We start from the raw sequence: 55692 nt of genomic DNA on the forward strand, positions 1-55692 counted from the left end.
CTTTAAGCCTGCTTTAAGCCTGGCAATGACGATAATGAACCCTTACCGTTGTTAACTTTTTCCACAAAAATCAAGGTTATTAACAAAGAAAAAGAAGCAAAAAGAAAGCTTCAACAATAATAATAACCTATATTATTTTGTTGAAGCTAATCTAAAGGCAATGACGGGAGAAAAGTTTTTCTGTTTTTTCTCTACTTATCGGGGATTGCTTCGTTCCTCGCAATGACGCGTGGAAAGAGGCTGAAACTACCCAAACAACTCACTGCTCAGGTACCTGTCGCCACGATCACAACAAACAAAAACAATTACCCCCTCTTTAAGTTCCTGCGCCAGTTTAATGGCTGCAGATAATGCGCCGCCGCTGCTCATACCAGCAAAAATTCCCTCAACTTTGGCCAGTTTACGGGACATTTGGACCGCATCTTCTTCAGATATATCCATTACCCTGTCAACCCGGGAGGCATCAAATATTTTTGGCAGATAAGCCTCGGGCCAACGGCGTATGCCAGGGATGGACGAACCTTCGGTAGGCTGGCAACCAACTATTTGTATATCTTTATTTTGCTCTTTTAAATACCGCGAGCAACCCATAATGGTACCGGTAGTACCCATGGCGCTTACAAAGTGGGTTATTTTGCCTTCTGTATCGCGCCATATTTCGGGGCCGGTAGTTTTCACATGGGCCATATAATTATCAGGATTAGCAAATTGGTTCAGTAAAAAATAACCGGCAGTAGTGCCTTTTTCTTCGGCATAATCCCGGCATTGCTCAATACCCTCCAGCAAGGTTACTTTAGCACCAAAAGCTTCCATGGTAAGGGTGCGCTCACGGGTGGAGTTTGATGGCATTACCAGTTCAATTTCCAGGTTAAACAAACGGGCTATCATGGCCAGGGCTATCCCGGTGTTACCGCTGGTAGCTTCAATCAGTTTAGTACCTGGTTTTATATCACCGCGCTCAACAGCACTTCTGATCATGTTTAACGAAGCCCGGTCCTTAACGCTGCCGCCAGGGTTATTACCCTCTAACTTGGCGTATATTTTTACATCGGGATTAGGGTTTAACTTCTTTATTTCAACCAGTGGTGTGTTGCCTATAATATCAATTATACCAGCCATAATATGTTTTCAATAGTATATGAATAAATTATTTCTTCCTGCCAAATAGGCGCCTGCTCAAACTTGTCAATATCCGGTGATTGGGCGTATGATACACCCTTGAATTTGGCGGCAGGCTTTTGGTTAGCCACACATTACCGCCAATAATGCTATCACGCCCTATAACTGTTTCGCCACCTAATATGGTAGAACCTGAATATATGACCACATTATCTTCAACCGTTGGGTGGCGCTTGGTGTTGGCCATACTCTTGTCAACACTTAAAGCGCCCAGGGTTACGCCCTGGTACAATTTTACATGACTGCCAATTTTACAACTTTCGCCTATTACTATCCCTGTACCATGATCAATATAAAAATACTCGCCGATCTGGGCGGCCGGGTGTATATCAATACCTGTTTTTGAGTGCGCGTATTCGGTTAATATCCTTGGTATCAATGGTACATCATCCATATATAAACTATGCGCCAGGCGATACAATGATATAGCAAAAAAGCCCGGATAAGTACGCACCACCTCAAACTCGCTGCGGGCAGCCGGATCGCCATTAAATATGGCCTGAATATCGGTGTTCAGCACCTGATAAAGCAGGGGTAATTGTTCAAAAAACCTGCCGGCCCGCTTTTTATTATTACCATCGGCACAGGCCTTTGTAACCTCCATAATATGGAACAGCTCATTCTCCAGCAGTGTAAATTCGGCTTTCAACGCTTCAACATCGGCAAATACTTTCCCGGTTTGTTCAGGGTATAGTAAATGGATAACCTGGAGCGCCCATTTAGTAATTTCTTTGTTAGACGGGACAGCTTCAAGGTTTTGCTGTTTGTTAAAAATTTGCTGATAAAACTCCTGGCTCATGTTTACAATGGGTTGTTTTGGATAACAACTATTTAAACTACAAGTTTATGGAAAAGAATGTGTTTTACATGTAAAAAGACCTTGATAATTAGTCTGTAATAATATACATACATAAAAGCAACTTTATTTTATCTTGTTACCTTTAATTTATATAACCAATCATGAAAAGACGATCATTTGTAAAGGCATCCATTTTAACCGGCGCCGCAGCAAGTATATTACCCCATAGCAGTATGGCAGCAACGGAAAAAGAAAAAAAAGGTACCGAGTTTTACGAGTTACGTACCTATATTTTAAAAAACGAAACGCAGCAAAAACTGGTTGAAGACTATTTTAAAAATGCTGCCATCCCGGCATTAAATAAATTGGGCTGTAAAAATATTGGCGTATTTACTGAACTTAAACCCGAAGGCCAAACTAAAATTTACGCCCTGATACCGTTTAACAGTCTTGCCGATTTTTTAAACGTACAGGAAAAACTTAACCTCGACCCGGCTTATCTTGAAAAAGGTGCTCCTTATTTAACCGCGCCGGCCACCGAACCCGCTTATGAACGTATAGAAAGCTCGCTGTTAAAAGCCTTTGCGCACATGCCCCAAATGCAGGTACCAAAACAAAGTTCCCGGATTTTTGAGCTGCGCCGGTATGAGCATGCTACCGAAAGTGCGGGTAAAAAGAAACTGGAAATGTTTAATGATGCCGGCGAGATTGATATTTTTAAAAAGCTTGGTTTTAACCCCGTGTTTTTTGGCGAAACCATTATCGGCGACCATCGCCCCAACCTCATTTATATGATCACTTTTGATGATCTGGATGCTAAGGCCGCGCACTGGAAGGCCTTTGGCAGCGATCCGGAGTGGAAAAAGGTAAGCAGTATCCCTGATTATGCCGATGCTAAGCTGGTGTCGCACATTACATCAACATTGTTACAGCCGGTTAGTGGCTCGCAGATTTAAACCATTCAATTAAAATTACGTCTTTTGCTTTAGTGTTCATAATACACTATATTTACATTAACCAATTTTAAAAGTAAATCAATGACTACCAGACGTTCATTTCTCAAAACTTCGGCATTGCTTTCGGCCGGACTTTTAGCGGCCCCTAATTTATTTGCATACGACAAAAAATATATAGGCCTGCAATTGTACACGGTTCGCGATGCCATGACAAAAGATCCGGCGGCGGCGCTGGCTAAAGTTGCCCAAATAGGTTATACCTCTGTTGAAGGCGCTACTTATACCGGCACCCAGTTGTTTTATGGCTCTGATGCTAAAGCATTTAAAGCGCTGTTAAAACAAAATGGCCTGATCATGCCAAGCGCGCATTATCGCCTGGGCGAGGAGCTGGTTAACGGCGCGTCACAAAAAGGCACTATCCTGAATGATTGGGAAAAAGCCGTAGCCGACGCAGCCGAGGTTGGTATAAAATATATGGTTTGCGCCTATTTATCAACGCCTGAGCGTGGTAACCTTGATCATTATAAAAAAATTGCCGAGGATTTTAACAAAGCGGGCGAAACTTGTAAAAAAGCAGGCATCCAACTTTGCTACCATAACCACGACTTTGAATTTGTACAGGAAAATGGTAAATATCCGTACGAAATCATATTACAAAACACCGATAAAAACCTGGTAAAATTTGAAATGGACCTGTACTGGGTAACCAAGGCAAACCAGGACCCCATAGCTTTAATTAATGAAAACCCCGGTCGTTTCCCGCTTTGGCATGTTAAGGATCTGGATAAAACCCCCGAAAGGAAATTTACCGAAGTAGGTAATGGTATTATCGACTTTAAAAAGATATTCACACAATCGAAAAAAGCAGGGTTACAATATTTCTTTGTAGAGCAGGATATTTGCCCCGGCGATCCGTTCGACAGCATTACCCAAAGTATTACTTACATCAAAAAGAATCTGGTATAAAAATTCTGTTACAATACCTGATATGACATCAGCCATCGTTTTAAAATAAAGCGATGGCTTTTTTATTTTATCACATTACAACTCTTGCTGCTAAATTCTTCGTAGTTATGAAAAATGATGTTACCATGATAAAATATTTGCTCATTATTTTAGCAGTATCCTTTCTGTTTGCCTGTGTGGCCGAGGCCCAATCCAACAAACCATTAATTACAGGCAAGGTAACGCCACCAAGCCCTCTTGCTGAGAAAAATCGCAGGGAATTTCTTTTATCTGACGTGCATCTACCCAAGCAGATTTAATAACAGAATAAGCGGTTTTAGTCATTATTTTTTTCATAAAATTGCCGGATGATTCGTTTTATAATCAGCATTTTACTACTGCTTGTTTCTTTACTGGCTATTTTTAAAGCCCCCGAATATTATGTATGGATGCTGGCTATTTTAATTACCGAATTCCCCTGGATATTCATGGCGCTTACCTCTATTGTTCTTTTAACAGGTTTTTATGTTGATAAATACCAGCTTGCCGGCACCGTTACCGGGATCATTGCGTTGGTGCTGTTTACTTCGCCAATAATAAGGGCCTATGTGGTATCGGCCAGCCTGAAACAAAATTTCACAGCAGCCTTTGAGCAGGATAGTACCATTACCGATGATAGCCACCCTCCCTTTAGCTTTTGGAAACAGTTTAGCGGCCCAAAAAAGATTACCCCAAAAGTGATAACCTATAACAGTTACCCAGGTTTAAACTTAACAATGGATTATTACAGCTCGCAAATTGCAGGGAAAAAACCCTGTGTTGTTGTGGTTCACGGCGGTTCCTGGAGCAAGGGCGATAATAAACAACTGCCCGAATTAAACAGCTACCTTGCCGGCATCGGCTATAATGTGGCTGCTATAAACTACCGCTTAGCGCCCGCGCATCAAAACCCTGCCCCTGTAGAGGATGTGCATGCAGCTATTAATTACCTGCGCCAACACGCCGACGGGTTACATATTGATACCAATAATTTTGTTTTGCTGGGCCGGTCGGCGGGAGCGCAGATAGCCTTGCTTGCAGCCTACACCCTGCATCAACCAGGCCTTAAAGCGGTTATTGATTATTACGGACCAGCAGATATGGTTTGGGGCTACTCTACACCAGCGAGTCCGCTTGTTATGGATTCGCGCAAGGTAATGGAGGATTATTTAGGTGGTACTTACAAGCAGGTATCTCAAAAATATGCTGCCAGCTCACCAATTGAATTTGTGAACCGACAATCAATCCCCACACTTATTATTCATGGCGATAATGATGTGCTGGTTTCGCCAGAGCATAGCCGTAGACTGAACGCAAAACTGGAACAAAACGGCATAAAACATTTTTTGCTTAAACTACCCTGGGCCACGCACGGTTTCGATTATAATTTAAATGGCCCCGGCGGCCAATTAGCTACCTACACGGTGGAGCGGTTTTTAAAGGTGGTGACTAAGTAATATGTCACTTGGGGCAAGAGAGAGAGAGAGAGAGAGAGAGAGAGAGAGAGAGAATGCTTTGATATATTATTTTATAAGTATCCGCAAGTTTTTAAACCTGTAAGTAATGCAATTAGCCCCGAAACGATTGCTACCCATAATCCCAATTTTTCTATTATTGGTTTTTTAGAGATAGCATCAGGAGTATTCGTATTGATAGTTTGCTTCGCTATTTTATTATCACGGGATAAGTCCTGATGGATGCTTCCTGAATGGACGGTGTTATTATAGTTGATAACTGGTTGTGGCGATGGTTCTTTTTTAATGCCTTTATCTTTAATATAATTTATACATAAATCAATCATTTTACGGCCTCTTTCTCTTTGCGACTGTTCTGTTTCAGACTGCACAGCATTTAAGTTAGGCCAAAACGTATGGCTACTTAATAACCCGTATTGCTTGGAGTCTTTCCCAATAAATTTTTCAACTAAATCCAGTGTTTCATTTCTCCAAAACTCGTCGTCAGCGTTGGGAAAATTATCTATTTTTTGCCTTTGCTTTTCAAATAGTGCAATGACTTTGATATTTTCTTGGTTCATAAAAAAAGAGGTTATTGGTTTAGCCTCTTAAAGTTAATAAATGTTTTACAGCTATTAATCTTTAGATAAATCAGTGTGTTTAATATATTTCCCAATTTTTTTATAAAATCTAAGTTAGCTTGCATTTGATCTATTGTCTGCTTTTCATTTTAGGTTTTCGCAGGGTCCTCTCCGAGAGACCCTACGCGAACAAAAAATTGCCGTTCCTATTTAATCAGATCAAGCGCTTTTTTTATATCCAGGTCTGCTTTATCCACAACATCTTCGGGACTGTACACAACCGTATAATCGGGCATAATACCATGGCCCGGCACCGGGTGTTTGGCAACTGAAACAAAACGCAACAACGGAAACTCCGCAACGACATGTGTATTAGGCAATGTTAAATGCTGTATGGTGCCGCCGCTGCAACCTTCAGCGCCGCCTGCGGTTTCCCGGCCAACAAACCGGGCGTTTTTACAAAATGTTTTAATGGCTATGGCAGAGTGCGCACCTGCAGAAAATGTTGCCCCATCAATTAAAACAATCAAATTGCCGCTAAAATGGGCTGTTTTATGAAGCGCCGTAATGCCAAGCAAATCGCCAAAAACAGGTTTAAAATCAACATGATAATAAGCACCCTCTTTAATCCCCGTTGGCTTAAAGCTTTGGTTAAAGCTTGCTGTTCGCGTGGTATCAAAGTATTTTTCAAAATGATTTACCGCAGGGTTGGGTATTCTTGATTTTACATCGCCCACCATAGCAAAAGGCGAATCGGCCAGGTAGGTCAATAGTTTTGCTCCTATCCTGATGTCGCCCCCTGTATTATGCCGCAGGTCAATGATCAGGTTTTTTATTCCTTTTTCATGGATCTGTTTAAATGCCTCCTTAAAAATAATAGTATCATTGTACTGATAGCTATGAACCTCAAACCACGCGGCTGATGAGTTTTTCAGAAACCGGAGTGGTAAATAATCCGTGTTTTTGGCAATAGTCCAACCGGCATAGTTATCAACCACTTTTGCGGGCGTGAGTTGGGAGGCACCATCAGCAGGCGCATCAACCTGCATGGTTTTTAATATCCCCTGTTTAGTACGCAAGTTGACACGATAAGGAGCTGCCCAGTGATAATACTTATTACAGGCATCTTCAAAGCCATCATACTCGCTTAAAAATAACTCTTTAAATGTTTCATTGTACCCATCGCCCGCATATAGATCGGCACCATGGTTAATTATTGCTGCAACAGGAACATTATTAATACTTAATATTTCATCGCCGGTATTAAGATCAGCCGTTTGATGGGTAGTGACCCAGGTCCGGCCATTGCGAACCAGCACCTCAAAGGGCAGATGCGGTGCTTTTTCGCCTTTATATCCTGCAGAGTGCCTCAACTGGGTATGCCCGCACCGGAGTTTGCTCAACAAAGGATAAACGTGACTGATAAAGTCTGTTTCAGACTGTGGGGTGTCGATAGCCGCGACCGTTTGATCATAAACTTTCTGCATACTATCCGCAGGCGTATACATACCATAAGCAGGGTGCATTTCTTTTATTGCCGACCAAAGGATAAAAAGATCATCGTGCATACTTTTTACCGATAGTTTATGCGCGGCAGTATCTGCAATATCCGTTTTTGATGATGGCTGTTTTTTAGTCTCTTGCTGACCGCAACCCACAATTAGAATAGCGATGAATAAATAAAGAATGATTTTAGTGTTTAGGCCCATTGCAGCTATATTGTATTATAATATCACTAAAGATAATAAAATACAATACATAATATTTATAACTGTTTCGAGAGTAATAGCCCATCAAAAGACATGGCGAACAAATAATGTCCCAAAAAGGGGATGTCTTTTCATGGACTATTTGGTAGGTTAAATTCCCTCCTTGGGGAGGGGCGCGATGGTTTGTGTAATGGCAGGGAGGGGTTTATTCATGATGTAGGTCGCATAAACCCCTCCCTACACCCTCCCGTCGGGAGGGAATCGCACTTGCCTGGCTATAAGCCCGAATAATAATCATAACCCTGCTCGGCCCAGTAATCGCGTGGGCGGCTGTTGCTAAAGCTGATACTACCTATGCGTTTCAGATTTTTTATGCCGTATTTAACAGGTATAATAAGCCTTAATGGGGCACCGTGTTTTGGCGGGAGTGGTTGTTCATTTACCTCATAAGCCAGCAGGGTTTGCGGGTGCATGGCGCTGGGCATATCAATACCTACATAGTATTCCTTATCGGGTGTTTCCATACCAACATACTGTAGCTGTGTTTGATCGTCGAGCTTATAATGGCTTATAAAATCGCTGAATTTTACACCACCCCAGTGCGATATCTGATCCCAACCTTCAACACACTTAAAATCGTATATGATATCAGTTTTGGGCAATGCCTTTATTTCATCCAGGGTGATCTGCAACACCTGGCCCGATTGTTTTTTTACCTGTAATTTCCAGGCGGCAACATCAATTTTTCCTTCAGATCCTATATCGCTGTTATGGCGTACATTTTTGGCGGCCATTTCTTTGGGATAGGTTTTAACCAGGTTATTATTACTAAAAAGCTTGCGCATGGCCAGCTCGGTTGTATTTAAAGCCCTCCTTAGTGGTTTGCGGGCGCCCGCTGTTATGGTTGCAATTTCCTCGGGTGAATTGTACAACCACTTCCATCCACCATAAGCAGCGCCAGATAGCACTATAAAGCTGCCAAATGAGATAAAGTTACGCCTCGTGATCTTCTGATCAACGGTAAGTGGTTTTTTGGGTCCTTTATTTTTTTTACTGAATGGGTTTTTCATCGCTTGGTGTAGTAGTTTCAATAGTTGGTTTTGGTTCTTCATTCACAACTTCAAATCCCGATATAACCGATCTGAAATTATTCCATCCGGCAAGTACAACCTGCACCACGTGCACCACAAAGAAAAGCACATAGCCAATGGTTAATGCAAAATGAAGAATACGGGCAAGGTGGTAGCCGCCACAAAGCCAGGTTAAATAGTAAAACTGTACCGGCTTGTAAATAGCCAGGCCGGTTATTAACGATCCGAGGCCCATCACAATAATTGCCGTATAGGCAATACGCTGGGCCGCGTTATATTTATTTTGAGGCGGTGCCATCTTACGGATATGAAGATCATGCAGCAGCACCAGCCAGGCCTCTTTAAATGATTTTTTTTGAGGTACCAGCTCCCGCCATTCGCCCGATATGATGGTATACAGTACATATAATATGCCGTTCAATGCAAAAAACCACATAAACAAAAAGTGAAAAGCCATCCCCTCGGCCAGGCGGTGCGGTATGTGCAGCTTATCATAAAACCACTGCGGAAAAAAGCTGAAATAGGTATGCCCAAACAGGGTTATCTTATATTCGTCATTGGCCCAGTAAATAAGCATCCCGCTCCATATCATAATAGTAAGTATCGGAAAGTTTACCCAATGGGTCCACCGCATGGCTAAGGGGTGTTTTTCTTTAATGACTTTCATATTTGCATTTTATATTATTTGTTTGCATTAACGGCCGGGCTAAAATCAGACTTTGCCGCGGCCAAAATTACACCGTTGGTCTTGTTTTGCACAAAGCCTATTATTTCCCAATCCTGTGTGTTAAATCCATCGGGCAGGGCAATGATGGTATTACCATTCCCGCTGGGGTTTAAAGGTAAACTTTGTGTTTTACGAACAATTTGAACATGCGATAGGGTGTGCCCGCCATTTTCGCCACGTTCGACTTTGGTTTGGGCTGCTTTTTGTACTACGGCCAAAAACAGACTGGCATTTTTTTCGGCTCCGCTTGCATGATATTGTACAGTAAGCTTGCCCTGATCTTTTTGCGCGTTAAGTGTTAATGTTGAGGTGGGGGCTGTCTGCAATCCGGCAGTGATGGCGTTACGCAAATTGCCTTCTTCTGAGCCTACAAACTCCTTTTTCCCGTTCACTACAATTTGCGGGGTATAAACCGATTTAAGCTTGAGCCAGGTAGCATACTCATTTTGTCTTTTTGAGTATTCGGCGCTGCTAAAAACATCTTTCCAGCCAAGCCGGTTCCAGTAATCAACATGAAAAGCCAGTATATATACCTGCATATCCTTGTCTTCTTTTTGTATCCTGGCTACCAGTGCATCAGCAGGCGGGCAGCTTGAACAGCCTTCGGATGTAAATAACTCCACAACAGCAAAGCCTTTGCCATCAACTTTTAAATTATCCTTTTTCACTAAGGCTTTATCCCGATGATTTATGAATGAGGCTAAAATCATTACTGCAATTGCAAAACCGGCAGTAATGGCAAATATTTTAATCGGTTTCATATTTTTTTAGTTTGATATACGTTTTTCCGGCTTAGTCGGGTTGGGTTTAATAACCTTACAATAAATTCTATTTTTTTCTTTCGGATGGTGGCGTATTATAAGCACCGGTATAGATTATTTATAATCAATTGGGTATATGTAAATTTAGCTAATAAATAATGCAGTATAAAATAACATAAAACACGCGCGGTTATTTGTAAGGATATACGTGTATTAACGACTAACGGATTAAATGTTATGATCAATTTTATTAATGGCAACTGAAAATCATTTGTTGGATCCACATCATTGGGTTAAGGCCCATGCCGATTACCTGTACGCATACACGCTATCGCGTATTAATAACGAGGAGCAGGCTAAGGATCTGGTACAGGAAACTTTTTTGGCAGCTTTAGAAAAAGCAGACAGGTTTGAAGGTAAAAGTTCTGAACGCACCTGGCTTACCGCTATACTGAAAAATAAGATAGTGGATGTTTACCGTAAAAAGTCGTCGGGCCTGGGGAATATAGCCGAGAAAAAAGCGGAAGAAGAACAACAGGACTTTTTTGATGAGGATACCGGGCACTGGAATGATGCCTATAAGCCCTTACCATTTGGCATTGAAGATCATGACCCGCTTGTGAATAAAGAGTTTAACCAGATACTGCAAAAATGCCTGCAAAAATTACCCGGCCTATGGATGTCTGTTTTCACGATGAAGCATATGGATGATGCCGCCACTGAATTTATTTGCAACGAATTGAAAGTTAGCCAGGCAAACTTTTGGGTTATTATTCACAGGGCCAAGCTTAACCTGCGGGCTTGTCTTCAAAAAAACTGGACTTAAAAAATTAGCTTATGAATCACTTAAAAAAAATCATGTACAACTGCAAGCAGGCTACTTTACTGATCGAAAAAAAACAGATCAAAAAACTTAGCTTTCGGGAAGCCATCGAGTTAAGGATCCACCTGGCTGGTTGTTCTATGTGTAAACTGTATAATAAACAGAGCCATGTGATCAATACCATGGTTCACCAGCTTTTTCATGATTCCATGCAATCATCAGCTCCAACACTTGATGACGATTTTAAAAAAGAGTTGCAGGAACGGATAGAAGAAGAACTGAATAAAAACTAAAATACTTTGTAAGGTTTGTCCGGTCCGCCCGACTAAGGTTGAAATGTTAATAAGAACCACAACATTAAAAACTAAAAATCAAAGTATGAAATCAATTATTTCGGGCGCATTAGCCGCAGGTTTAGTAGCTGTATGTTTATCGGTAAATGTACAGGCCAGGTCATTGTCTCCAGTGTTAACAAAAACATCAACTACCGCGGTAAGTGATACCGGCAAAATGTCTAAAATGGATAAGATGTCTCACGGCAAAAAAATGGACAAAATGGAAAAGAAAAAAATGGATAAGATGTCTAAAGGAAAGATGGATAAGAAAATGGCTAAAGACACTTCAGGTAAAATGTGAGTTGTTTTTTTTTTGAAAGGGGAGGTAATGCTCCCCTTTTTATTGCCGCCGGTGCTGTAATAAAACCCTCAACTGTCATCCTGAACTTGTTTCATGATCTCTCAGAACAGGTTATCCGCTATGCCACACAAGCCTATCTCGTGGGATGCCGAAACAAGTTCGGCATGACTGTCATTCATTACTCAAACACCATTTCCTCATCAGTAAGCTCCTCCAGTTCCTGCGGATTGTGACTTACAATGAGGGTAGTTGTTCCAAGCTCTTTTAAAACAACTTTCAATTCCGCAATCAGCTCCGTTTTCATTTTAGGGTCAAGGGCCGAGAATGGCTCGTCCATTAAAAGTAGTTTGGGTTTGGTGGCCAGGGCTCTTAATATGGCCAGTCGCTGTTGCTGCCCACCAGACAGGTAGTCGGGTTTGTGTAGGGCAAAAGTATCCAGTTTACCCAATAATAGTAATCGTTTTATCCATTGCTCGTCGGTAGTGGCATATTGCAGGTGTTGCTTAACCGTCATGTTGGGGAACAATGCATATTGCTGAAAAACAAACCCGGTATTCCTTTTTTGTGCAGGCAGGTTTATCCTGGCATCACTATCAAACCAGGTAATCCCATTGGCTACAATAGTACCGGCTTCGGGAGTTACTAACCCGGCTATGGTTTTCAGGAAAGTGGTTTTTCCGGTACCCGATGGACCATATATTTTGGTAATGCTGCCGCTTACAAATTGCCTGTTAACCTGCAATACCTGCTGCCCATGGTAGGCCTTTAGCTTTTTTTCAATGGCTATACTGATCATTCCAATGGGCTTTTTGCCTGGTATTTATTAAACACAAAAACGGCTATCACCAACACAAAAGTAATGGAAAATAAAATGAGCGAATAGTTATTGGCCGCAACATAATCCATTTTTTCAACCGAGTCATACACCGCTATTGATGCTACCCGGGTTATGCCGGGTATATTACCCCCAATCATCAGCACCACGCCAAACTCGCCTAAGGTATGTGCAAAGGTAAGCACTATGGCTGTTAACAACGATGGTTTAATGTTGGGCAGCAGCACGCTTTTAAAGGTTTGCCATTCTGTTTTACCTAAGGTGTATGATGCTTCTGACAGCGCCGCCGGCAATTGCTGTAGGGCTGATTTTACCGGGCCAACCATAAATGGCATACTATAAATAACCGATGCCAGCACCAGGCCCTGAAACGAGAATACAAATTGCACATTAAACGTATGCTGTAGCCATTTACCTATACCATGCTGCGGACTAAAAGCCAGCAACAAATAAAAACCCAGTACCGATGGCGGCAGCACCAAAGGCATGGTAATAATAGCTTCCACAATAATTTTAAAAAACGACCGCCCCCTTGAAAGCCACCAGGCAAACGGCAGCCCAATCAGCAGCAGCAACAGGGTAGTAATGCCTGCTAATTTTAAGGTAAGCCATATGGGCGAAAGATCCATCAGTAAAATGATTGGTTTATATTTTTATTGCAGACGGTAACCGTACTCCATAAATATTTTTTTTGCAGCCGGGCTTAAAATGTACTGATAAAATTTTTCGGCTTTAGGGTTATTCGCGGCATGTTTTAACAATATCATACCCTGCAATATAGGCGCGTAATCTTTGGGATCAATGATCTGATAATACAGCTGTACTTTACTGCCGGCATCCTTAATCAGGGCTTGTGTAGTAAATCCAATGTCGGCCACTCCTGTTGTAATGTAGGTGTTTACCTGCGATATACTTTCGCCATAAACAATTTTGTTTTTCACATTATCTAAAACACCTTTACGTTGCAATACATCCTGCGCCGCTTTGCCATAGGGCGCAATGGCCGGGTTGGCTATGGCTATTTTTTTTACCCTTGCAGTCATTAATGTGCGTTCCCAGTTATTAAAACCTATATTTTGCGAACTGCAAATAATTAAACTTCCAGTAGCATACACTACCGGTTTTTTTACGGCGAAACCCGTTTTGAACAGCGTTTCAGGAAACCTCATATCTGCCGATAAGAACACGTCAAAAGGAGCGCCGTTGCTTATCTGAGCCACCAATTTTCCTGACGAACCAATAACGGGTTCAATGATAATGCCTGTTTTTTGCTTAAAATCTTTTTGCAAAACTTCAATTACCGATTGCAGGTTTGCTGCTGCTGCAACCCTTATGTTTTGCGCAAATAACGAATTATGCAGAAAAACAGCAGTAACCGTTAAAAATATGAGCAGTTTTTTATTCATGTTAGTAATTGATTTAACCCGCTTTTGCTTAAAATAACAAGATACTAATATACATTGTTAGTAAATGCGTATCTTATTTTTTGATTCATTGCCTTAAAAAAACACTAAATTATTGGGATAATAGCTGTTTAACCCGTTAAATGACGGAATTTGCCCCCGTTAAATAACTGTATTACTTACCTTTAATAGGATTATAAAAAGAAAAATATTATAATTGTGTCCCCCGGCCTGACGCTAACCAAAAGAAACCCCTCTTTCGTGCCTGTAGTATCTAAACTATGGGTACGAAAGTTCTTATTCAGCATGTGAACATGTTTAAATTTTTACTGAGATCCTTAACATCCGCCACGGTACTTTTTTTGTACCTTATTATAAACGTATCCGCACAAACTACAGTAGCTATAAACGACAAGGTTCAACAGCATATATTTGAGTATCGCCAGATTTCCTTTTTAGAAGATACTACCGGTAATCTTACTTTTAACCAGATAAAAGTCCTTGCATCAGCCGGTGGCTTTAAAGTTAACCAGGAACCCACCCCGGTAACCCGGCATCCAAATTCAGCTTATTGGTACCGCCTTAAGGTTGGTAAAAATCCAGGTACCAAAAACAACTGGATCCTGGAGTTTTTTGACCAAACCATTGATAGTATTACGGTTTACTCGCCCACTGCTCCAAATACTTTTGCAGCAACATCCCTGGGAAGTAAGCACCCGTTTTCGGCAAGGTTTTATCTGCACAAAAATTTCAGTTTAAATATTGATCCCAATACAAATAGCGAAGGCGTTTATTATGTCCGCATCAGGTCAAACCATTCTGTAAATGTCATCATCGTACTGCGCACGGTAAGCCGGTTTATCAGTTATGCGCTTGATGAGTATTTCTTTTTCGGTGTTTTTTATGGGATGATACTGGTATTTGGCTTGTATAACCTCATGATGTTTATAGCCATGCGGCAGGTACAATACCTGTATTACATTGCCTATAACTTAAGCATTGGCTTATATGAAATGTGTGCCGATGGTATTGCTTACCAGTATATATGGCCAAATTTACCGGCATGGAATCAAAACGCGTATGGCATAGCCCTGTTTGCCGCAAGTATTTTTGCCGTGCTGTTTACACAAAGCCTGCTCAATTTAAAAGTTAATGCACCGCGCTTAAATAAGGTGATTAGCTGGGTAATTGTACTGCGCAGCCTGTATTTTGTGGCTTGCCTTACTATTAATAACAGTTGGTTCAATTACAAGATCATTGAATTTATACCCCTGTCGCTGGCATTTTATGCCGGTTGCTATACCCTGCTCACGGGGTATAAGCCCGCCCGCTTTTTTGTTATTGGATATACCTTTTTGCTTGTTGGCTTTATTATTAAAAGCTGCATTGCGCTCAATATGTGGTGGCTGCCGGTTACAGAGTTTGATTACTATAGCCTGAGTGTTTGTTTCATTATGGAAATGCTGTTCATATCATTTGCCATAGGCGATAAGGTAAGGATATTGAAAAACGAAAAGGATGATGCACAGCAGCGCATTATTATGCAAATGAAGCAAAATGAAGAGTTAAAGGATGTACTGAATAAACGCCTGGAAGAGCAGGTGCAGGAGCGCACCAAAGAGCTGGTTGAGAAATCATCTATGATAGCCGAGCAGAACGAGGAGTTAAAATCAGTTAACGAGTTATTGCAGCAACAGGCCGAGGAAATTTCGCGGATGAATGTGCTGCTTGAAAAGGATAACATCATTTTGCATAACGACATTGAGAAAGTAACCCACGACCGTGTAATGTCTGCCGAGGTTGATTTTGAAGAGTTCAGCAAAATATATCCCGACCGCGAAACCTGCTTCAAATTCCTGTCTGATCTGAAATGGGAAAACGGTTATGCCTGCCGCAAATGCAGCAACACTCATTATGGTAGCGGGCATTTACCTTATAGCCGCAGGTGTTCCAAATGCGGCTACGAAGAGTCGGTAATAGCCTATACCATTTTACAAAACACGCGCATACCTATTAACAAGGCTTTTTATATGATATTTTTAATGTACTCAACCAAAGGTAAAATATCATCACATAAACTATCCGAGATCCTGTCCATCCGTCAAAGCACTTGCTGGGCCTACAGTTCGCGCATTAAAAAGGTAATGGAAAGCAAGAAAAAAGAGATCAAAGATGCCGGCAATAAAGGTTGGAGCAAACTGGTTATTGACAACACTGCCAATTAAATATACCTGTATATTAACCTGTTATCGTATTATTAGCCATAATAATACCTCCACTTTTTTTCTTTAAAATTAATTGCGATATAAGCGTATCACAAATATTTATTGCCTTCTTAAAAACCATCCCTATAACGTTCAACAGCCCTTTTCTAATAAGGTCATGCCTGTGTCTAAAGCGTATCGAATTTAATATAACTTATTATTAATCAGTTATTTATGAACATTTTACTTGCTTGTTACGTTTAAAATAATATAAATTTGTAGTAACAATTATAAACCATACTAAACCTGTCATCCCCCTAAAAAAATTGCGGTGGTGTATTTGATACACGGGCTTTAAAATTCAATGTTTTAAGGCTTGGTTAAATTCGTCATGGGGTTTACCGATGCGGGCTGGTATGTGCCGTGAAATTAATATGCTATCAAACCAATTAAATAATTACTTTATGAAAATCAATTACAATTTAAAGTGGCTGGCTGTGTTCACGCTGCTGCCCGCGGCGATATTTTATTCCTGCAAAAAGGATTCGCGCGGTACAGCAATGGCCCAAACTCCAACAACCGAAACTGTATCACGTGCCGCAAATGAAGTGGTTAATGCATGGGTAACTACGTCCGACAAGTCGAAGCTATTGCAGGCACAAACCAGCTTTAATTTTGCCGCGGATGCCGGCACCAATCCTACCACCGTAACCGTTGACGAGAACACTACCTACCAGGGTATTGACGGCTTTGGCTTTACCTTAACCGGGGGCAGCGCCGGTTTACTCAACGGACTTGGCGGCAACCAGGCTGCTGTGCTGAGCGAACTATTCGGCACGGCCAACGGCCAGATAGGCATCAGTTATTTACGGATCAGCATTGGGGCATCCGACTTAAGCTCCAGTGATTTTACCTACAACCAAACATCGGGCGATGTGAATATGAATAACTTCAGCATCAGCCAGGAAAATCAGGATATGCTACCTATCCTCAAAAAGATCATCGCCATAAACCCTGGCATTAAGATCCTTGCCACTCCCTGGACAGCCCCAACCTGGATGAAAGTAAATACCACTGGCAATAACGGCTACACCGGCGGCAGCTTAAACACCGCTTATTATGATGCCTATGCCCGTTACTTTGTAAAATACATACAAGCCATGCAGGCTCAGGGCATAACCATTGATGCCATTACCCCACAAAATGAGCCGCTTAACCCATATAATAATCCAAGTATGGTAATGCAGGCTAATGAGCAGGCCAACTTTATAAAGAATAACCTTGGTCCGCAATTGCGTGGCGCTGGGTTAAATACCAAGATCATTGCTTATGATCATAATGCCGATGTACCCAGCTATGCCACAACCGTATTGGGTGATCCTGGCGCTAACCCTTATGTTGATGGCTCTGCGTTTCACCTGTATGCAGGCGATATAAGCGCTTTAACTGGTGTGCACAACGCTTACCCTAATAAAAATGTTTATTTCACCGAGCAATGGGTGGGCGCGCCAAGCAACTTTGGCGGCGACTTATCATGGCATGTAAATACACTGATCATTGGCGCAACCCGCAACTGGAGCCGCAACGTGCTGGAATGGAACCTTGCTGCCGATCCCAACAACAACCCGCACACGGCCGGTGGTTGCAGTACTTGCCTGGGCGGTATTACGGTAAGCGGTACTTCCATAACCCGCAATGTTGGTTATTATATTATTGGCCACGCGGCCCGGTTTGTAAGGCCTGGCGCTGTCAGGATCTCGTCAAACCTGTCGGGCAGCATCCAGAACGTTGCCTTTAAAAATTCTGATGGCAGCAAGGTGCTTATCGCGCTAAACAATGGTTCATCAACCGTGAGCTTTAAGGTAAAATGGGGTGCGGAGTCATTTACTTACAGCCTGGCAGCAGGTGCGGTGGCAACCTTCAAATGGTCGGGCACACAATCATCTGGCGGCGGCGGTGGCGGCGCGCCAATCGGCTCAACCATCACCCTAAAAGGAATCAATAACCAATATGTAAGCAGCGAGAATGGCACACAAGCCATGAACTGCAACCGGCCAACAGCATCGGGATGGGAAACATTTACCGTGGTTGATGCCGGGGCGGGTAAAATAGCTCTGCAAAGCCAGGGAAAATATGTATCCTCAGAAAACGGTGCACAGGCTATTACCTGTAACCGTACTTCCTATGGTGACTGGGAAAAATTTGACTGGGTGGTAAATGCCGACGGTAAAATTTCATTAAGGGGCAACAATAGCAAATACATATCGAGCGAAAACGGAACCCAGCCCATGACCTGCAACCGCGCAACCATATCAGGATGGGAGGCTTTTGGCGTAAACCAATAAGCACATGATCAATTATGCAAACCAATTAATTGTTATACAAAAACCGATCTTATGAAACTATTTTTAAATTATGTGAAAGGTGCCCTTATGGTAATGGCCCTTATGGTGTTAACAGCATCCTGCAAAAAAGACCTGAGTAAACCCGCTGCCTCGCAGACCGACCCAACACAAGTTACCACCCCACGGGCCGGTACGCTGGTATGGGCCGACGAATTTAATGGCACCAGCGTAAACACCTCCAACTGGAACATTGATAACGGCAACCCCAATGTTAATAATGAAAAAGAGTACTACCAATCGGCCAATGCCACGGTAGGGGGCGGTTTATTGACCATTACTGCACGCAAACAAACTGTGGGTGGTCAGCCTTATACCTCGGCCAAATTAACTACCGCAGGCAAATTTCAGCCAACTTATGGCCGTATTGAGGCGAGTATTAAACTACCCGCGGTACAGGGTACATGGCCCGCTTTCTGGATGCTGGGCGCAAATATAAGCTCGGGCACTCCATGGCCAAGCTGCGGCGAAATTGACATTATGGAGCAGGTAAACACCTCCAATACCATATTAGGAACTATGCACTGGGGTATAAATGGAAACCAGCATACCCAATATGGTAACAGCACCACCACAACCCCAACCAACTTCCATACTTATGCTGTTGAATGGGATACCAACTCCATCCGCTGGTATGTGGATAATACACTGTATGTAACCGGCAATATTGCCAACAATATCAATGGTACCGGGGCATTCCATAATCCATTCTTCATCATCCTTAACCTGGCCATTGGTGGCGATTTACCGGGCAATACCATTAATGACGCTGCCCTGCCTTGTAATATGCAGGTTGATTATGTACGGGTATACGATCTGTCGGGAACTGGTGGTGGCACTACCAACCCTCCAATTGGGCAAAACGTAACCTTTAAAGGTTTTAATAATCAATATGTAAGCGGCGAAAACGGCACACAGGCCATGAACTGTAACCGTCCAACAGCATCGGCATGGGAAACATTTACCGTAGTTGATGCCGGCGGCGGCAAAGTGGCTTTACAAAGCCAGGGCAAATATGTATCGTCAGAAAACGGCACGCAGGCCATTACCTGTAACCGCGCTACCTTTGGCGACTGGGAAAAATTTGACTGGATAGCTACTACAGATGGGAAAGTTACTTTAAGAGGCAATAACGGTAAATACATTTCGAGCGAAAACGGTACACAGCCCATGACCTGTACCCGCGCTACGGCCTCGGGTTGGGAAGCTTTTGGTATAAATCAATAAAAAACCTTTTATATTTAGCCTGCCTTTGTATAAAAGGCAGGCTTTTTATACACCTGATGAAAAACTTTATAGGATTTTGCTTTGCTCTTATTATGAGCACACATCTGTTATATGCACAATCTATCGAAAAAAAGTTGCAGCTATCCTTAGCTACGGGTTATCAGCAGGAAAATTTTCACTGGTCAATAGCTGGCAACATTACCGGGCAAAACCCCAATATTTATTCTGAGCTTAAATGGAAACGGCTTGGCGGGCAAAGCATTAACGCGGCTGCGCAATGGAATATATGGAAGCGGTTTTCCATATATGCTGATTATTCCAGGCAGTTCATATCATCAGGTACTATAACCGATACCGATTATGGGGCCGACAACCGCAGCAACCCTACCTATAATGAAACATTTAATGGCGATAAAGGCAACACACAAGCATGGAGTGCAGGAGCCGGGTTTATCCTTTTTAATAATAATCTTTTTAGCCTGGTCCCTTATGCCGGATACGGAACTAATACACAGTCGTTGCACCTGTTTGATCGCAGCGGAAACTTCCCCAACCTGAACAGCATTTATCAAACCACGTGGAAAGGACCTTTTATAAAGGTAACTTCTTCTATAAGGATCATAAAGAAATTTAAATTCGCTGCTGATATTACCTACAACCAGGTAAGCTATAACGGCAAAGCCAACTGGAATTTGATCCAGAGTTTTCAGCACCCGGTGAGCTACCGTCATCATGCAAGCGGTTATGGGATCAATGCAGGCGGGCAATTTGTTTATACCGTGTACCATAACCTCGAGGTACATGCAGGCGGCGGATATTTTAGCTGGCAAACAGGTACCGGCACCGATGAGCTTTACCTTAACAACGGCCAAACCGATAAAACCCAATTGAACGAAGCCGTGCGTAACGGCTTCAGGCTGCAGGGTGGGATAGGCCTGGCTTTTTAATATTTCTCCTGATTACAGCCCACTTAGCGGCTTTATTGACAAATGTGTCCCAAACGTCCATGTGCCAAATCCGGGTATATGTCTCACCTGTATTGGGGATATGAACCAAATGCGCCAGTCAATAATATTGTATCATGTTAAATACATCACCCCTACATGATATTTCTATGAAAACACAAACTCGTCGTCCGCTTGGTGGACCAGAAAGATTTTTTTGGCTGCTTGATCAGCAAAGACCCGTACATTTTACCATGGCTGCTGTAGTTACAGGTACCCAACCCATTACAAACTGGCAGCAGGCTTTGGCCGCTTTACAGCAACAGCATCCTTTATTTTCGGTATGTATCAGGCTTAATGAAAATAACTCCCCTGAGTTTGTAACACAATCCGGCAACCCAATTCCGTTAAAAGTTGTAAAAACCACTGCTGAAAACGCCTGGGTAGCGGAGTTGGAGCATGATACGACCCATAGGTTTGATAGTACCTCTGCCCCCCTTGTAAGGGCAGCTGTATATGAATTTGAAAACCAATCGGTTATTGCGTTAACCGCCCATCATGCCATAAGTGATGGCCGCTCATTAACATATGCGCTGCGCGATCTGTTGAACGCAATGAACGGCAAGTATGCTTCACCTTATGTTATGCCTCCATCAATAGATTCTTATACCGATCTTCCCGAAAATGCAGTAAACGGGATTCCTGTAAGTGATGAGGTTATTGCCGCGTTTAAACAACCACCGGTTGCCGGGGCAAACCCGCAAATACAACTACTGGAATTATCAAAAGAACTTTCCAGCCGGATCATTCTGCGCTCAAAACAGGAAGGTACTACTGTTCATGGTACTTTATGCGCGGCCCTTGCACTGGCAAGCAGAAGCTGGAAACCAAATCCAATCCGTTTATATTCTCCAGCATCGGCACGCGAAACACTGGGGACAGGAGAAACATCCTGTTTATCAATTGCCGGTCGGGTAGTCCCTTTTGATATGGATACAATTGGATCGTTTTGGGAAACTGCGCGTTATGCCAAAGAAACTTTAATCGGCGCCAATTCCATGGAAGATATTTCAGGGTTTGCACACTTTGTATTCAGCGTGATAAAAGATGGTATGAATGTAGAGAAAGCCGGGCATTTTGTAAACACCGTATTGGCCAATGAATACCTGGTAACCAATGTTGGCTCATTACCATTTGACACCGACTATGGTCAATTAAAATTAGATGCCATTTGGGGGCCCTTCACCATGACGGGATATGAAGATAGCCAAACCGTGGGTATAGCAACCATCAACGGTTCCATACGTATAGCTTTCACCTCTTTAGGGCACATTCAGGTTAAACCGGTTCTTGAATTTATGGAGCAGATTTTAAGTATGGAATGCATCCCGTTGAACAGTTTATCGGAGGAACAAAGCTTGTAATAACAACCCTCATTTAGTCAAAAAGCCAGCATTTTAAACAAATGCTGGCTTTTGTAATAGTGCGGTTACAGTCATCCGGTAATAAACATATTATTAAAAAGTGTAATATTATTATTACAGACTATATTGTTTAAACTATTGTATGTTTTATAAATCATATAAATACTAAACTATTATTTATATGACCTTATTTACATCACACCCTGTTTTTAATACTTTGAAAGTATTAAAATATTTTACAGTCCTCCTCGCCATCACCATTTTCAGCGGATGCGCTGTTTCGAACTTCAAAACAGTAAACAACACCAGGCTTATTGATCCCTATGGAAAAATTGCGGTTATCGTTATCAACACGCAAGAGGAATTAATAGATTTTACTGATCAATCTTTTGACGATTTGGTGAGGCCAACCTTAAATGACCTGAAAAATATAGAGGTTAGATCGCAACTGGAAAAGAGTTTTCAAAACAATCTAAGCTCCGCACATACAGCCGTTGTTAAATCTTCTGATCTGTTCAAGGTACATGAAAATGTATCATATGATGGTTTTATGAACCAATTAAAAGATAATAAGGTTGAAGCAGTATTGGTACTTAATATGAGCGGCTATTGGAACACCTATTCAGAATCTAATAACGCGATACCTAATGCCTCGTTTCTTTGTTACCTGGTCGATTTGAAATCAGGGCAACAGGTTTGGCTGGCAACATCAACCGTAAGTGGAACAACCGAGTGGGCTGCATACAACAATGTATGTAATACGCTGGCCCGTGGTGCAAGCCGGAAACTTTATAAAGCCGGGTTTATCTATAAATCAGGCTTTCCGTATGTGGAACCGGAACAATAATGAGCACATTTGGGAGGCTTAGTTCAAAAGTTAATGACCGCGTTACCCGTAGAACATGGGCTAAGTGTTACTAATTTTCGCCTTTACAATAGCCCACGTAAAACATGGGTATCGGAAATTTAACCGTGTCTGATAAATTGCCTACTGGCCTAAAATAACCATTTCGTATTATCACCTTATCACCAAGCTGGGGAACTATCTTATTATCATATTTCATAATGATAGTATCGCCCTTTTTATTCCATTTTCCGGTGAACCATTCGTCGTAAAAGAAAACGCCTGTCCAGTTTAATTCAAAAGTATGATCCTCCCTGAACAATATATATGCCTGGTTCTGTGTGCCCTCATAACAACCACGGAGTACAACTTTACTTCGTATTTTTTCAAAATCAATATATGATCCTCCAAGAGGCACCAAAATATAAATGAGTCCTGGTAAAAAGAGTGAAAAAGATAGGGTTTTCCTGTTTTTTACAATAACTATTATCTCCTTTATCAGATGAACAACTATAGTAATAAACACAGCAAATATGAAAAGGGATAAAAGGATTCCGCTTATGTATCTTCCAATATAATCAAAGCATGAAATTAATATTACAAACAGGATCGTTATTACTAACGCCCCTATTATGGCAGGTTTGTTTAGGGCGGCTTTCATAATAAAGCAAGGTAATAGCAAATAACAATCACTAAATCTACAAATTAACATCAACACAAAACCTTCAAATAGCTAAAGGCTTTTTGTGTTGACTTGAGGGAAGTCTCCCTTAATTTTCCTTTACAAAAAGATACGGGTCAAACTCCAAACCGTCGTTCACCTTAATTTCATTTGATATTACCTTGTTATTTTCGGTTTTAAATTTTAACGTAAAAATACCATAGGCAGGATTGTTATAAATTAACAACCATTCGTTATTATCCATGTATTGCAGGGTGGCGGTAAGGTCCTTATGCAGGTTGAATTTGATCAGCAGATCTTTTTTGTTTACCGAAATTTCAATAGGACCATACAGTGTGTTTTGATATTGCCCGGCATAAGCTTTAAGCGGAAGTTCAGGCGATTTTCCTTTTACACGCGCCTGCATATCATTGGTTTTCTTTACGGTTTCCTGCTGTTCTTCATTAAAGCCTTTTAACATGGCCTGGCTGCGGTCAACATATGGAACACCCAGGTAAGCATCCAGGATCTGGTAACGCAACGCTTCAAAAAACGACTGGTTATCATTATTGGTTAAAATCGTAATGGCCAGCTTTGCTTCGGGTACAAAACAGGTGTTGGTAACAAAGCCATCCGCGCCGCCGGTGTGCCAAAAAATCTGTTTGCCATTATAGTCGGCCTCAAAAACCCCCAGACCGTAGCCCCTAAAATGCGTTGGATAAACCGCTGATGCCCTGCTGCTAACAATGGTGTTTTGGTCGCGGGTTTTTTGGAGGGCTCTCCATGATACTATTTGTTTACCCTCATACTTGCCGCTGTCCAGCTGCATGGTGAGCCATTTGGCAACATCTTTTACACAGCTTACTATACTACCGGCGGGTGCCAGATTATCTATCTGGTCATAAGGCAGCTCAGCCATTTTACCTGTAAAAGCGTTGGTATATGGTTTTGAAACTCCTTTACGCTCCGCTATACCAGCAGTAAGCGGATAAGTATTGTTCATGCCTAATGGCGTAAGTATACTATCCTGAATATAAGTTTCCCAGGGCTTGCCGGTAACCTGTTGTATCACCTGCCCAGCGGTCAAAAAGCAACTGTTACAATAACCATAACTTTGGCGAAACTCCATGGAGGGTTTCAACAGCTTCATTTTATCTATAATTTGCTGGCGCGATAGGGTAGTATTCCAAAAGGTAAAATCGCCCTGAAATGTTTTGGTACCCAAATGGTGTCCCAATAAATCCTTTATCGTTATTACTGCAGTTGTATTGGCGTCATACACCGAATAATCGGGGAAATATTTGGTGATCTTATCGTTCAGCGAAAGCTTTTTAGCCTCATCCAATTGAGCAAGCGCGGTACCTGTAAAAAGCTTGCTGTTGCTGGCAATCATAAACAGGGTATTCTCGTCAACAGGCTCATTTGTTTTAATGTCCTTAACGCCATAACCCTTCATCACAACCACCTTACCATCTTTAACAATGGCTATTGCAAGACCGGGCAAATTCCAGTCTTTGAGGCCTTGTTTAATATAAGTATCAAGGTTGTTTTCAATAAACGATGGTTGTTGCTGCCCGAAGGTAAGTGTTGCAGCAAAAAGGTTAAATAATAGGAATAAGGCTGGTCTTTTCATTTTGATTTAAAAAATGAAAGATAGGAAAATCCCACAGACGAAAAAAACCTGCTATAAATAGCAGGCTTCCCTTAAAAATATATTATCAACCACTTATCTCAAGTGCACTTTATTCATTTATTTTATACTGATAGCCATGCCACCACCCGAGGCAACTTTTTGTTTCAGTATGGTTTTAGACGTAACCCTGATCTTTCTGATAGCATAACTTTTTGGGTTTTTATCATAGCTGGCATCTTTACCATCAGCATAAATGGTTGCTTCATAGGTTTTACCTTTAGGCAGATACTCAAAAGTGATATTGGCTATGCGGGGGTTTTCATCAGTAATGCTGCCAATGTACCATTCGTCTTTATTTTTAGCTTTACGGGCAATGGTGATATAATCGCCGGGCTCGGCTTCCAGTATGTGGGTTTCGTCCCAGTCAACAGCTACATCCTTAATAAACTGAAAAGCATCCATATATTTATTATAGGTTTCGGGCAGGTCGGCAGCCATTTGCAGCGGACTGTACATCGTAACATACAGGGCCAGCTGATGCACCAGCGTAGTGTGTACAAATGATTTATTTTCGGGGTTATACGCGCTTACATGGGTTTCAAATATACCCGGTGTATAATCCATTGGTCCCCCCATCAGCCTGGTAAACGGCAGGATAGTAGTATGATCGGGATTGTTACCGCCAAAGGCCTCATACTCCGTTCCGCGGGCCGCTTCATTACCAATGAGGTTGGGATAGGTACGGCTTAAGCCTGTTGGCCTGATGGCCTCATGCGCGTTAACCATAATTTTATACTTGGCAGCTTCGGTAATGGTGTACAGGTAATGGTTTACCAGCCATTGGCCATAATGATGCTCACCGCGTGGGATGATTTGCCCTACATAGCCGCTTTTTACAGCGTTATACCCATTCTCGACCATGAATTTATAGGCAGTATCCAAATGGCGTTCATAATTACGTACCGAGCCCGATGTTTCATGGTGCATAATGATCTTTACCCCTTTTTCGGCAGCGTAACGATGCAGTTCCTTTACATCAAAATCAGGGTATGGGGTTACAAAATCAAATACATAATCTTTGGTTTTACCAAACCAATCTTCCCAGCCCTGGTTCCAGCCTTCAACCAATACGGCATCAAAGCCATTTTTCGCGGCAAAATCAATATATTCCTTCACATGTTTGGTATTGGCGGCATGCTTTCCGTTAGGAGTGGTTTTTGAATAATCGGTTACGCCAAGCTGAACGTTTTCAAGATCGGTATAGGCCCAGGTGCTTTTTCCGGTGATCATTTCCCACCATACCCCAATGTATTTAACGGGTTTTATCCATGATACATCCTTGTATTTGGTTGGCTCGTTCAGGTTCAATATCAGTTTGGATGCTAATATATCAGCCGCCTTATCACTTACAACAATGGTGCGCCATGGCGATTGTGTAGGTGCCTGCATATAACCTTTATCGCCAATAGCATCGGGAGTAAGGAATGACTCTAACACAAAATTTTTGTCGTCGAGGTTCAATGACATGCACGAGTAATCAACCAGCGCGGCTTCATGAATATTAATGTACAGGCCATCCTTGCTTTTCAGCATCAGGGGCGTTTGTACTCCCGTTGGCGAAAATGTTGTTTGCGATACATTAGGTGTAACCGCTGCTTTCATTTTGCCGCGTATTTCTGACAGGTTTGATGTAACCGTGCTGTACTCCTGTGTGTCAAAATCGCCGGGCAGCCAAAATGCTTTGTGATCACCGGTTAAAGCGAATTGGGTATGCTCTTCTTTGATGATGAAATAGTTCAGGTTTTTTTGTGAAGGGAACTCATACCTGAAACCCAAACCATCATTAAATAAACGGAAACGGATGCGTATAAACCTGTCCTGAACTGCTTTTTGAGTTAAAGTAACAACCAGTTCATTGTAGTTGTTACGGATGGTTTTCTGCTCGCCCCAAACCGGGTTCCAGGACTCATCAAAAGTATTTTGCTCAGATTTGGTTACCGTAAAACCATCCAAAAAAGAGGGGACATCCTTAGTTTCCAAACCCAGCTTGCTTGATTTGATAACTTCCCTTTGTTTGTAATTGAGCTGATAGGTGGGCACGCCATTGTCTTTAAGCTCAAATTTGAGTGTCAGATTTTTGTCGGGCGATGATATTTCCTGTGCCTGTAAAAAAAACACACCATGAAGTATTAGTACTGCAACGAGTAAAGTTTTACGCATAATTTTTATGGGATTAGTATTGGCTGGGTCTATTGGTTACAGCAAATTTTATAATCCTTTTATCAGCCTCCTATTTATTTATGTAAAATATAAATAATTTTTTTATTAAGATTCTATATATCAATATGTTAAATATATTTTATTGTCGTTTTGGCTTGTTTTTTTTAACAATATTATATGCCTTTTATGTGCTAAAAAACAAGAAAGCCCTAAATCTTCCGATTAGGGCTTTTCTGCAATATTGCTTTTAGGTGTTACTTGCCAAATACGTAGTAAACAGACAGCGCCAAATTATCAACAAAACTTAAGTTAAAAGTATTGGATGTGCCCACACTGGAGCCTGTGTCTTTTTGATGAAAATAGGTTAGTTTTCCTAAACCGGCGGCAAGTCCTATATTTTTTGCCGGATAATAAACAAAATCCAAACCCAAGCCTCCACCGTAAATATCGGAATTGACGCTGGAAATGTACTGATTGTTACTGTCTTCATAAGATTGTTTTGATTTTCCATAGCTTAAATATGGTCCGGTACGAATACCTATCTTATTATCAAACAAAAAATATTTCCTTAACGATATAGTACTAAAGAAACCCTTATAGATTTGGTCATTATTTGCTGCCTCTCCCGAATAAGATTTCGACCTGTTATAGCTGTAGCCCAATCCTACGCCAATATCAAGTTTATCGGCTATAAAATAATTATACTCCGGGACTATAGAGTATGTGGTTAGTTTGATCTTCATATTATCGCCTAAAGAATTGGTAGCGTTATTAAATGCTCTTGCATTGGTGTTTGTAGTTGATACACCAAAACTTAATCCGAGGTTTTGATTGCCTTTTTCTGTTTGTGCTTTAGCCGCTTGAATTGTAATAATTGATAATAATACCAACAGGAGTTTTTTGTACATAAAATTGTTTTTAAGGTTAATATTTAGATAATAATTGCGGATATGACTACTATAATATTAGTTGGTTTAACCTTTAAATATTATAATATTTAACCTGCTTATAATGTGTGGTTTAAAATTTAACAGCTTGGTATAGCGTTATATTTTTAAATATTTTCCCGATGATGTCCAATTCCTGTGACCTCACTTGATATGGCGGTATAGTTCATAAATTCAATAAACCATTAATATCATTTGACATGAGAAAAGTAACAGTTTTTAATTTCGTGACCCTGAATGGTTACTATAAAGGACCAAATGGGGATATCAGCTGGCATCAGCATAACGCGCATAACCCCGAGGATGAAGAAAGTGAATATGCGATGGAAGGTATTCAATCTGATAGCACACTTCTTTTCGGACGTGTGACCTATGAGATGATGGCTGGTTTCTGGCCAACACCAAACGCGCTGAAAAGCGCACCGGCAATGGCCGAAGGAATGAATAAGGCCGACAAAATTGTTTTTTCAAGAACGCTGAAAAAGGCCGAATGGAACAATACCCGACTGGTAAATACCGATATGCTGGAAGAAATAAAGAAAATGAAACAGCAAACAGGGAAAGACATGACCGTGCTGGGTAGCGGAAGTATTATAACCCAACTGGCCGAACAGGGTCTCATAGATGCCTATCAGTTTATGATTGACCCGGTTGCCCTTGGGGATGGTACGCCCATATTTAAAAGTATTGGACACCAACTCAACCTGAAACTAACCGATACAAGAATATTTAAGAGCGGGGCTGTGCTGCTTTCTTACCAGCCGGTATAATAAAAGTAATTGGTGTATAATTCATATATTTAATAACCAGACAGCCTTTAGCAGGCAATTAAACCAAAATAAAATGGACGAGTTTGTATTATTGTTCCACATGGACAAAACAATGGAGAGCCCATCTCCTGAACAACTGCAAGGCTACATGAAACAGTATCATGACTGGGTGGGTGGTATTGCCGCCCAAAACAAATTTAGCGGGGGCACAGGTTTATCAACCGAGGGCAAAGTTTTAAAACCCAATAATGTAATAACAGATGGCCCTTATGCCGAGATTAAAGAGACCATTGCAGGTTTCATTGTGATAAAAGCAAAAGATTTTGACGAAGCAGTTAGCCTTGCAAAAGACTGCCCAATGTTGCAGGGTGGAGGCAATACGGTGGAAATAAGAAAAATTACAGGGGTTCACAATAACGACTAGTATAATAAAAAGAGCGCCGTATATTTATCTCTATGTGTAATACCAATTTATAAGCTCCGTTAGGAGCTACCTATTTGCAGTCCATTAAGCAAATATAAGTTTGATCCGTAGGTGCAACCCAAAAGTGGATGGGTAGCCTCTAAGAGGCATAGGATAACCTGGCCATTTATATGCTACAAACAGGTACCTCCTAACGGAGCATATGATATGGTTAGTGTTTTCAAAATCTGTTAACACACTATGCAGGAGTATTTTATTTATGGAAACTGGCGAATTAATACCTCATTTGTTCAGAACAGAGTACCGCAAAATAGTTTCGGTATTGTGCCGGCGCTTTGGGTTTGATCAAATGGAAATTGCCGAAGATATTGCCAGCGATACTTTTATGACCGCAACACAAGCCTGGGGTGTAAAAGGCATTCCGCAAAACCCAACAGCATGGCTTTACAATGTTGCCAAAAACAAGGCGAAAAATCATTTACAGCGTGGCTCTGTATTTGAAAGTAAAGTTGCTCCCGAAATAAAGAATACTTCTTCTGAATTTCAGGAGGCAGAAATTGACCTGTCGCCTCAAAATATTAATGACAGTCAGTTGCAAATGATGTTTGCAGTTTGCCACCCTATCATTTCGGCCGAAGCACAGATCGGATTATCGCTCCGGATCCTATGCGGTTTTGGTATTGAAGAAATTGCCGATGCGTTTTTGACCAATAAAGAAACCATTAACAAGCGGTTATTCCGCGCAAAAGAAAAACTCCGGGAGGAGAAAATTAAAATCGAACTTCCCAATAAATCTGAAATCGATGAACGGTTAACCCCTGTGTTAACAACCATTTATTTGCTGTTCAATGAGGGGTATTACTCTGTAAGTCAAAATAAAACAGTTCGTAAAGATCTTTGTCTGGAAGCCATGCGGCTTTGCACTATGCTGGTTGAAAACAAAGCCACCAATAAGCCCCGGGTAAACGCCCTGCTTGCGCTGATGTGTTTTCATGTCTCCCGGTTTGAAGCCAGGACAGATAAAAACGGTGAGCTTATTTTATATGAAGATCAGGATACAAGCCTCTGGAACATTAACCTGATCAATAAAGGAGCATACTTTTTGCATTGTGCAGCAAGCGGCAATAAGCTTTCAAAATATCATCTGGAAGCCGGCATCGCGTACTGGAATACCCAAAAAGCCGATACCAAAGAAAAGTGGGAAAATATACTGCAGTTTTATAACCGATTGCTGCAAATAGCGTATTCGCCTATTGCCGCACTCAACAGGACCTATGCGCTTTCAAAAGCAAACACCAAACAGGAAGCAATTGCCGAGGCCGAAAAATTAAATTTGACAGGCAATCACTTCTACTTTATGCTATTGGGCGAACTTTATACCGGTATCGACAATGAAAAAGCCATTTCAAATTTTAAAACGGCATTTTCCCTTGCTAAAACCCAAGCCGACAAGCAGGCGATTCAAAAGAAGATAGATAAGCTTTAATAACACACTTTCACTAATCATGAAACAAAGAGAAAGCGTCATCAATAATCGATTTATTCAACGGGTTAAAGCGGGGAGATAAACTTAACATTAATGGAAAATCAACATTTAAATTTTCGGGTGATAAGATCATAGAGATAACAGATATTAGCTAAAATAAATAATCCCTCTTTTTATTGATCCGCACTATGAAAAAAATGATTTTATGCTGCCTATTACTGGCCGCGCTTGGCGGCAGCGCACAGGTAGCAACCATTGGCAAACCACTGCCCGAATGGAAAGAAGGCTATCTTGATCTGCACCACATTAATACGGGCCGTGGCAACGCTGCTTTCTTTATTTTTCCGGATGGAACCACCATGGTGCTGGATGCCGGCGAACTTGACCCTACCAATGCACGAACCACGTCAAAACGCAATACCCCCATCCGCCCGGATGATAGCAAGCACCCTTATGAATGGATTGTGCAGTACATTAAGCAGGTAGCGCCGCAAAAAGAAAAAACAAAGCTTGATTATGCACTCATCACCCATTTTCATGATGACCATTTCGGCAGCTATTACCCGGATGCGCCATTATCTGCCGACAAGCAATATGCATTAACCGGCATTACAGGTGTAGGCGGCTTACTGCCCATACATTACCTGTTGCAACGCGATTACCATTACCCGGTAAACCTATCAACCATTGTAAACCGTTTGCCACAGGATACGCATTATAAAGCTACCTGGAACAATTACCTGGCTTTTATTAATGCGGAATCAAAGAAAGGGATGCAGGCACAGTTTTTTAAAGCCGGTTCCAATTCACAGATCAGGTTGCAGCACCATGCCAGTAATTACCCTGGTTTTTATGTGCAGAATGTAAAATCAAACGGATGGATATGGACCGGCAAGGACAGTTCGGTAGTACAGCATTTCCCACCGGTCGATTCGCTCAACAATAAAACCTGGCCCGATGAAAACGCGCTCAGCAATGTGCTGGTGATCCATTACGGCGCCTTTGCTTATTATAACGGCGGCGATAGTCCGGGGAATGTTTTTCTGGGCGACCCCGCCTGGCGCGATGTGGAAACACCCGTTGCAAAAGCCGTGGGGGCGGTTGATGTAGCTACCATGGATCATCATGGTAACCGCGACGCTATGAATGAAAACCTGATTAAAACCCTGCAGCCCGGCGTATGGATAGAGCAGGTATGGACAGCCGACCATCCCGGACATGAAGTATTGATCAGAGCTACTTCTCCCTATCTGTACAAGGCCAAACGCGACCTGTTTGCCACCAACATGATGGAAGCTAATGAGCTGGTGATAGGGGGCTTGGTTCAACAAGCCTACAGAAGTCTGCAAGGCCATATTGTTGTGCGTGTATTACCCGGCGGAAAAGAATACTATATTATTATTCTTGATGACAGCCAACCCTCTATACCCGTAAAAAGCATATTTGGTCCGTATACAGCCAAATCCAAACTGTAAAAAACAAAAAAGCCTCAGATCTTTTCGACCTGAGGCTTATTGTTAATTTATAATGATCAGTTAAATCTAACACTTACATTTCCGCTGGAGGCATCGGCGTTTACCGGAATACCGCCGCCGTTTACACTTCCTTTTATGTGGTCTTTTTCCCATTGACCGCTAAAACCGCTTATTCTTTCGGGGTGCTGGTTTATCCTGTCGCCCCTTATATCAAGATCAAGCCCCTGTTTTAATGGTAATTCAATGTTGATATTTCCGGAACTGGCCTCTAATTTCAAATATTTACCAACCTGTTTCATTTGCACACTCAGGCTGCCGGCACTGGTTGATGCGTCCAAACTGCAATCCATCTGTTTAAGATCAATCCCTCCGCCAGAAGTGCTGGTGATCAGTTCGCCTGTTATATTATTGCCTTGCACACCGCCACCGCTGGTGCTCGCATTTATGTTTCCTTTTAGGCTTTCAAGCTGCAATCCGCCACCACTGGTTTCCAGTTTGATCTTGCCCGAACAGCTTTTCGCTATAATGCCACCACCACTGGTTTCCAGGTCAATGTTGTCGCTGGAGTTAGAAACCTGGATGCCACCACCCGATGTTACGCCATGGATCGTTCCGCTAAGCCTGTCAATTTGTAAGCCGCCACCACTGGTAGTAAAGTTTTCATTTCCTTTTAAATTATCCAGACGGATACCGCCTCCGCTGGTTTTCAGATCGGTAGATGTTTGCGACGGAACATATATTTTGAATGATATACTGATAGATCTTTTCCAATCAAAATTATTGCGCTTATTTTTAGCCGTAGCACGTACTTCATGACCAACAACAGAAACGCTCAGGTCATAATCTTCATCCAGGCGTTTTTTGATCTCTTCTTTTGAAAGCTCCCGGCCATTATTCCCTTTAATATAAACCTCCACCCTTGAGGCCTCACCGGTTCGCCCGCTAACTAAGATCCCACCGGCTGATGTGTTTACAACAACGCTATTGATAGCATTACCTGACAATGATTTTGTAAGATACGGTGTTTTATCTTCATTATCCTGTGCCATAACTACAACCGTTCTGCAGGCCAGGAAAAATAATAAAAGGTATGTTTTCATGTGGTTTGAATTGGATTTGTATAGAAGACAGCGGCTTTATCCAATTCGTTGCATCAGAATCAATATATATTTAAGGCTTTGGCGTAAATAACAAAAATAAAGTGTTTTCACGCAGTAGTATGCGTGTTTTTACGCATATAAATAAAGTTAACATGCTCTATATTCGATAATTATAAACCTCAATATTATCTATCCCTTAGATAACCACCTTGTTTTTTAACCTTTTAAAACTGCTGTTATGGAATTTCTGATACCCAACATGAACCGGCGTATATTTGTTAAAGGCATAGGACTTGTTAGTGCCGGCCTGATACTTGGAACCTTTGGCGGCTGCGAACAAATTGCCGAAGCCATACGCAACCGACCTACCAGGCGCAGGTTACGTGTAGGTTCGCCGGAGGTAGATGCCGATATTGCTACCTACAGGCAAGCGGTAACACTCATGAAAGCATTGCCTGCCAATGATCCCAGGAACTGGGCCAAGCAGGCCGCCATACATGGCACAGCCGGGGTGGGCTTTAACCTTTGTCAGCATGGTACAGAACACTTCTTTTCATGGCACAGGGCTTATTTATTTTACTTCGAAAAAATTTGTCAGAAACTAACAGGGAATACCCATTTTGGTTTGCCTTACTGGAACTGGAACCAAAACCCAGCCCTGAACCCCGCTTTTTTAGATACCTCGAGCGTGCTTTACCTTTCCAGGGTAAATACTACGGTGGCGGGTGTGTCCGCGGTTTCAACTGCCGAGCTTGATCCCATTTTTACTGATACTAATTTTTACACCTTCTGGCAGCAAATAGAAGGCACGCCGCACAATACGGTGCACACCTATGTAGGCGGTACCATGGGTGGCTTTGGTTCAGCAATGGACCCTGTCTTCTGGACCCATCACTGCATGATTGACTATTGCTGGGCTAAATGGAATATTGACCTGGGCAATAATAATACAAGCGACCCGGCCTGGAACAACACCGCCTGGAACTATTTTGTTGATGGCGATGGCAATACTGTAAGTTCAATTACTGCAGGCATAACCACTATAATGCCATTGCTGAGTTATCAATATGAGCATAGCGATATTGGCTCACCAGTAGCGCAAAAGATCGTAAAAACAAAAGCAGATTTTAACAAGCTGGAGGACAGGATCAAAAAAGGTGCTAATATTAAATTTGATATAAAAAACAGGATATCCATTGCCAGCAAAACAGCAATAAGCATTGCAAAGCCGTTTACTGCCCAACCAAGAGCAAATGCCGGTGATTTTGCCGGCATTATAAATAATGATGCAGCAAAAGATCATGTATTTGTGCGTGTAAACTATGCGCAGCTACCTGCCGAAAGCGATTTCTTTGTGCGGGTATTTATAAACCTGCCCGATGCTAATGCCAATACCCCTGTTGATAACATACATTATGCGGGCAGTTTCGCGTTCTTTGGTTCGCCTATGCCCGAAAATAATAGGCACATGGATATGGCGGCACATCATCATGTACCTAAATTCCTGGTAAATATTACGCCTACCCTTCAAAAATTAAAAAAGAACCAGCAACTGACCGACAAAAACCCTCTCTCGATACAACTGGTTGCGGTACCCTTTTTAGGCAAATTTGAAAACCCCGCCACCGAATTATTGCTGGATACTGTTGATCTGATTGTTAGCCCGATAATTATAAATACCAAGGAGCAATAATATCCATGGTTTTTGAGCGTATAAGGATTTGTGATGATAACCTCTAAAATATATATCTGTATTATAGGTATTGCCTGTTTAACTTTACCCGGATACTGTAACGGCAAAATGCCTAAACAATATCCGGGTGATACCATTGTAGCGGCCATGGATAGTTTGTATCATTTAAACCTGCAAAAAAGAGATCTTGTACAGGGTGTTGGTCAGGCTATGTTGTTACAGCATACATACCAGTTTGTGCAGGTTGAAGTTGTAAAAGTACATAACCCGCAAAATTACCCGCTGATATTTTATGTGTATTATCAATACCCCAATCATGAAAAAATCTTGCTGAATAGCTTTAGTCTTTACCCCGCTAACAACCCAGGTAAGTTTATTGTAGCAACACATGGCAAATTGGATAAGGAAGGATCAATTATAGTATCACTTACAACTCCTGCCAAAATTAAAGCTGGTGATAAGGTAGAAGTGGCGATAAAAAAATTAACAATGCTTGAAAAATAGTGTGACAGATTGCATAATTCATTTAAATTAAACACTATGCATACTTATTCATACCTTGCAATAATGACGGATTATATTACCATATTTAAAGACTGGGTTATTGGCTTAGGCGAAAAACACGAAGTTGATCCTTTACTTCTCGGTAGTCTTTATATAGTTAGTAAACTTTGTTTTTTTTCGTTTCTTGGCTGGGTGCTGAAAAATTTAAGATCAAAAAAAACGATCCTTATTCCGTTACTATTGGCATGTGTTAGTTTTAGCCTGCCCTATCTTTACCTGGTGATCGCCGGTCGCAATATTTCCATCTGGGTATACCTGTGTATTGGCTTGATGTTCACTTATGGGGGATTTTCTATCTGGAAGAAAGTTACAGCAAAGCCAATTCCGGTTAACGCTTAATTCTATGCCCTGGCTGGATTAGGCGGATTAGAAAACATTCCATTTTAACTATGCACTCATCTTTTTGTGGGCTCATAGTAAAGCGTTACTGCACCACAACCAAATGTTTTTGTTTTTAAGAGTTTAAGATCAACCCTATCCTTCCCGTTTTTAAATAATGGTAAGCCGCTTCCTAAAACAGTTGGCTGAACGCTAAGCTGGTATTCATCAATTAAGTCAAGTTGCATTAAGGCAACTATTAAACCTGGACTGCCAACTAAAATGTTTTTACCCGCTTGTTGCTTGAGTTCTAAAATGTCTTCTTTAATGACTTCCTTTTTCAATTTTGTATTTTTCCAATCAACATTTTTCAGCGTGCGCGAAAAAACAATCTTTGAAATATTGTCTATCAATACTGCAAATTCATCCGTTGGTTTGTTACCAGTAGGTTTTTTTACAACAGATGGCCAATAACTTTCCATAAGTTGATAGGTTATCCTTCCGTATATAAGGGTGCTTGCATTACTTAATAGCTCATTATAATGTTGATGTATTTCATCATCTGCAATCATTGCCGTGTGGTCACAAAACCCGTCAAGTGTCATATTGATTGCTGCAATTAGTTTTCTCATGATTTTGCTTTTTAATTTCGGACGAATATGCCGATAGCCTCCAACTATCGAATATAAGCAAAAAGCCCCTCAAATCTTCCGATTTGAGGGGCTTCATTTAGTAGGCCCAATCAGATTAATCCCAAACCGCCTGATTGACTTTATCAGAACTTTAGCGACCACTTAGTGAAATTTAATTGGAGATCTATTGAAGACAGATGCGAAAATGAGACGATATGTGTGAACTTTGACACAATACGAAGATATCCCGGTAATACTTTCACTTATTTTTATGATCTGAACAAAACATATAATTATATATTATCCATGAACCAATCTAACCGACTTAAGTCATTGGTCTGACTGGCACCGTGCACAGGAAAGAAAAGCACCTGCTTACCCGCTGATCACCCACAACACCAACTTTCGCATCTGGTCAAATACCGACCAACTCAACAACTCTAATCCTATACATGGACAATAATAAACTGATCACCAAGCCACATTACCCGATACTTGATGGTTTACGCGGTGTTGCAGCCATCATCGTCGTTACCTTTCACCTGACTGAACCGCTGGGGAGCGGTCATCTGGATATCATAGTTAATCACGGGTACCTGGCTGTCGATTTCTTTTTCCTGCTATCAGGTTTTGTTATCGGCTATGCTTATGACAACCGTTGGCATAAAATGACAATCGGCAGTTTCTTTAAACGCCGTATCGAGCGCCTTCAGCCGCTGGTGATCCTGGGCATGACATTGGGTGCTATAGGCTTTTACTTCACAGATTCGACGCTTTGGCCGCTTATCCATACCGTACCATTTTGGAAAATGCTGCTGGTTTTGCTGATCGGTTACACAATCTTGCCGGTACCGCTGTCTCTGGATATACGCGGCTGGCAGGAAATGCATCCCCTTAACAGCGTAGGATGGTCTTTATTCTTTGAATACATCGCCAACATTCTTTATGCGGTTTGGATAAGAAAATTTTCAAAAACTACATTGTCGGTATTAGTATGCGTTGCAGCTGTAGCACTTGCGCACCTGGCGATCACCAATGGGGATGTCAGCGGCGGCTGGACATTTAACGCGGAACAGGTGCGCGTGGGCATTACCCGCACGATATACCCTTTCTTTGCCGGCCTGTTGCTTTCGCGTATTGCTAAACCCGCCCGCATCAGGCATGCATTTTTATGGTGCAGCGTTTTAATAGCGATGGTATTGTATATGCCGCGCATCGGCGGCGCTGACCATCTTTGGATGAATGGGATATACGAGTCCGTTTGCATCATTATCGTTTTTCCACTTATCGTTTACCTTGGCGCCAGCGGTGAGGTTCATACCCAAACAGAGAGCAGAATATGCAGGTTTCTCGGCGATATATCCTATCCTCTTTACCTGGTGCATTATCCGCTTGTTTATTTTTATGTGGCATGGATCAGTAATCACAAAGGCGTAACCATCGTACAGGCCTGGCCTTATGCGTTTGCTATTTTGATCGGTGCAATTTTCCTGGCGTATATCACTTTGAAATGGTACGATGAGCCGGTTCGTAAATGGCTGCGAAAAAAACTTGGCTAAATAGAAAAGTCCCCCGGATTCGACAATGAGACTGAAAATAATAAATTGTAGAATTTTACAACGAGCCAAGCAGGAGCAGGGCCCGAACCCACAATCTTGGGGCTATGAACCCGACGAGCTATGAACCGATCCTTCCGTACTCAGCGAATCCGCTTTCGAATCAATATTATCAACAGGGCTATTGTCTGTAAATAACCGGATAGTTTTTATATACCGTCCCATGTAATAATCGTTCAGAGGTGTTTCGGTAACGCCGTTGGCAGCACCCGACGTAGAATGTATAAACATAACCGGCTCGCCAGGTTCTGAAATCACTATACCTATATGTCCTGCTCTTTTGGATTTCTTTGTTCCGGTGAACAAAATCAGATCGCCTGACCGGGCTTCGCTCAGGTCAACACGACCGAAAGCCGACGCAAAATCCACCGAGCTCCGGGGTATGCCGATCCCAAAATGATGAAATACGTAATTAACAAACCCCGAACAATCAAAGCCTTTTTCGGGATTGGTCGAGCCAAACCGGTACCTTATACCTTTGAGCGATTTGGCAAAAGTCACCAATTCATCAGGAGTTGTACATCCGGTTGAAATGGCGGAATCCATGCTTGCCGATCTGTAATGTGCGTGGGAGTGTTTATGTGTTTTTAGCGTTTTACTGATTTTGTGATGCTTAGCAGTGATCATTAAATCAGATTTCTCCGGTTTAAAAAATGATAACAAAGCCAAAAATAGGATCTGAAAACCAATAGGAAAATGCATGCCGTAAAATAGGAAAAAATTTTCTGCTCTTTTTATTCAAAAATAAAAAAGCCGCAAATCTTTCGACTTGAAGGCTTTTAACTGTCGAGGTAGCGGGAGCAGGACTCCGGATGAACCGATTTGAGCCGGTTTGAAGACATTAAAAGCAGCGTTACGCTTACCCTTAGCTTTTTTAATGCTCAATCCCTGAATTACAAACAAACCAACGAGCGGCTGCCTTTTGGAGTTCGATGCAATCAGGATCGTTGTCAGAAGCCCAGGCGATAATCCCATCAGGGCGTATCAGTACGGCGCTCAAACCTAATTGCTCTTTCGCCCGGCCCGAAACATACCTTATTTGGTCACCATATTCACTCGCCAAAGTTTTAAGTGAAGCATTCTTATCAAAATCAAGCAGTATCCCCTGGCTATCGTGCATTAGCTCGCCAATCTTTGTGCCGTCTTCCAACTCAAAGTTGGGAACGCTGTGGCCTACCAGAGGGTGTCCGCTACCGAGATTGTAGTATGTGAAAATGCCCCACACCCTTCCTGCAATATAAGTGGCCCCATCGCGTGTATTTATAAAGTCGCGGACAATTGCATTCAGCGCGCGGGCCTGTGGGCTCGGCATCATAATCGCAACCTGAGCGCGTGACCAATCCAGTACCTGTGCCCCAATTGGGTGCCGTTCTGTATAATAACTGTCCAACAAGCCTTCCGGCGCTTTCTCCCGGATGGTTGCGGCGAGCTTCCAGCCGAGGTTCATGGCATCGCCCAGTCCAAGGTTAAGTCCCTGGCCTCCCAGTGGCGAATGAATGTGCGCGGCATCGCCGGCTAAAAGTATCCGTCCGTTGCGGTAGGTTGTGGCCTGCCGTGCCCGGTCAGTCCAGGTGGTTGCAATATGAAGGGCGCTGATCGTGACGTCGGTGTTCGAGATACGGCGCAGCACCGCCTCCACATGTTCAAGCGTAATTGGCTTTTCTGAACTATGAAATGCACCGCCATCAAAATCCTGTATTAATACATAACCCGGCTGAGATTGCATGTACATGCCTGTTGGTGTCATGTTTCGGCCTGGGCTGAGTTTCTCCGGATCGGCAATGTTAACCTGGGTAGTGTAACCGGTAAATTCCGGCTCGGTACCAGCGAATTCAAAACCGCCCGCCTTGCGAACAATGCTCCGGCTTCCATCGCAACCCACAAGCCATTTACCTTTAAAAGATTGGTCGCCAGACTGGACAGTTACCCCGTCTGCTGTTTGATGAAAATCAGTTATAGCAAGCCCGCGCTTGATTATTACCCCCAGGGTTTCTGCGCGGCGGGCCAGCACAGATTCAAGTTCCTGCATTTCAGAAATTAAACTGGTGTCGGTCGAGCCTGGCAGGCGATACGTCCACTGCGAGGTATCAATATCGCCGTCATGAAATGGAATGCCGGCAAAGTGTCCTGCCTGACGACGGGGCCCTTGTACGGCATTTGAGTGGGGATTTTTAACGCGTTTATGTATCTCCAATTCTTCTAACTGCCCACGGCGGTAAAGTGCTTCAATAGTGGGTGCCGAGAGTCCCCGGATCCCGAAAGGAAGTTGCTTCAATGGCGAGTGCGGATCCATTGCCTTTTCCAGTATCAGGACTGAACATTTGGCCAGGGCCAGTTCACAGGCGAGGAATAGACCTACAGGTCCTGCGCCGGAAATTATTACATCGTAAATAGTATGATTTTGTGCGGATTTATTTGTTTCAAGTGTAGCTTTCATATTGAATGATTGAAACACAAAATTCCGGAATGCTCCCGCGTTAGGCTTGTATAAACGCGACAAAATCGTTGCTTACAGCCTGTTTCCCTTTTTTTGCTTTTCGCGCGAATGCCGCCGGTGTAGTGCCGCTGTAGCGTTTGAATTCCCTGCTTAGATGGGATTGATCCGTATAGCCCAGCTCATGAGCTAAACCAGCAAGATTGGAATCCGGATAAAGCCATAATTGGTTTCGTACCTGTTCAAAACGCATCAGACCAGACACGTCTTTAATAGTATAGCCAGAAGATTGCTTAAAATTCCTTTCCAGTGTACGAACCGTTGCATGTGCCGCCGCCGCTACCTGGCTTACCGGCATGGTGCCGTTTGTTTCCGTCATAGCAACCCCCGCTTTGAATAGCATGCTGCTGGTAGCAATTCGCGACCGTGCATTCAGGAAATACTGTTTTATCTCGGCCAGCGCTTCATCTATCCAACCAGCATGAATCCACTTATTCAACGTGGATTGAAGCTGGGCGATAGGATGCTCAAATATGCGCACTCCGTCTTTACCCGCCGGCAGTCCGAGCAAATCGAACACGGTCCAGGGAAAGCACCTGATACCAATGATCTCTAAACGGTTTTTCGTGTAAAAAACAACAGGCTGATTGAGCAGCCCCATCATAAACGGCGATGGCAATGGCTGCAATTCTCCATTGTAAGAAATGCTGCAGCCGCCTCCGAAATGAAAAATAATTTCAGCGTAGCCATCTGGTTGTACTTCAAAACTCGATTGTAGTTCTCCCGATTCTCTTCTGTTATACCAAAAGCACTTTATGGTATCCCGTAGCTCTTCAGGAGGTTCAAATTCTTGATGCTGCATTTTGAAAGATACAAAAAAAGCCTTTAGTCGTGTGTCTAAAGACTTTTGACTTGAAAAGGTAGCGGGAACAGGCCTGAATTCGAATCGCTTTGTGCATGATTTTCAAATTATTCGAGCGTTGTTCGGGTAACAGGCATTGGGCAGTGCTTGTAATTTTTATTAAGTTAGTACTTTAATTAAATGATGTAAGTAAACTGAAAAACCCGCAAAGCCCCAAATATTGTGAGCATCCTAAAACACCAATGAAAGTAATCAATGAGAAAAACCTTATTTTTAATTTTAATCACAATATTTACAATTGGCGCAATTTATGCCTTGGTTCATTACATTAGAATGGATGGTTTTTCATTCGCGTGGGCTCTTAACTTCCTGTTGATGCTTTGTGTGCTTGCTTTTACTGAAGCACTAAAAAGCCAACTTACTTCTTCTTACTATGATGAAAAGGGATGGGAACGGAGAGGAAAAATATACGAACCTCTTGGAATAAATTTTTTCAGAAAATTATTGGTTTGGATTGGTTGGGAAAGACTGAATAAAAAATCTGCCCCAATAGAAAAAAACACCAAAGCTTTGATGAATTTGYGTTATCAAACAAAAAAATCTGAACTGGGTCATGTAATTATTTTGATTATAGTCTTAGGGTTTAACGTTTTCGTAGCATTCAAATTTGGAGCTCTTAAATCTTTGTGGTTACTAATATTAAATGTCTTATTAAACCTTTATCCAATTTTCCTTCAACGATATAATCGGCCACGAATTGAAAGAGCTATAAATTTAAGTAAACGGAGCTGAAACGGGACACGCTCTATAGCAGCAACCGACCGCTACAGATAACGGGTTTATGTTTTAAATAATAGCAAATAATCATTAGAAATGACACCAACATTTTTTGCAAAGCAATCTGATTTTAGAAAGTGGTTGGAGAAAAATCACCAAAAAGAATCCGAGTTGTTGGTTGGCTTTTATAAGGTTGATAGCGGAAAGCCGAGTATAACCTGGTCGCAATCTGTTGACGAAGCCCTTTGTTTTGGTTGGATAGACGGTGTTCGTACATCTATTGATAAAAACAGTTATCAAATTCGCTTTACCCAACGAAAACCAACAAGTATATGGAGTGCAATTAACATTAAAAAGGTAGAAGAATTAATGCAGCAAGGATTAATGCAACCACCGGGGCTTGCAAGTTTTGAAAAACGCACAGAAAATAAATCCCGGATTTATGCTCACGAAATTGCCGAAGTAAATCTTTCCTCTGATTTTGAAAAACAATTTAAAGCAAATAAAATAGCCTGGGATTATTTTCAATCCCTTGCACCATCTTACCGAAAAATTTCGGCCAATTGGGTAATGAGTGCAAAGCAAGAGGCCACAAGAATAAAACGATTAAATGAACTTATTGTCGATAGTCAATTATTAACCAACAAATGGAAAGACAATAAATACAAAAAGTGATCGGTTAGTAATTATGGTGGCCACAAGCTAAAATCTAACTTTTTAGCTGATTTTCAAGCAAATTCCATAATATCCAACCACTTCAGCGAACTAAAAATCCTATCAAATAAAAAGCCGCTCATATTAACTTATGAGACGGCTTTATTTGTATCGAAAGATTTCCGGTTGAATTATTGTCCTATTTTAGTTAACAATATTGCCACTGAATCTGGTTTGGCCAAGAATGCGGAATGGCTGGTATTTAGTTGATAAACTGTTTTTACGCCGGCTGTAGCAATCATGCGGTTTTGCAAGGCTGGCGATACCACGTGATCCTGCAAGGTTTTGATGTAAACCTTCTCAACAGAACCGAAATTGGCAGCGGTCAATGTCACCGGATTCGTAAATGGAATTGCTGGTTCAGGACGGTAATTTTGTAAAACAAGATTTTGAATCTGAGCAGAACCATCCTGGATAAAGATGTTCACAATCTGGTCGTGTAGCACATCAAGGGTTCCGTTAGCATTTTGCGTAAGTATGGGAACTTTATTAACTGAGTCACCAAGTGCTGAGCCGGCATCGGTACCAGCAAGAGCAAGTAAGGATTGGCCGGAAGATGGCAGATAGGCTGCGAGATAGACAAGTTTTTCAATTTTTGAAGGATTTTGCTCGGCAACAGCAGAAATGATCATACCGCCTAAGCTATGGCCTACCAGGATAACTTTGCCGTTTATCTTTGACATAGCATCAAGCACTTTGTCTCTGTAAGTGTTTAAGGTTAAGGTTGAAGGAACAGTATTATCGCTGCCGTGGCCCGGAAGTTCTACAACGGTCACATTGTTGCCTTCATTGATAAGTTTGGTTTTTACCGCGTCCCATACATAAGGAGCCTGCCATGCACCGTGTACCAGTATATAATTTTTAGCAACCGGTTTCACTTCATCATTCTTTTTTGAACAAGATGAAAACATAATAGTAGCAGTAGCTACAGAAAGTAAGATTAATATATATTTTTTCATGATTTGAGATGCCTAATTGTTTAGGACATGACAAACATCCGATTATGCGCTCTGGATAAGTTTAACCCAGGTTAAAATCGAAAAACAGTTTAAAGCCGCCAAAACAAGCTGTCCTATAAAGCAACCAGTACAATAATTAATCAGTAATAATGATAGCTATTGACTATCGCGCGTCTTCGTGTGTGATATTATTAAATTTTATATTTTTATAACATGTTAGAGAACAAAACAGAAATAGATTTATTACGAACGATTTTAGGATCTGCCGGTATGAAACCGGAAGCATTTGAATTATCATTACCTCACTGGAAATTAAAACAATATAAAAAAGGCGAGTTTTATAACGAGTATAAAAATGTTTGTAAGCACCTCGGGTTTGTTATCACCGGCGTGTTTAGAATCTATCGGGTAAATAATGATACGGGTGAAGAAAAAAATATGCTGTTTTTTACTGACCACCAATTTGTAGCATCCTATAAAAGTTTTTTAGCCCAGACAGCCTGCGATTACTATACTGAAGCGATGGTTGATTCGCTTATATTATATATACATATCGATCACCTGAATGAACTTTATGCGCAATCACACCAGTGGGAACGGTTTGGAAGGATAGTTGCCGAAACGGCTTTTCATGAGGTTATGGTTAATACGGAAGGATTCTTGTTTAAAACGCCGGAGGATCGGTACCGGGAAATGATGGAAAAACATCCGAATATTTTTAATTCGGTACCACTTTATCACATCGCCTCTTATCTGGGTATCAAGGGGCCATCACTGAGCCGGATTCGTAAAAGAATGGTTGGAAGGTAACACCCGTTATTCTGCCATCAGGTTTCTGAATTGCTGAAATCCTCTAAAAAAAGTTTTTTTTCAGAGGATTTTCGATTTTAACCTGGGTTAAACTTATTGCAGCGGCATAGCCCGATGTTTGTCATGTCCTAAACAATTAGGCATTAAACAAACATGAAAACAGCAATAATAATGATGGCAATGAGTGTATTAGGTTTTACCGCTCAAGCCCAAAAAGCAAACAACAAAAATTCTAAAACAATTGTACTTGTTCACGGAGCCTGGTCAGATGCTTCTTCCTGGGATGCAGTAACCCCTTTGCTAAAAGCCCAGGGCGAAGAGGTGATCAATGTTAACCTTGCAGGTCACGGAAAAGATACCACCTCATTTGCCGGTATCACCTTTCAAACTTATGTTGACCAGGTAAAAGCAGCAATCGGCGACCGTAAAAATGTAGTTTTAGTAGGCCATAGTTTTGCCGGACTGGTGATCAGTCAAGTTGCTGAGGAAGTTCCCGCCCAGGTTAAAGAACTGATCTTCCTTGCAGCAGCGTTGCCGCATGACGGCGACAGCCTTTTAGGACTTGCAAAAGGCGATCCGGCTTCTCATATAGGCAAGTACCTTACAATCGATAAGGAACATGGTGCAGCAATAATTGCTAAAGAAGGAGCCGCCGATATCTTTGCTGCCGATGCTCCTCAGCAGGTTCAGGACTATATTGCAGCCAATATTAAACCGGAGCCGTTGGCTCCCCTTGCCACACCAGTTCATCTGACTGAGAAAAATTTCGGCAGCATTAAAAAAGTCTATATCCATACAGTTAATGACCACGCGATCAGCTATCCTGCACAACAGTATATGGTAAAAGCAGGTAACGTGGCTAAAGTATACACCCTGCAAAGCAGCCATACACCATTCATTTCTATGCCAGACAAACTGGCTGCGATTCTTATCGCTGAAAGCAAATAATAAATCGTTAAACATCAAACAATAAATTTTACATCATAAATCAAAAAATCATGAAACGTATAGCAAAAGCACATTGGAACGGTACTTTACAAGAAGGCACAGGAGAAATTAGCACACAAAGCACTGTACTTAATCAAATACAATATTCATTTAAAACCCGCTTTGCCGATGGCATCGGCACCAATCCAGAAGAACTGATCGCCGCCGCACATGCAGGTTGCTTTTCGATGGCCCTTAGCGCAACATTAGCTCATCACAACATCACTGCAGGCGACATTTTTACTACAGCAACAGTTGATCTTGATATGCAGGCGTTAAGCATTACAGGTATTCATTTGGATTTACAGGCCAGTGTTATTGAAGGTGTAGATGAAGCAACTTTTACTGAAATCGCTGAAGGCGCAAAGGCGCATTGCATTATCTCCAAAGCATTGAATGTGCCAATTTCATTAAGCGTTGTTTACGCTTAACATAATCTGAAGCATCTGGTAGCGTGCTACCAGAAAAAAAAGTTGAACGTGCCATTTAGCTAAGACTTGCACCGCAAATTGCACCGTTTAAAAACAAAAAGCCTCAAATCTTTCGACTTGAGGCTTTTAACTTGTAGCGCCACTCAGATTAAACCCGAACCATTGCTAAAGATTTGGAAGTTTTATCGACTTTGTCTTTTCAGACACTTAACCAGGCAAATTGCTGACCAGGCACCCACTGATGAATCAGGAATGTTCATAGATCAAGATAACCAGAATTAATTGATCACTTACCATTATAGGCCTGCTGCAGGGTTTCGATGTCAACTTTCTTCATTGTCATAAAAACTTGCGTAACGCGCGCAATCTGTTCAGGGCTGCCGTTCCTGAGCGCATCTAACATAACGGTGGAGGCCACCTGCCAGGATACACCGTACTTGTCCTTCAGCCAGCCGCATTGCCCGGGTTCGCCATCAGCTGCAAGCGCCGACCAGTAGTAGTCGATCTCTTCCTGGGTTTCACATGGGATCAATAGCGACACCGCGTCGTTAAACCCGAAACCATGCTGATGCGCGCTGTCCATAGCGGCCAGCCAGGTTTGATCAAGATAATAGTCAGCGTACATGAGTGTACCTGCTTTATCCGGCCCCATATCCTCCGGGCGCGGGGCGGTGGTGCCGCGCTTGCCGTCTTTAAATACCGAGGTGTAAAAATCGATGGCTTCATTGGCTTTACCTGCCATCGGTTCGGTAAATAACAGCGACGGAACGATCACAGGCCTTTCCTCACTGGTTGGGTTGGTCAGGATCAGCTGCCAGGATACACCGTATTTGTCGGCTACCCAGCCGTAACGCTCGCTGAAAGGATAGCTGTCCAGAGGCATCAACACTTTCCCATTTTCGATTAGCTTATTCCAAATTTCGTCGATATGTTGGGCCGCTTCCGGATCGCGCGAGGGGTCGAAATGGATCATAAAGGAAATAGACGGATTGATGCCAAGCTTGTGTCCGGAACTGATGCCGAAAAACGACTGTCCGGCAATAGTAAATTCTACTATTTCACATTCATCACCGGGCATTGAGAAGTGATTGGCATAATTGATGGCTGAATCAGGCATGAATGATGCGTAGAATTCAGCTGCTTGTTTTGCATCCTGGTCGAACCAGAGATGTGGTTTGATTGGTAACATAGGTAAATGATTTTGATGTTGATATAGTTAAAACTCGTAAGCGTTAATTGTTTTGATAGTATATTATTTAATTATCTCAAAATTAAATGGTTTTTTGCTGCTGGGGCAGGGGTGTCCGGGACATTTTTGGGGGTGTATTGCGACAGGATTTAACACGCGATCAGTCTGCCAAACTGCATGAAAAGCCGTTTATTTTTCATGCAGGTAAGCTATATTGCACTCATTGAAAAATAACATTTATTCCTGAGTTATGAAAAAGCCGATGCCATTTGATTTCCTGCTGGATTATTTACCTGCCGGCGTGATCGTCAAACCGGCTATTGGCATGTTTTATATCTATTTCGATAAAAAGATCATATTGATCTTCCGGAAGACCGGCAAGAACCCGCAGCACAATGGTATTTGGATCTCTACTAAACGGGAAGATCACGCCAGTCTGAAAGCAGAGATACCCGCAATCACTGACTTTGTATTGGACGAGGCCTTTGATACGGCCTGGCTACTGCTCAGCGACAGCCACGACGATTTTGAGAGCGCGGCCATACAGCTCTGCGAACTTGTTTCGCGCAAGGATAAAAGGGTAGGAAAAGTAACGCCTAAAAGCGCAGCGATGTTTGAGCATTAGGCATGTCGCCGGTGTTACCACTGCACCGCCTGCAAAATCCAACACAAAACAAAAAGCCTCAAATATTTAGACCTGAGGCTTTTAACTTTCGTAGCGGGAGCAGGATTAAAGTCGAACCGCTTAATACCAGATTTACAAATTTTCTCAAGTATTAACATCGGTTCGAGCCGAGTTTGAGGAACTGATGGTAGATTGCTTTTTAATACGCGCTGTAGTAATATTTGTCTTAATTTGCCCTTAAAATGTCGTTTTCACACAGCATATAATCATCGTACTCCTTCGTTCTTTGTATTGTCAATAAAATCAAAACAATTTAAACAACACAATATGAAAAAAGCAGTTAAAGGATTTAACATCCTCAAACCGGTTCTATTAACCGCTATTCTATTTTTTACAGTGCTTAGGTCAAATGGCCAACAGCTTAAACCTGCAGACAGTGGCTATGCGCCTGTTAATGGTATTAAAGTTTACTATGAGGTGTATGGTGAGGGTAAGCCCCTCGTTTTGCTACATGGTGCATTCTATACCATTGAAATGAACTGGGGGCAATTAATACCTGAATTGTCAAAAACAAGAAAAGTAATTGCTATAGAATTGCAGGGGCATGGGCACACACCATTTTCAGAAAGAAAATTAGACATTGCTACCCTGGCAAATGATGTGGAAGGAGTAATGAATTTTTTAAAAGTTGATAGTGCTGATGTTGCAGGATATAGTATGGGTGGGTCAATCGCTTATAAGTTGGCAGTAAAAAGCCCTAAACGGGTAAGAAAATTAGTGATCATTTCTTCTACCTACAAAACTAATGGCTGGCTGCCAGTTATAAATAATGGGTTTAAAGGGTTTAAGCCTGAATTTTTTAACAATACTCCCATAAAAGCGGCATATGATGCAGTAGCACCTGACAAAACAAAATGGACAAAGTTCATTGAACAAATGATTGCTTTTGCTGGGGTCCCCTTTGATGTGGGTGACGCCAATATTGCGAAAATTACATCGCCGGTATTGCTTATATCAGGCGACAATGATGGCTTGGACAAAGTGGAGTTAATGAAAACGTATCAATTATTGGGAGGTGGCGTATCTGCTGATTTGGGGCCGATGCCAAAGTCACATTTAGCCATTGTTCCTGCGCAGGGGCATGTCAGCTTAATGCAGCAGACGAACACGATATTAACTTATCTGGATGGTTTTTTAAAGTAAACTTGATCGTATTTGGTATTAAAAAGATGCTTCGATAAATATTTTCGAACTATTCCCCGCCTGCCGAAACGTTAACTCTTAACCAAAGAATAATTGTGGGTGTCTACACTCGCGTAAATAGCGATAAGGGTAGAAAACAAAAAAGCCTCAAATCTTTCGATTTGAGGCTTTTAACTTTCGTAGCGGGAGCAGGACTCGAACCTACGACCTTCGGGTTATGAGCCCGACGAGCTACCAACTGCTCCATCCCGCACTGTTATTCTTATATGTTGCATTCCGTCATAACTTCGGAAAGTTGCTTCCAATTGTCAAAAATGCAATTTGCACTCCGTTTTAATTGGACTGCAAAGATATAATTCGTTTCTTTGCAGTCCAAATATATTTTTAATTATTTTTATATGAGTCATCAGGCAGGTTTTGTAAGTATAATTGGTAAGCCCAATGCCGGTAAATCAACCCTTATGAACGCCCTTGTTGGCGAAAAAATGTCCATCATCACCCCAAAAGCGCAAACCACAAGGCACCGTATTTTGGGAATTGTGAACACTGACGACTACCAGATCGTGTTTTCTGATACCCCGGGAGTTATCAAACCACACTATGCCCTGCACGAAAGCATGATGCACCAGGTGGATGGTTCCATTGTTGATGCCGACCTTATTTTACTGGTTACCGACATTTACGAAGAGTATGACGAAACCGACGTATTAAAAAAACTCGAAGGTTCGCTGGCACCCATAGCTGTACTGATCAACAAAATTGACCAAAGCGACGAGGAAACCGTAAAAAAGAAAGTTGAGTTTTGGCAGGAAAAACTAAAACCTAAAGCTGTTTTCGCCATATCTGCATTGCTTGAACACAACATTAAAGCCGTTATGGATTTTGTTGTTGAAAACCTGCCCGAGCACCCGGCATATTATGAAAAAGACGCGCTGACTGATCGTAACGACCGCTTTTTTGCATCAGAAATGATCCGTGCACAAATCTTGAAACAATACAAAAAAGAGATCCCTTACAGTGCCGAGGTTATTGTAACCGCGTTTGTAGAAGGCGAAAAACTGCACCGCATCAGTGCTGAAATAATAGTTGAGCGCGATTCACAAAAAAATATCATTATTGGCGAGGGCGGTAAAATGCTTAAAATAGTAGGCACCTACGCCCGCCGCGATATGGAAGACTTTTTCCAAAAGAAAGTTTTCCTGGAGATGTTTGTAAAAGTGATCCCCGACTGGCGCAGCAAAAAAAATTACCTTAAAAAATTCGGGTACGAATAAAATAGTTTTGAGTAATGAGTATTAAGTTTTGAGTTATCTTTAACTTAAAATTCAGTGCCGGGACTAATATTTTTTATAATTGAGTATGATATTGAGGCTTTAACTCAAAACTCATAGCTCAAAACTTACAACTAATAACCATGAGTAACATAGTAGCCATAGTGGGCAGGCCTAACGTAGGCAAATCAACCTTATATAACCGCTTAACCGAAACCCGCAAAGCCATTGTTGACGATTTTAGCGGCGTAACCCGCGACAGGCATTATGGTGTTTCTGAGTGGACCAACCATCACTTTACCGTAATTGATACCGGCGGCTATGTAGCCAACTCTGCCGATGTATTTGAAGCCGCCATTCGTGAGCAGGTTGAAATTGCCATTGAAGAAGCTTCTGTTATTTTGTTCATGGTTGATGTTACCACCGGCATAACTGATCTTGATGATGAAATTGCCAGTATGCTACGTAAAAGCAAAAAACCAGTATTTGTGGTGGTTAATAAATTAGATAATAACGCGCTTTTAGCTGATGCTACCGTTTTTTACAGCTTAGGACTGGGCGAGATCTATAACATATCGTCTATGACCGGTTCCGGAACCGGCGAACTGCTTGACGACGTAGTTAAACACTTTGAAGATGAATTTCCCGAAGAAAACACCAGGCCTAAATATGCCATTGTGGGCAGGCCAAATGTGGGCAAATCATCCATCATCAACGCGCTGATAGGTAAAGACCGTAACATTGTTACCCCGATAGCAGGCACCACCCGCGATTCTATACATATACACTACAACCAGTACGGGCATGATTTTATGCTGATTGATACTGCCGGGATGCGTAAAAAAACAAAGGTTAAGGAGAACATTGAGTTTTATTCTGTTATGCGTACCATTAAGGCGCTTGAAGAAGCCGATGTGATCATCCTGATGATTGATGCTGTAGAAGGTATCGAATCGCAGGACATCAATATATTCCACCTTGCCGAGAAGAATAAAAAAGGCATCATGGTAGTGGTGAACAAATGGGATTTGATTGAGAAGAACAACAAAACCGTTAAGGTTTTTGAAGAGCAGATCCGCGAAAAAATAGCGCCGTTTACAGATGTGCCTATCGTGTTTACCTCCGTTACCGAAAAACAAAGGGTATTAAAGGTAATTGATGTGGCCAACCAGGTTTACCAAAACCGTGCCCGCAAAATAGCCACCTCCAAATTAAACGAGGTAATGCTGCCTATCATTGAAAACTATCCCCCGCCATCCATCAAAGGCAAATACGTTAAAATTAAATACATCACCCAAATTGCAGGCGCATCGCCCATGTTCGCGTTCTTCTGTAATTTGCCCCAGTACGTAAAAGAACCGTATTATCGCTTTATCGAAAATAAACTAAGGGAAAACTTTGATTTTTCTGGTGCGCCAATACAGGTTTGGTTTAGGCAGAAATAGGAGAGGATGTCTGATTATTTAGTCTGAATCGCGATTTATGCGATTTAGGGATGCCCCGGATTTCTTCAAACAGTTTGTTCTGTTTAAAAAAATCTTGTTAATCATTTAATCCGCTTAATCCCGGTTCAGACTAAATCCCGGTTCAGACAATTATATACTCAGCGCCTTTTTATATGCTTCGTCATGAATATTCATCACCTGGTAAAAGGCATTATCGCCCCATTTAAAACGGGCGGCATTTGCTTTCAGAATGCTCTTGATATAATCCCGGGAGATCAGCAGTTCATGTGAATCCATTTCTTTGAGCGTTTGTGATGAGTAAAGGATAAAATTGTGCAAGTCATCATCACTTACGGTATAATTTTTTATAAAATCATCATCAGTCGCGAATTTGTTTAAAATGGGTTGCATTCGGTCAATCACATAGGCCGAAAAAAGCTGCTGGTCAAGTAAGTTTTGTATCAATAAGGTATTCTGTGTGGTATCGGCCGGCACAAACACATCGGGCATAATACCACCACCACTAAAAACCTTACGGCCGTTCAGGGTATGGTATGATAGGCCATTAAAAGCAACGGTATCGCTCCGGCTGCTTTGTTCCGAAAACAATTCACCTTTTTGCATGCGTACCGCGAGTTCGTTCCGGTAACTTTCCAGGCCGCCTTTATATGATTTTTGTATCGATCTGCCCGATGGGGTATAATACCTTGCCACAGTTAAATTTACCGCCGAGCCATCGCCAAACGGAAACTGCTGCTGAACCAGGCCCTTGCCAAATGACCGGCGACCAACAATGGTAGCCCTATCCAGGTCCTGCAGAGCGCCTGCCAGGATCTCACTGGCCGAGGCGGAGTATTCATCTATCAGTACTGTTACTTTACCCTGCTGAAACGTACCTGAATCTGTCGCAAAATAATCAGTTCGTGGTTCATGAACCCCTTTGGTATACACAATTAATTTCCCTTTTCCCAAAAACTCATCGGCCAGTGATGTAGCCGCGTTCAGGTAGCCGCCGCCATTGCCACGCAGGTCAAGCAACAGTTTACTCATACCATCAATTTTAAGCTTATTCAGGGCTTTGCGAAAATCAATATCAGTGGTTGCTGCAAATTTACTTATCTTGATATAGCCGGTATTTACATCGGCCATATAGGCGGCATTTACGCTGCTCAGGTCAACACGGCCGCGTTTTATAGTATATGTTTTTATTCCCTTACCCTCGGCAACACCCAACAGTATAATAGCATCTTTAGCACCCCTGAAAGCATTATTCACCCTTTCTGGAGTAAGTTTGGTGCCAGAGAATTTTTTATTGTCTACATTAATTACCCGGCTACCTGTTAATAAACCAGCTTTTGCCGCCGGCCCTCCGGCATACACCTGTGTAATGATCAGTGTATCGCGCATTATTTGGTATTCAATACCAATTCCGTTAAACCCACCATCCAGGCGCTCATTTATTGACTGAGCCTGTTGCGGCGGTAAATAAAGCGAATGCGGATCGAGGTTTTGCAGCAGGTCATTAACCGATGCCCCTTCAATACTATCAATATTAACGCTATCTACATAGTTTTGCCCTACCAGTTCCAAAACCTTTGATAGCTTGTCATTACCCGAAAATGAAAAACCAAGATTCCGGTCAGCGAAATTATTATCGCTTATCAGCAACCCAATAGTTATACCCACCAGTATCAGGATCATCGTCCTGAAAATAACGCCCGCAGTTTTTTTCATGTTCAGTAAGCAAAGTTAATCAATGCGCAATCAATAATTTTTATTGGTACCGTTGCATTTGATGTTTTTTACCGAATTTTGTTATAAATTATTTGAAATTAATGGAAACCATCACCGAAAGGGAATCGCATTATAAAAATTTAGAGCAGCTATCTGTTCTTGAGATACTTGAAAACATAAATAAAGAAGACCAAACAGTGGCGCTGTCTGTTAAAAAAGCATTGCCGCAAATTGAGCAGCTGGCAACTATAACCGCTTCACGGATGAAAGCAGGCGGTCGCTTGTTTTATATTGGTGCCGGCACCAGTGGCCGCTTAGGCGTGGTTGATGCCTCAGAGTGCCCGCCAACGTTCGGGGTTCCGTTTGATATGGTTGTTGGTCTTATTGCCGGCGGCGATGGCGCTATACGCAAAGCGGTTGAGTTTGCAGAAGACGATACCGAGCAGGCCTGGAAAGACCTTTTGGAGTTTAACATAAATGATAAGGATGTAGTAGTTGGCATAGCCGCCTCGGGCACTACGCCTTATGTAATAGGAGGGTTAAAAATGGCCGCTCAAAATAATATTGTAACCGGCTGCATTGTTTGCAATAGTGGTAGCCCGGTTGCCGCCGAGGCGCAATATCCGGTTGAGGTGGTTACCGGACCTGAGTTTTTAACCGGATCAACCCGGATGAAAGCCGGCACCGCGCAAAAAATGGTTTTAAATATGCTGAGCACCAGTGTAATGATACAGTTGGGCCGCGTAAAAGGGAATAAAATGGTTGATATGCAGTTAAGCAACAATAAACTGGTTAACCGCGGGGCCCGTATGGTAATGGAAGAAACCGGCCTGAATGAAGATGATGCCGCCGCACTCCTAAAAAAGCACGGAAGTGTTAGGAACGCGGTGGATAATTATAAAAAATGATTAATTGACGTGCAGATGTGTAGATTAAATCATCTCCACATTTGAAATTGAAGGAAGTATGCATGAGATAGAACCATATTACCGCTGGAGAGATGATTACATAGCATCGGAAGATGAATATTCGCCTTTTTATGCTACTGAATATAATGAGTTTGAGTTTGATAAGCAGGTATATAATTATCTGCTGCACCCTCAATGGGATTCATTTGGTTCCAATACCTTATACCTGAAAGTGCTGTTTGCCGATTACGAAAAGGGCTACACCATTATTGAGTTTATAGGCGAATGGAATGATGCTATCAATAACGATATCATGCTGCTTAAGCGTGAGTTGCTGGAGCTGATGGTAGATAGCGGCATTAACCATTTTATATTGATCGGCGAAAATGTGCTCAACTTTCACTCGTCAGATGATCTTTATTACGAGGAGTGGTTTCAGGATGTGGAAGACGGCTGGATAGCAGGCATCAATTTCAGGGAACACGTGATCGACGAGTTTAAGCGCAACAATATTGATTACTTCATCAACTTTGGCGGCGTGCTTGATGATCTTGGCTGGCGCTCACTAAAACCCATCCAGGTATTTAAAATGGTTGAAGAGCAGATGGTAAAGCGCCTGAATTAGGAGCCCAACCCAACCCTCCCCTTCAAGGGAGGGTTTTAAGTAACTCGAATATTAAAATGACAATCAAAAGTCTCCCCTTCCGGGGGAGATTATTCACTTTATTACATTTTTCGCCGTTGTTGGTGTTGTCACTATAGGTGTTCGGAAGATTGTAATTGCAGTATATATTCCCTCCCTTGGGAGGGGTGCCGTGGAT

General features: G+C 42.0%; 55 protein-coding genes and 1 tRNA gene. 33 read left to right on the forward strand and 23 right to left on the reverse strand.

The features are described 5' to 3' along the window. Positions 1 to 246: 246 nt before the first annotated feature. Positions 247 to 1119, reverse strand: coding sequence for a cysteine synthase CysM (gene cysM / locus AC1DRQ_RS13585; protein WP_477425178.1), 873 nt, complete (start codon positions 1117 to 1119; stop codon positions 247 to 249). A 28-nt stretch (positions 1120 to 1147) separates the two neighbouring features. Next, on the reverse strand, positions 1148 to 1978 hold the full coding sequence (gene epsC, locus AC1DRQ_RS13590; protein WP_477425180.1) for a serine O-acetyltransferase EpsC: 831 nt from the start codon (positions 1976 to 1978) through the stop codon (positions 1148 to 1150). A 161-nt stretch (positions 1979 to 2139) separates the two neighbouring features. Here epsC and AC1DRQ_RS13595 point away from each other — a divergent pair, with 161 nt between their 5' ends. From AC1DRQ_RS13595 to AC1DRQ_RS13610, 4 genes are all read left to right on the forward strand, one after another. Beyond that, positions 2140 to 2934, forward strand: coding sequence for an NIPSNAP family protein (locus tag AC1DRQ_RS13595; RefSeq protein WP_477425182.1), 795 nt, complete (start codon positions 2140 to 2142; stop codon positions 2932 to 2934). Positions 2935 to 3015: 81 nt separating this feature from the next. Beyond that, positions 3016 to 3900, forward strand: coding sequence for a sugar phosphate isomerase/epimerase family protein (locus tag AC1DRQ_RS13600; RefSeq protein WP_429399149.1), 885 nt, complete (start codon positions 3016 to 3018; stop codon positions 3898 to 3900). Between the two features lie 53 nt (positions 3901 to 3953). Continuing rightward, entirely contained in the window at positions 3954 to 4199 is a 246-nt protein-coding gene (locus AC1DRQ_RS13605; protein WP_477425184.1) for a hypothetical protein, read from the forward strand. Between the two features lie 48 nt (positions 4200 to 4247). After that, positions 4248 to 5375 carry an alpha/beta hydrolase fold domain-containing protein gene (locus tag AC1DRQ_RS13610; RefSeq protein ID WP_477425185.1) on the forward strand — a complete coding sequence of 376 codons (1128 nt, stop codon included), beginning with the start codon at positions 4248 to 4250 and terminating at the stop codon, positions 5373 to 5375. 71 nt (positions 5376 to 5446) lie between these two features. Here the strand turns inward: AC1DRQ_RS13610 and AC1DRQ_RS13615 are convergent, their stop codons facing one another. From AC1DRQ_RS13615 to AC1DRQ_RS13635, 5 genes are all read right to left on the reverse strand, one after another. Beyond that, the gene (locus tag AC1DRQ_RS13615; RefSeq protein ID WP_477425187.1) at positions 5447 to 5953 is read right to left on the reverse strand and encodes a hypothetical protein; all 507 of its coding nucleotides are present in this window, start codon (positions 5951 to 5953) and stop codon (positions 5447 to 5449) included. A 206-nt stretch (positions 5954 to 6159) separates the two neighbouring features. Next, positions 6160 to 7662, reverse strand: a complete 1503-nt coding sequence (locus tag AC1DRQ_RS13620; protein WP_477425189.1) for a S41 family peptidase — start codon at positions 7660 to 7662, stop codon at positions 6160 to 6162. A 275-nt stretch (positions 7663 to 7937) separates the two neighbouring features. Continuing rightward, positions 7938 to 8732: a molybdopterin-dependent oxidoreductase gene (locus tag AC1DRQ_RS13625; protein ID WP_477425191.1), complete on the reverse strand. Its 795-nt coding sequence runs from the start codon at positions 8730 to 8732 to the stop codon at positions 7938 to 7940. After that, positions 8713 to 9420 carry a cytochrome b/b6 domain-containing protein gene (locus AC1DRQ_RS13630; protein WP_477425193.1) on the reverse strand — a complete coding sequence of 236 codons (708 nt, stop codon included), beginning with the start codon at positions 9418 to 9420 and terminating at the stop codon, positions 8713 to 8715. The genes AC1DRQ_RS13625 and AC1DRQ_RS13630 overlap by 20 nt, the downstream gene beginning before the upstream one ends. Before the next feature lie 14 nt (positions 9421 to 9434). Further along, positions 9435 to 10241: a DUF1223 domain-containing protein gene (locus AC1DRQ_RS13635; protein WP_477425195.1), complete on the reverse strand. Its 807-nt coding sequence runs from the start codon at positions 10239 to 10241 to the stop codon at positions 9435 to 9437. Between the two features lie 253 nt (positions 10242 to 10494). Between AC1DRQ_RS13635 and AC1DRQ_RS13640 the strand changes: the two genes are divergently transcribed. The 3 genes from AC1DRQ_RS13640 (at position 10495) to AC1DRQ_RS13650 (ending at position 11700) form a co-directional block, all read left to right on the forward strand. Beyond that, positions 10495 to 11067, forward strand: coding sequence for a sigma-70 family RNA polymerase sigma factor (locus AC1DRQ_RS13640; protein WP_477425197.1), 573 nt, complete (start codon positions 10495 to 10497; stop codon positions 11065 to 11067). An 11-nt stretch (positions 11068 to 11078) separates the two neighbouring features. Beyond that, positions 11079 to 11357 carry a hypothetical protein gene (locus AC1DRQ_RS13645; protein WP_477425199.1) on the forward strand — a complete coding sequence of 93 codons (279 nt, stop codon included), beginning with the start codon at positions 11079 to 11081 and terminating at the stop codon, positions 11355 to 11357. A gap of 85 nt (positions 11358 to 11442) precedes the next feature. Then, positions 11443 to 11700: a hypothetical protein gene (locus AC1DRQ_RS13650; protein WP_477425201.1), complete on the forward strand. Its 258-nt coding sequence runs from the start codon at positions 11443 to 11445 to the stop codon at positions 11698 to 11700. Positions 11701 to 11878: 178 nt separating this feature from the next. Here AC1DRQ_RS13650 and AC1DRQ_RS13655 read toward each other — a convergent pair whose 3' ends face one another. The 3 genes from AC1DRQ_RS13655 to modA are packed head-to-tail and all read right to left on the reverse strand — an operon-like array spanning position 11879 to position 13941. Then, the gene (locus AC1DRQ_RS13655) at positions 11879 to 12496 is read right to left on the reverse strand and encodes an ATP-binding cassette domain-containing protein (protein ID WP_477425203.1); all 618 of its coding nucleotides are present in this window, start codon (positions 12494 to 12496) and stop codon (positions 11879 to 11881) included. Beyond that, complete coding sequence (gene modB / locus AC1DRQ_RS13660) at positions 12493 to 13164, reverse strand: molybdate ABC transporter permease subunit (protein ID WP_477425205.1); 672 nt, start codon at positions 13162 to 13164, stop codon at positions 12493 to 12495. The genes AC1DRQ_RS13655 and modB overlap by 4 nt, the downstream gene beginning before the upstream one ends. A gap of 24 nt (positions 13165 to 13188) precedes the next feature. Next, positions 13189 to 13941 carry a molybdate ABC transporter substrate-binding protein gene (gene modA / locus AC1DRQ_RS13665; protein ID WP_477425207.1) on the reverse strand — a complete coding sequence of 251 codons (753 nt, stop codon included), beginning with the start codon at positions 13939 to 13941 and terminating at the stop codon, positions 13189 to 13191. Positions 13942 to 14219: 278 nt separating this feature from the next. Here modA and AC1DRQ_RS13670 point away from each other — a divergent pair, with 278 nt between their 5' ends. From AC1DRQ_RS13670 to AC1DRQ_RS13695, 6 genes are all read left to right on the forward strand, one after another. Continuing rightward, positions 14220 to 16163, forward strand: coding sequence for a 7TM diverse intracellular signaling domain-containing protein (locus AC1DRQ_RS13670; protein ID WP_477425209.1), 1944 nt, complete (start codon positions 14220 to 14222; stop codon positions 16161 to 16163). 443 nt (positions 16164 to 16606) lie between these two features. Further along, positions 16607 to 18487, forward strand: a complete 1881-nt coding sequence (locus tag AC1DRQ_RS13675) for a glycoside hydrolase family 30 beta sandwich domain-containing protein (protein ID WP_477425211.1) — start codon at positions 16607 to 16609, stop codon at positions 18485 to 18487. Between the two features lie 51 nt (positions 18488 to 18538). Continuing rightward, a complete protein-coding gene (locus AC1DRQ_RS13680) occupies positions 18539 to 19771 on the forward strand; it encodes a family 16 glycosylhydrolase (protein ID WP_477425213.1) in 1233 nt (410 codons plus the stop codon). A 92-nt stretch (positions 19772 to 19863) separates the two neighbouring features. Next, positions 19864 to 20718 carry a hypothetical protein gene (locus AC1DRQ_RS13685; protein WP_477425215.1) on the forward strand — a complete coding sequence of 285 codons (855 nt, stop codon included), beginning with the start codon at positions 19864 to 19866 and terminating at the stop codon, positions 20716 to 20718. Positions 20719 to 20885: 167 nt separating this feature from the next. After that, complete coding sequence (locus tag AC1DRQ_RS13690) at positions 20886 to 22139, forward strand: condensation domain-containing protein (RefSeq protein ID WP_477425217.1); 1254 nt, start codon at positions 20886 to 20888, stop codon at positions 22137 to 22139. Positions 22140 to 22320: 181 nt separating this feature from the next. Continuing rightward, positions 22321 to 22986 (forward strand): hypothetical protein, encoded by a 666-nt coding sequence (locus AC1DRQ_RS13695; protein ID WP_477425219.1) that lies wholly within the window; start codon positions 22321 to 22323, stop codon positions 22984 to 22986. Between the two features lie 70 nt (positions 22987 to 23056). Here AC1DRQ_RS13695 and AC1DRQ_RS13700 read toward each other — a convergent pair whose 3' ends face one another. From AC1DRQ_RS13700 to AC1DRQ_RS13715, 4 genes are all read right to left on the reverse strand, one after another. Next, positions 23057 to 23644 carry a hypothetical protein gene (locus AC1DRQ_RS13700; RefSeq protein WP_477425221.1) on the reverse strand — a complete coding sequence of 196 codons (588 nt, stop codon included), beginning with the start codon at positions 23642 to 23644 and terminating at the stop codon, positions 23057 to 23059. 109 nt (positions 23645 to 23753) lie between these two features. Continuing rightward, entirely contained in the window at positions 23754 to 25277 is a 1524-nt protein-coding gene (locus AC1DRQ_RS13705; RefSeq protein WP_477425223.1) for a serine hydrolase, read from the reverse strand. A gap of 117 nt (positions 25278 to 25394) precedes the next feature. Further along, a complete protein-coding gene (locus tag AC1DRQ_RS13710) occupies positions 25395 to 27497 on the reverse strand; it encodes a glycoside hydrolase family 97 protein (protein WP_477425225.1) in 2103 nt (700 codons plus the stop codon). Positions 27498 to 27751: 254 nt separating this feature from the next. Further along, positions 27752 to 28405 (reverse strand): hypothetical protein, encoded by a 654-nt coding sequence (locus AC1DRQ_RS13715; RefSeq protein WP_477425227.1) that lies wholly within the window; start codon positions 28403 to 28405, stop codon positions 27752 to 27754. 239 nt (positions 28406 to 28644) lie between these two features. Here AC1DRQ_RS13715 and AC1DRQ_RS13720 point away from each other — a divergent pair, with 239 nt between their 5' ends. The 4 genes from AC1DRQ_RS13720 to AC1DRQ_RS13735 all read left to right on the forward strand — a co-directional run bounded on the left by AC1DRQ_RS13720 (position 28645) and on the right by AC1DRQ_RS13735 (position 32599). Continuing rightward, positions 28645 to 29214, forward strand: a complete 570-nt coding sequence (locus AC1DRQ_RS13720) for a dihydrofolate reductase family protein (protein ID WP_477425229.1) — start codon at positions 28645 to 28647, stop codon at positions 29212 to 29214. 73 nt (positions 29215 to 29287) lie between these two features. Further along, entirely contained in the window at positions 29288 to 29638 is a 351-nt protein-coding gene (locus AC1DRQ_RS13725; RefSeq protein WP_429399175.1) for a YciI family protein, read from the forward strand. A gap of 259 nt (positions 29639 to 29897) precedes the next feature. Then, a complete protein-coding gene (locus AC1DRQ_RS13730; protein ID WP_477425232.1) occupies positions 29898 to 31124 on the forward strand; it encodes an RNA polymerase sigma factor in 1227 nt (408 codons plus the stop codon). A gap of 188 nt (positions 31125 to 31312) precedes the next feature. Further along, complete coding sequence (locus tag AC1DRQ_RS13735) at positions 31313 to 32599, forward strand: ComEC/Rec2 family competence protein (protein ID WP_477425234.1); 1287 nt, start codon at positions 31313 to 31315, stop codon at positions 32597 to 32599. A gap of 56 nt (positions 32600 to 32655) precedes the next feature. On the opposite strand, the gene AC1DRQ_RS13740 is transcribed toward AC1DRQ_RS13735, so the two are convergent. Beyond that, positions 32656 to 33699, reverse strand: coding sequence for a DUF4097 family beta strand repeat-containing protein (locus tag AC1DRQ_RS13740; RefSeq protein WP_477425236.1), 1044 nt, complete (start codon positions 33697 to 33699; stop codon positions 32656 to 32658). A 238-nt stretch (positions 33700 to 33937) separates the two neighbouring features. Between AC1DRQ_RS13740 and AC1DRQ_RS13745 the strand changes: the two genes are divergently transcribed. From AC1DRQ_RS13745 to AC1DRQ_RS13755, 3 genes are read left to right on the forward strand one after another with little or no spacing between them, the layout of a single operon-like run. After that, entirely contained in the window at positions 33938 to 35392 is a 1455-nt protein-coding gene (locus AC1DRQ_RS13745; protein ID WP_477425238.1) for a tyrosinase family protein, read from the forward strand. 33 nt (positions 35393 to 35425) lie between these two features. Next, positions 35426 to 35896 (forward strand): hypothetical protein, encoded by a 471-nt coding sequence (locus AC1DRQ_RS13750; protein ID WP_477425240.1) that lies wholly within the window; start codon positions 35426 to 35428, stop codon positions 35894 to 35896. Positions 35897 to 35932: 36 nt separating this feature from the next. Then, positions 35933 to 36295 (forward strand): hypothetical protein, encoded by a 363-nt coding sequence (locus AC1DRQ_RS13755; protein WP_477425242.1) that lies wholly within the window; start codon positions 35933 to 35935, stop codon positions 36293 to 36295. 56 nt (positions 36296 to 36351) lie between these two features. Here the strand turns inward: AC1DRQ_RS13755 and AC1DRQ_RS13760 are convergent, their stop codons facing one another. Continuing rightward, positions 36352 to 36906, reverse strand: coding sequence for a dihydrofolate reductase family protein (locus tag AC1DRQ_RS13760; RefSeq protein ID WP_477425244.1), 555 nt, complete (start codon positions 36904 to 36906; stop codon positions 36352 to 36354). A 385-nt stretch (positions 36907 to 37291) separates the two neighbouring features. Here AC1DRQ_RS13760 and AC1DRQ_RS13765 point away from each other — a divergent pair, with 385 nt between their 5' ends. Together AC1DRQ_RS13765 and AC1DRQ_RS13770 are read left to right on the forward strand one after the other, a co-directional pair. Further along, positions 37292 to 37369 (forward strand): hypothetical protein, encoded by a 78-nt coding sequence (locus AC1DRQ_RS13765; RefSeq protein ID WP_477425279.1) that lies wholly within the window; start codon positions 37292 to 37294, stop codon positions 37367 to 37369. Further along, positions 37359 to 38465 (forward strand): acyltransferase family protein, encoded by a 1107-nt coding sequence (locus AC1DRQ_RS13770; RefSeq protein ID WP_477425246.1) that lies wholly within the window; start codon positions 37359 to 37361, stop codon positions 38463 to 38465. Before AC1DRQ_RS13765 ends, AC1DRQ_RS13770 begins: the two co-directional genes overlap by 11 nt. A gap of 102 nt (positions 38466 to 38567) precedes the next feature. Here the strand turns inward: AC1DRQ_RS13770 and AC1DRQ_RS13775 are convergent, their stop codons facing one another. The 3 genes from AC1DRQ_RS13775 to AC1DRQ_RS13785 all read right to left on the reverse strand — a co-directional run bounded on the left by AC1DRQ_RS13775 (position 38568) and on the right by AC1DRQ_RS13785 (position 41818). Then, on the reverse strand, positions 38568 to 39068 hold the full coding sequence (locus AC1DRQ_RS13775) for a C40 family peptidase (protein ID WP_477425248.1): 501 nt from the start codon (positions 39066 to 39068) through the stop codon (positions 38568 to 38570). Positions 39069 to 39396: 328 nt separating this feature from the next. Further along, positions 39397 to 40959: an FAD-dependent monooxygenase gene (locus AC1DRQ_RS13780; protein WP_477425250.1), complete on the reverse strand. Its 1563-nt coding sequence runs from the start codon at positions 40957 to 40959 to the stop codon at positions 39397 to 39399. Between the two features lie 40 nt (positions 40960 to 40999). Next, on the reverse strand, positions 41000 to 41818 hold the full coding sequence (locus AC1DRQ_RS13785) for a helix-turn-helix domain-containing protein (protein WP_477425252.1): 819 nt from the start codon (positions 41816 to 41818) through the stop codon (positions 41000 to 41002). A 255-nt stretch (positions 41819 to 42073) separates the two neighbouring features. Between AC1DRQ_RS13785 and AC1DRQ_RS13790 the strand changes: the two genes are divergently transcribed. Both AC1DRQ_RS13790 and AC1DRQ_RS13795 read left to right on the forward strand, forming a co-directional pair. After that, on the forward strand, positions 42074 to 42610 hold the full coding sequence (locus AC1DRQ_RS13790; protein ID WP_477425254.1) for a glycosyl-4,4'-diaponeurosporenoate acyltransferase CrtO family protein: 537 nt from the start codon (positions 42074 to 42076) through the stop codon (positions 42608 to 42610). An 81-nt stretch (positions 42611 to 42691) separates the two neighbouring features. Continuing rightward, positions 42692 to 43270, forward strand: a complete 579-nt coding sequence (locus AC1DRQ_RS13795; protein WP_477425256.1) for a YdeI/OmpD-associated family protein — start codon at positions 42692 to 42694, stop codon at positions 43268 to 43270. A gap of 170 nt (positions 43271 to 43440) precedes the next feature. Here the strand turns inward: AC1DRQ_RS13795 and AC1DRQ_RS13800 are convergent, their stop codons facing one another. Beyond that, entirely contained in the window at positions 43441 to 44268 is an 828-nt protein-coding gene (locus tag AC1DRQ_RS13800; RefSeq protein ID WP_477425258.1) for an alpha/beta fold hydrolase, read from the reverse strand. A gap of 213 nt (positions 44269 to 44481) precedes the next feature. On the opposite strand from AC1DRQ_RS13800, the gene AC1DRQ_RS13805 reads away from it, so the two are divergent. The 3 genes from AC1DRQ_RS13805 (at position 44482) to AC1DRQ_RS13815 (ending at position 46496) form a co-directional block, all read left to right on the forward strand. Further along, positions 44482 to 45078, forward strand: coding sequence for a Crp/Fnr family transcriptional regulator (locus AC1DRQ_RS13805; RefSeq protein WP_477425260.1), 597 nt, complete (start codon positions 44482 to 44484; stop codon positions 45076 to 45078). Positions 45079 to 45231: 153 nt separating this feature from the next. After that, positions 45232 to 46026, forward strand: coding sequence for an alpha/beta fold hydrolase (locus AC1DRQ_RS13810; protein ID WP_477425262.1), 795 nt, complete (start codon positions 45232 to 45234; stop codon positions 46024 to 46026). Between the two features lie 50 nt (positions 46027 to 46076). Next, on the forward strand, positions 46077 to 46496 hold the full coding sequence (locus AC1DRQ_RS13815) for an OsmC family protein (RefSeq protein ID WP_477425265.1): 420 nt from the start codon (positions 46077 to 46079) through the stop codon (positions 46494 to 46496). Between the two features lie 286 nt (positions 46497 to 46782). On the opposite strand, the gene AC1DRQ_RS13820 is transcribed toward AC1DRQ_RS13815, so the two are convergent. Beyond that, complete coding sequence (locus AC1DRQ_RS13820; RefSeq protein ID WP_477425267.1) at positions 46783 to 47685, reverse strand: VOC family protein; 903 nt, start codon at positions 47683 to 47685, stop codon at positions 46783 to 46785. 250 nt (positions 47686 to 47935) lie between these two features. Here AC1DRQ_RS13820 and AC1DRQ_RS13825 point away from each other — a divergent pair, with 250 nt between their 5' ends. Together AC1DRQ_RS13825 and AC1DRQ_RS13830 are read left to right on the forward strand one after the other, a co-directional pair. After that, positions 47936 to 48310: a hypothetical protein gene (locus AC1DRQ_RS13825; RefSeq protein WP_477425269.1), complete on the forward strand. Its 375-nt coding sequence runs from the start codon at positions 47936 to 47938 to the stop codon at positions 48308 to 48310. Positions 48311 to 48637: 327 nt separating this feature from the next. Continuing rightward, positions 48638 to 49513: an alpha/beta fold hydrolase gene (locus AC1DRQ_RS13830; RefSeq protein ID WP_477425271.1), complete on the forward strand. Its 876-nt coding sequence runs from the start codon at positions 48638 to 48640 to the stop codon at positions 49511 to 49513. A 180-nt stretch (positions 49514 to 49693) separates the two neighbouring features. Here AC1DRQ_RS13830 and AC1DRQ_RS13835 read toward each other — a convergent pair. Continuing rightward, positions 49694 to 49766: transfer RNA gene (locus AC1DRQ_RS13835), tRNA-Met, on the reverse strand. 145 nt (positions 49767 to 49911) lie between these two features. On the opposite strand from AC1DRQ_RS13835, the gene era reads away from it, so the two are divergent. Next, entirely contained in the window at positions 49912 to 50787 is an 876-nt protein-coding gene (gene era, locus AC1DRQ_RS13840; RefSeq protein WP_429399199.1) for a GTPase Era, read from the forward strand. 140 nt (positions 50788 to 50927) lie between these two features. After that, on the forward strand, positions 50928 to 52229 hold the full coding sequence (der, locus tag AC1DRQ_RS13845; RefSeq protein ID WP_429399200.1) for a ribosome biogenesis GTPase Der: 1302 nt from the start codon (positions 50928 to 50930) through the stop codon (positions 52227 to 52229). A gap of 150 nt (positions 52230 to 52379) precedes the next feature. On the opposite strand, the gene AC1DRQ_RS13850 is transcribed toward der, so the two are convergent. Further along, positions 52380 to 53963, reverse strand: a complete 1584-nt coding sequence (locus AC1DRQ_RS13850) for a S41 family peptidase (protein WP_477425274.1) — start codon at positions 53961 to 53963, stop codon at positions 52380 to 52382. Positions 53964 to 54064: 101 nt separating this feature from the next. Here AC1DRQ_RS13850 and murQ point away from each other — a divergent pair, with 101 nt between their 5' ends. Together murQ and AC1DRQ_RS13860 are read left to right on the forward strand one after the other, a co-directional pair. After that, on the forward strand, positions 54065 to 54871 hold the full coding sequence (gene murQ / locus AC1DRQ_RS13855) for an N-acetylmuramic acid 6-phosphate etherase (protein WP_429399202.1): 807 nt from the start codon (positions 54065 to 54067) through the stop codon (positions 54869 to 54871). 58 nt (positions 54872 to 54929) lie between these two features. Beyond that, positions 54930 to 55496, forward strand: coding sequence for a hypothetical protein (locus tag AC1DRQ_RS13860; RefSeq protein ID WP_477425277.1), 567 nt, complete (start codon positions 54930 to 54932; stop codon positions 55494 to 55496). The last annotated feature ends 196 nt before the right edge of the window (positions 55497 to 55692 follow it).

Source organism: Mucilaginibacter sp. P4_E8 (genome assembly GCF_056401495.1).

Coding starts and splice junctions, on each gene's coding strand:
- AC1DRQ_RS13615 (WP_477425187.1), bottom strand. CDS start 5,953: ATGAACCAAGAAAATATCAAAGTCATTGCACTATTTGAAAAGCAAAGG.
- AC1DRQ_RS13635 (WP_477425195.1), bottom strand. CDS start 10,241: ATGAAACCGATTAAAATATTTGCCATTACTGCCGGTTTTGCAATTGCA.
- modA (WP_477425207.1), bottom strand. CDS start 13,941: ATGAATAAAAAACTGCTCATATTTTTAACGGTTACTGCTGTTTTTCTG.
- era (WP_429399199.1), top strand. CDS start 49,912: ATGAGTCATCAGGCAGGTTTTGTAAGTATAATTGGTAAGCCCAATGCC.
- AC1DRQ_RS13685 (WP_477425215.1), top strand. CDS start 19,864: ATGAGCACACATCTGTTATATGCACAATCTATCGAAAAAAAGTTGCAG.
- AC1DRQ_RS13825 (WP_477425269.1), top strand. CDS start 47,936: ATGAAAAAGCCGATGCCATTTGATTTCCTGCTGGATTATTTACCTGCC.
- AC1DRQ_RS13655 (WP_477425203.1), bottom strand. CDS start 12,496: ATGATCAGTATAGCCATTGAAAAAAAGCTAAAGGCCTACCATGGGCAG.
- AC1DRQ_RS13670 (WP_477425209.1), top strand. CDS start 14,220: ATGGGTACGAAAGTTCTTATTCAGCATGTGAACATGTTTAAATTTTTA.
- AC1DRQ_RS13760 (WP_477425244.1), bottom strand. CDS start 36,906: ATGAGAAAACTAATTGCAGCAATCAATATGACACTTGACGGGTTTTGT.
- AC1DRQ_RS13610 (WP_477425185.1), top strand. CDS start 4,248: ATGATTCGTTTTATAATCAGCATTTTACTACTGCTTGTTTCTTTACTG.
- AC1DRQ_RS13810 (WP_477425262.1), top strand. CDS start 45,232: ATGAAAACAGCAATAATAATGATGGCAATGAGTGTATTAGGTTTTACC.
- AC1DRQ_RS13780 (WP_477425250.1), bottom strand. CDS start 40,959: ATGAAAGCTACACTTGAAACAAATAAATCCGCACAAAATCATACTATT.
- AC1DRQ_RS13715 (WP_477425227.1), bottom strand. CDS start 28,405: ATGTACAAAAAACTCCTGTTGGTATTATTATCAATTATTACAATTCAA.
- AC1DRQ_RS13830 (WP_477425271.1), top strand. CDS start 48,638: ATGAAAAAAGCAGTTAAAGGATTTAACATCCTCAAACCGGTTCTATTA.
- AC1DRQ_RS13805 (WP_477425260.1), top strand. CDS start 44,482: ATGTTAGAGAACAAAACAGAAATAGATTTATTACGAACGATTTTAGGA.
- AC1DRQ_RS13725 (WP_429399175.1), top strand. CDS start 29,288: ATGGACGAGTTTGTATTATTGTTCCACATGGACAAAACAATGGAGAGC.
- AC1DRQ_RS13850 (WP_477425274.1), bottom strand. CDS start 53,963: ATGAAAAAAACTGCGGGCGTTATTTTCAGGACGATGATCCTGATACTG.
- AC1DRQ_RS13675 (WP_477425211.1), top strand. CDS start 16,607: ATGAAAATCAATTACAATTTAAAGTGGCTGGCTGTGTTCACGCTGCTG.
- AC1DRQ_RS13645 (WP_477425199.1), top strand. CDS start 11,079: ATGAATCACTTAAAAAAAATCATGTACAACTGCAAGCAGGCTACTTTA.
- AC1DRQ_RS13755 (WP_477425242.1), top strand. CDS start 35,933: ATGCATACTTATTCATACCTTGCAATAATGACGGATTATATTACCATA.
- AC1DRQ_RS13775 (WP_477425248.1), bottom strand. CDS start 39,068: ATGGATTCCGCCATTTCAACCGGATGTACAACTCCTGATGAATTGGTG.
- cysM (WP_477425178.1), bottom strand. CDS start 1,119: ATGGCTGGTATAATTGATATTATAGGCAACACACCACTGGTTGAAATA.
- AC1DRQ_RS13785 (WP_477425252.1), bottom strand. CDS start 41,818: ATGCAGCATCAAGAATTTGAACCTCCTGAAGAGCTACGGGATACCATA.
- AC1DRQ_RS13640 (WP_477425197.1), top strand. CDS start 10,495: ATGGCAACTGAAAATCATTTGTTGGATCCACATCATTGGGTTAAGGCC.
- AC1DRQ_RS13690 (WP_477425217.1), top strand. CDS start 20,886: ATGAAAACACAAACTCGTCGTCCGCTTGGTGGACCAGAAAGATTTTTT.
- AC1DRQ_RS13740 (WP_477425236.1), bottom strand. CDS start 33,699: ATGAAAACATACCTTTTATTATTTTTCCTGGCCTGCAGAACGGTTGTA.
- AC1DRQ_RS13620 (WP_477425189.1), bottom strand. CDS start 7,662: ATGGGCCTAAACACTAAAATCATTCTTTATTTATTCATCGCTATTCTA.
- AC1DRQ_RS13745 (WP_477425238.1), top strand. CDS start 33,938: ATGGAATTTCTGATACCCAACATGAACCGGCGTATATTTGTTAAAGGC.
- AC1DRQ_RS13820 (WP_477425267.1), bottom strand. CDS start 47,685: ATGTTACCAATCAAACCACATCTCTGGTTCGACCAGGATGCAAAACAA.
- AC1DRQ_RS13730 (WP_477425232.1), top strand. CDS start 29,898: ATGGAAACTGGCGAATTAATACCTCATTTGTTCAGAACAGAGTACCGC.
- murQ (WP_429399202.1), top strand. CDS start 54,065: ATGGAAACCATCACCGAAAGGGAATCGCATTATAAAAATTTAGAGCAG.
- AC1DRQ_RS13710 (WP_477425225.1), bottom strand. CDS start 27,497: ATGCGTAAAACTTTACTCGTTGCAGTACTAATACTTCATGGTGTGTTT.
- AC1DRQ_RS13600 (WP_429399149.1), top strand. CDS start 3,016: ATGACTACCAGACGTTCATTTCTCAAAACTTCGGCATTGCTTTCGGCC.
- AC1DRQ_RS13595 (WP_477425182.1), top strand. CDS start 2,140: ATGAAAAGACGATCATTTGTAAAGGCATCCATTTTAACCGGCGCCGCA.
- AC1DRQ_RS13695 (WP_477425219.1), top strand. CDS start 22,321: ATGACCTTATTTACATCACACCCTGTTTTTAATACTTTGAAAGTATTA.
- AC1DRQ_RS13625 (WP_477425191.1), bottom strand. CDS start 8,732: ATGAAAAACCCATTCAGTAAAAAAAATAAAGGACCCAAAAAACCACTT.
- AC1DRQ_RS13860 (WP_477425277.1), top strand. CDS start 54,930: ATGCATGAGATAGAACCATATTACCGCTGGAGAGATGATTACATAGCA.
- epsC (WP_477425180.1), bottom strand. CDS start 1,978: ATGAGCCAGGAGTTTTATCAGCAAATTTTTAACAAACAGCAAAACCTT.
- AC1DRQ_RS13800 (WP_477425258.1), bottom strand. CDS start 44,268: ATGAAAAAATATATATTAATCTTACTTTCTGTAGCTACTGCTACTATT.
- AC1DRQ_RS13770 (WP_477425246.1), top strand. CDS start 37,359: ATGGACAATAATAAACTGATCACCAAGCCACATTACCCGATACTTGAT.
- AC1DRQ_RS13735 (WP_477425234.1), top strand. CDS start 31,313: ATGAAAAAAATGATTTTATGCTGCCTATTACTGGCCGCGCTTGGCGGC.
- AC1DRQ_RS13630 (WP_477425193.1), bottom strand. CDS start 9,420: ATGAAAGTCATTAAAGAAAAACACCCCTTAGCCATGCGGTGGACCCAT.
- AC1DRQ_RS13605 (WP_477425184.1), top strand. CDS start 3,954: ATGGCTTTTTTATTTTATCACATTACAACTCTTGCTGCTAAATTCTTC.
- AC1DRQ_RS13700 (WP_477425221.1), bottom strand. CDS start 23,644: ATGAAAGCCGCCCTAAACAAACCTGCCATAATAGGGGCGTTAGTAATA.
- modB (WP_477425205.1), bottom strand. CDS start 13,164: ATGGATCTTTCGCCCATATGGCTTACCTTAAAATTAGCAGGCATTACT.
- AC1DRQ_RS13750 (WP_477425240.1), top strand. CDS start 35,426: ATGATAACCTCTAAAATATATATCTGTATTATAGGTATTGCCTGTTTA.
- AC1DRQ_RS13795 (WP_477425256.1), top strand. CDS start 42,692: ATGACACCAACATTTTTTGCAAAGCAATCTGATTTTAGAAAGTGGTTG.
- AC1DRQ_RS13650 (WP_477425201.1), top strand. CDS start 11,443: ATGAAATCAATTATTTCGGGCGCATTAGCCGCAGGTTTAGTAGCTGTA.
- AC1DRQ_RS13720 (WP_477425229.1), top strand. CDS start 28,645: ATGAGAAAAGTAACAGTTTTTAATTTCGTGACCCTGAATGGTTACTAT.
- AC1DRQ_RS13815 (WP_477425265.1), top strand. CDS start 46,077: ATGAAACGTATAGCAAAAGCACATTGGAACGGTACTTTACAAGAAGGC.
- AC1DRQ_RS13705 (WP_477425223.1), bottom strand. CDS start 25,277: ATGAAAAGACCAGCCTTATTCCTATTATTTAACCTTTTTGCTGCAACA.
- AC1DRQ_RS13680 (WP_477425213.1), top strand. CDS start 18,539: ATGAAACTATTTTTAAATTATGTGAAAGGTGCCCTTATGGTAATGGCC.
- der (WP_429399200.1), top strand. CDS start 50,928: ATGAGTAACATAGTAGCCATAGTGGGCAGGCCTAACGTAGGCAAATCA.